This is a genomic window from Aquimarina atlantica (assembly GCF_000626715.1).
GTDB classification, from domain to species: Bacteria; Bacteroidota; Bacteroidia; order Flavobacteriales; family Flavobacteriaceae; genus Aquimarina; species Aquimarina atlantica.
The window spans coordinates 461,371-507,037 of sequence record NZ_AQRA01000006.1 but is presented as its reverse complement, the minus strand read 5'-3'; the positions used below and the strand labels follow the sequence as shown (position 1 = coordinate 507,037).

Here is a 45,667-nt window from a genome sequence, read left to right as displayed (position 1 = left end):
TTATCTACGTTTATTTTATAAATATAAGTATTACCACTATCAGAATAATCACAGACAATTTCGTTGGTAGATGCATCAAAATTAAAATCAGAAAGGTAGTTTTGGTGATCAATATCAGCAATCACATTGATTACATTTCCATTTGTTTTGTCTATTTCTACTATTTGATGAGGGGCAACTCCATCTTTATAGGTAAATAATCTATTGTCTGCACTCATGATCCAGTTTTCGTATCTTCCTGTTGCCGGATTACTTTGAATAGATGTTGTTTGCCCATTATCTACGTTTATTTTGTAAATGTAGGTACTACCATTATCAGAATAATCACAGATAATTTCGTTGGTAGATGCATCAAAATTAAAATCAGAAAGGTAGTTTTGATGATCAATATCAGCAATCACACTGATTACATTTCCGGTTGTTTTGTCTATTTCTACTATTTGATGAGGGGTAACCCCATCTTTATAAGCAAACAACCTAGAAACAAAAGGAGTAGTTATAGTTATGTTTCCAATGATTTCAGTTTGACCATTAAACGTTAATGAAATACTTCCTGTTTGTGCATTTTCAGGAATTTCTACTTTCAGAAAGTTTGAATTAATTTCTTTTATAGTACCCGTAACATTGCCGGAAAAAGTAACTGTATAGGTTTCATTTGTTAAGAACCCACTACCTTTAATGGTTAATATTTCTCCTGCTTTTATTTCTTGAGCAGGCAAAGTAATATCTGTTGGAAATTCGGCAGTTTGCGGCACGTTTGTAGATTCATCTTCTGAACAAGAAATCACTAAATTTAATAAAATCAATACTATCAAAATTTTTCTCATAAGTTCTTTTACTATGTTACATCCTTTAATATATGGTGTCACAGCAAAACAAAATGTTACCTTATAATCTTCAATTTTTCTAAATTATGTTTACCTATTCATCGTATGAGTAGGTATTTTACCTTTGTAACGGTACAAGAACCAATCGATTAATTTTAATTTAGTGTTTTATAATTGTTCAAGAGCTTCAGGAAATTATCGATAAATAACACTCCAATTACTCCTAAAGAGAATAAGCATAGTATACTTGTAACTTCATAAGAAATATGAATTGAATCGTTTTTAAAAAGAAGCCATAAAACAAGTGCAATACACAATAACAAACCTCCTATAAAACAACCAATTGACCATTTTATATAGCTTCTTACTCTAGTTTTATAGTTCTTTTCCAGAGCAATTTTTGACATTACAATTTCTTCAAAATCAGGGTTATCTAAATTAAATTTCCCTTCTTCAAGAAATTCCTTTATCCTGTTAAAATCTTCATCAATTTTGTCTTTCATAAACTTTTATTTAACAGTTTTCGTATGTTTTTTCTTGCACGATGTAATATTACTTTAACGTTTGATATTGACCAACCTGTAATGTTCGAAATCTCTTTTATTTTCTTTTCTTCCAAATAAAATAAATTTAAAACCAGAGCTTCGTTCGGGTGTAAACGAAGTATAGATTTTTGTGTTAATTCCCATTGTTGGTTTTCTTTAGTTTCTTCTATAGCTAATTCGGTTATCCTATCATCGATTTTGGCAAAATCAATTTTATTTTTTCTTAAATACATAAAAGCCTCATTTACTACAATTCTATAAAACCATGATGAAAATTGGGCGTTTTTCTTAAAATAACGTAAGTTCTTAAATGCTTTAATAAAAGACTCTTGAACTACATCTTCTGCATTATATGTATTTTTTACAATTGAGATGGCAAGGTTATAAGCAATATCCTTGTATTTTCTTACGAAATACCTGAAAGCTTGTTTATCTCCGCTAAGGATTTTATCAATATAAAAATCATCCACTTTATTGTTTGTTGGTATTTCTTTTTTTTATAAAATGATTAATCATACACGATATACCCAAACAGATACCAATAATGAAGGTTATATAAAACCCCTTTGCTTTATCAGGTTCATTCTCCAGGATAACAAAGTAAAGTCCGATGAGTAAAAAAGATATACTCATACCAAGAATTACAACAGAAACCTTTAACCAGGGAAATATAAATTTAAACCTATTTTTTTGCTGCAAACGAAAAATATCTTCTAATTTTTCTCCACGGTCAATTAACTCCATTCGTTCTTTATTTCTCGCTTGTAAGTAAAAATACCAGGCAAAAAATAATGCCGCAATAGCTGTTACCGAGATAATACATGCTATAATTAATGAGATCATGATTTTAAAATATTATTTGTTAGTAATTTTTTTTGCTTTCATTGTTCCTTTTTTTGTTTGCATCTCAACACCTATTACACTATCATTATCATCGATAAGAAATTCGAGTTTTGAATTATCTCTTGCAATTAAAAACTTGTGAATAGCATATGGTATGATTTCGATTTTATCGCCTTGAGCCAAGCCAAACAATTTGTGTCCTTCACGTATTATGGTAAGTACAAATTTAGGTGCAAATTGATAATCTCCTGTATATGTATCCATTTGTTTATGTGTTAAGGAAATGGCCTTCTTATCTGGATTTACTTTTTTCTTTACAGGTTGATGATTGTAACTAAAAACTTTAGTAATAACCCAATTTCTGTTCTGTTTTTTCCAAAGGTGAATAAATTTTGCCTGCGTGATTGATCTTTTGCCGCCTTCGCTTGTTTCAATAAATTGATGTAATCCTGTTTCCAAAACACCAAACCCAGGAATCTCGTGGACTTCTAAAGTATTTTTTACTAGTTTCCTTGTTATAGTATAAGACGTATTCTTTTTTGCTTTCGCTATTTTTTTTAAGCTTTCTATGATTCTTTCTTTTGAATTAATCAATCCATTTTTATCATGAAAAAACTCTATATCTTCACTTATCAAAGCTTTATACTTATCGACTTCTACATTGTTATAAGCAGAAAAAAGCAAAGAGTCCATTTTTAAAATTTCATCAAATAGACTAGTATTTATAGTTTTTAAGTGATCAGTATTCGTTTGGGCTAAACTTAAAAAACAAGATAATTGCATTATACAAATGGTTGTTCTACTAAGTGTTTTTAATCTTTTTAAATTCATCATTACGTTTTTATATTCTTTTTATTAAGATGAATGAAAAAAAGAAAAGGTTACAAAAACTGTAATTTTATTTTAATCATCGAAACCATCAAACCTTTTTATTGATCTAAAAGCAAAAAGCTACCAATATATTGGTAGCTTTTTGTATGATTATAAGTATCAAAACTTATCTTTTCTCATATCGATGACACACCTATATGATCAAAGTAGGTATATTGATTACCGTTTTTTAAATATTAGATTAAGCAAGAATAGAATAATTATTGCTCCGATAGCCCCAGTAAGTATTGCACCTATCCAGCCGGTGCCCAGATGAATTCCTAATTTCCCCAAAAGCCAGTATCCTACATAACTCCCGACGATTCCAACTATAATATTTCCGATTAGACCTAAGCCACCACCTTTGTAAATGGTACCTCCAAGCCAACCTGCTACTGCTCCAATAATAATGGTTACAATTATTTCCATATTGTTAGTTTTAAATTATTAATAAAGTGTTAATATATTAAAAAAATACGAACTTATTAAGATGTGGTTAACATTTCGACTCTATCATATGGTCGACTTTTCGTATTAATACACTTTGTTCTACGTGTCATCTCATTACCTTTTACATCAAAGATTATCAATGATTTAAGAATAAAAAACTATTGACAACATTACAAAGTATAATTATGCAGATGTCTTAGCTGCGTAGCTTTTTAGTGTTCCATCGGTTACAAATCCTATTTTAGAATAAATTCGCTCACCAGATGTAGACGCTACTAAAAGAACGATATCACTTTGATTTTGGTAAGCCTCAAACAATAGTTTATTGGTCATGATCTTACCTAGCCCCATTCCTCTATATTCTGGTAATGTTCCTATCATATGTATCCCAGAATATCCATTTTTATCATGAAATATAATTCCGCAACTTACATATTCACCATCATGTTTACCTAAAAAAAGATGTATATTTTTTTGGTGTTTGACTAATGAAATTATAGTCTTGGGGAGTATTTGATATCCAAATGATTTTGATGAAACTCTTGCAAACATTATCGCCTTCTCATTATTATCAACAAGTACTATCGTAGAAAAATCATCTGTGGGTGCGGTAGTTTTAGAAGTCTCTAAAAACATTGCTTTTACTGTTGATTGCTGTACAAAGTTGTGCTGTAGTAATCGTTGTTCTATATTTTCGTTTTCGGCTACTCCTAGTGATTTTGGTAAAACTCCATTCTTCATTTGTTCATGAAGTTGCTCTAGGTTTACGATCTCTGGATCTATTGCAAAAACTTTATTGGGCCAGGAGCTTTTTGGGGGTTTGGTATACATATACCCTTCTCTTCTATTTAAAAAACCTGCTTGTGTTCCTATATGTTCCCAAAACTCGAAAAGGTGATTTATTATGATCTTATTCATAAGATTTAGTTTTGTGAGGTTTTTACAAAAGCTGCCGAGTCTTCATAAAATCTATATTCTTTAATTTTTCCATCTTCAATTATACTTACCTGAGCCCAATCGCTTATGAATAATTTACCGGTTGTTTTTACTTCGTGCGAAAATTTTCCATTTGCAAAAACGACATTTCCTTCGGCGATTATCCTTTCTACACTAAATTCTTTGGTTGTAAAAGAATTAACTATGTTAGCAATAAACTGCTTTGCTTCTTCTCTGGTTCTGTATGTACCATGAAGTTGGTCTTTTTTTCGTTCTTCGTCACGTACGCTTACGATCAGGCAATTTCTGTGAAACAAATCTAATACTTTATCCATATTACCATTTTGAAAGGCATTAAAATAATCGCGTACTATTGCACTACTGTTTTCTGAATTTTTCATGTTTTTTTGTTTTTAAAGAGTGAATATTTATTGTGTTAATGTAGTCATCGCTTTATCTAGTTTTGCATTCTCTGATGGATCCAGGATAGACGAATTGCTTATATCAAACTTAGTATTAAAATCTCCCAGAGAATACATGCCACATATGTTTCCGCCCCACCTAGGGAATAGTTTTTCTAAAATCTGAAGATGCGATGCTCCCCCTGTTGCTCCGGGAGAAGTGCTCATTAAGACTACGGGTTTATCTCCAAAAAATCGTTGATCTATTCTCGAAAGCCAGTCTATTATGTTTTTAAAAAAGGACGAAGGAAGTCCATTGTGCTCTGGCGAAGCAATTATAAATCCATCTGCTTCTGTAAAAAGCTGAAAAAGTTCTTTTATTGATTTCGGAATGCCCTTCTCTTCAATAACAGGACTATATAGGGGAGCTTTATATTCTGATAATTGTATAAGATGTACATCATTACATTCATCAATTTTTTTGATAGCGGCAAGCAATAATTGTTGATTAATCGACTTAGGATTATTACTTCCCGAAAAGGCAAGGATTTTTTTCATTTGTACCACTTTTAAAATTATTATGGTACAAACTAACTGCTATTTGATATCAAAAATCTTAAGGTATCTTAAGAAACGCTTATGTTGTAGTTTTTTTTCTTAGTGCACTTAAAAACTCTGGGGTCATTCCTAAATATGAAGCGATCATATATTGCGGCACACGCTGTTCGATATCTCTATATTTTGAACGAAACTCAAAATATCGTTCTTCTGCCGTTTTACTTAACGTGTTGAGTGTACGATCTTGTAAAGCAACGTATGCTTTTTCAAACTTAAACCTAAAAAAACGTTCTATTGCAGGTACCCGATCATATAACTGATGTAATGTATCTCTATGAATTTGAAGTACTATACTGTGTTCTAATGCCTGAATAAACTGCTTGGCTGGAGTTCTGGTTAGATAACTATACAAGTCATTAACCCACCAACCTTCTATCCCGAATTGAATGATATGTTCTCGTGCTTCTTCATCCATATAATAACTTCTAAGGCACCCTTCTGCGATATATCTCATATGCGAAGAGACCTCTCCTGTATGTAACAGAATTTCTTTCTTTTTTAAAGTTACCACATGAAAACATTCACTAACATAACGGGCATCGTGATCTGTAAGGGTAATACGCTCTCTAAAATGTTGTATTAATGTATCAATTGGCTCCATGCTTGTATTATAGGTTTACAACACTGATTTTTTCATATCAAAAGCGAGTCCAATATAAGTATTGTTATTAAACTCGAATTCGTCTATTATTTTCCAGCCTAATTTCTTAGTGTGCGCTTTTTCAGAAATAACATTTACTTTATTTATAAATGTTATACTAATCGGATATTTTTTCACAAATTCGACTCTCATTTCTTCAAAAATCAAATTTAGCAATCCTTTACCGCGGTACTCTTTATCAATACAAACCGGCCCATATTGAAAGCTGTTTTCTGTTGAAATTTGATGCCCATCAAATGATAATTCTGGGAAACGAGATACCATCACATTAAAAATCTCCCATTGCTCAAAATATTTCCAATTTCCTGCAAAAGCATATGCTACAATCACATTATCATCATTTTCTGCAATAAAAATTCCGTTTTGTTTTATGATTTCTTCAATTTGATTAGTAGTAAATGGGGTGGTTACAAAACCTGTTTTGCGTTCTTTTTCGCTTAAATTACTAAACAGATTCTTTTCCTGAAGGGAAAGAATTCCTTTGATATCGGTTACTGCTCCTAAACGTGTTTTCATCGTTCCTATGCTATTTTACTGAAGAATACAACATCATTATTTATGATATACTTACTTTGATAAGCATATCTTTTATCTAAATAACTAAGGTAGGTAATCTTTTATGTTTTTGAAGTAAAATGAATCTAGATTTGCATGCTAAATCAATCTATCAAATTTTGCAGATATGATAAGTATTTGATATAATGTCAGGGCCTAAAAATCTATAGGGACTAATTTTAATCCTGTATTTTTACATTGCATAAGGATGTATTTTTTGTCACCAATCATGATACGTTCTGCAGCTTTTATTTGTAGTCCATGCAATGCTGGCAATGTTGCAGAAAAACTTAGCGTGTTTCCCTGGTTTTTATATAGTAAATACCCTTTATTAGCATCATAACGTATTGTTTCTACTTCGGCTTCATATAAAGAACCTACTCCAAAAATATCATTTACTCCATCCTTATTAAAATCTTCGATAACAAAATCTGTAGTTGGGCCAAACTGAGCTTGTACGGGCAATGATGTTATGCTAAAATCACCTTTTCCATCATTAACCAGGATAACAGTATTAAACTCCTTAGCCATATAATGAGTTGCTTCTTTCAAGTCCTGATCCCCATAAATATCAGATAGTGATGCGTTTGCAAACTCTCCGTAGGTTTTAAACTTATTCTTTAGCATAGGTAATTGCTCAGAGGAGCACTGTTTTCCTCTCACAGGTAATAGCAATCCTGTTTTAGATTCTTTACTTAATATAATATCTAAGCTTTGATTTTGATCAAAATCTTTGGTATAAATGTGTAGTGGTTTATCTTTTGTAGGATGAAACTTAGTATTCTGCCCCATATTTCCTATCAAATAATCTATATCTCCATCACTATCAATATCTGTAGGTTGTATTGTAAAATACCATCCAGAAGTATGCTGTAATGCGTCTATATCTCTTTTAATCAATACTCCTTTATTATTATCAAAAATGGTAATTGGCATCCACTCTCCTATTACCAAAAGATCTTCGTCTCCATCCTTATCATAATCAGAAAAAACAGCACCATTTACCATATTTAGCTGTTCTTGTCCTTTGATCATTTTATGGGTTACCTTCACAAAATTCCCATCGTCATTTTTTAGTACATATGAAGGTGATGACATAGGATATTTACCGGGGACTACTCCCCCACCAATAAAAATATCGAGATCACCATCCTGATCAATATCAGATACGGCAATGGCAGAAGATATCGATTTGATTTTAGGAAATGTAGTATCTCTGGCAAAATTACCTTTTCCATCATTGGTATATACTCTATCCATAAGCCAGTCACTATTTTCCTGATCTTCATAACTTCCGCTTGCTACATATAAATCCTGATCGCCATCATTATCTATATCAAAAAATAATGCCTGATTGTCTTCAAATTCTTTATCATTCTGAAAAACAGAAATACTAGAAGCTATAAAAGTCCCATCTTCTTGCTGAATATACATCCCAGCAGAAGCTCCCTTGGCATTTCCTGCAAAGAAATCCTCTTTTCCATCGTTATTTACATCGCCAACAGTAAGGGCTCTCCCTTTTTCACTTTGTTTTTGCGGTAATAATAGTTGAAGTTTGTAATCATCAAAATTGCGCTCTATATTCTTATACTGAATTCCAAATTGAGAAGCATCAATAACGGCCGGGACATGTGCAGGTTGCTTTTTGGACTTCACCATAGCTAGCGCCGTATCTTTTTGATTGATCTCGAGCAATTGATTGCCATTTATATTTTGAAGTGTAGTAGATGTTCCTTGCGGCCATTGTACCTGTATACTATCTATCATTGTCATATCTCCTAATCCAAAATGTATTCTTTGGCTTACAGAAGACTGAAATCCTCTAACAGGATAGTGTATTTTTGATTGTTGCTGGTCTTTGGTATAGATATTAACTTTTGCACCAATACCATTAGGATTCTTATCACTACCAGAAAGTGTTATTGATATATAGTTATTTTGTTGATTATTTTTATAGATACTGGCAGTTTCCATCTGGTTGTTAAGGATGAGATCGAGATCTCCGTCATTATCAAGATCAGCATAAGCCACTCCGTTAGAATTCACTTTTTCTTGTAGTCCCCATTCTTTGGTAACAGGTAAAAACGTTAAATCCTTATTATTAAGAAACATTTTGTTACTCAATTTGGTAGAAGGCATCATACCAATTGCTTCTTCTAATGTTACTTTCTTTCGATTACGAATATTAGTCTTCATCTTGTTTCTAAAATCCTGATTAGACAAATCATGATGGATACCATTAGTCACAAAAAGATCATTAAAACCATCATTATTAAAATCTGCCAATACAGGAGCCCAGCTCCAATCTGTATTCGAAATCCCAGACAGCTGCCCTATTTCGCTATACACCCCATTTCCCAGGTTGAGCTGTAATGCATTAGACATATATTGGTGATGATACCCTGACTTAACCAACTCGTTAAAGTTTTCGGTGCTCATCGCTGCCATATTTTCTTTACTTCTTTTATGATCATCAGACAACATATCTAAAACCACTAAATCCGGTTTAAGATCATTATTAATATCGGCAAAATCAGACCCCATACTATTTGCCGTGATATGATCAAACGTGCTAAGAATGGTATTGGTAAATGTGCCATCGTGATTATTGATGTAAAGAAAATCAGATTCTAAAAAATCATTAGCTACATAAATATCCGGCCAATCATCTTCATTAAAATCACCAATAGATGCACTAAGCCCCCACGCTTTATTTAGCAATCCTGATTTTTGAGTAATATCAGTAAATTTTCCATTATTGTTTTCAAATAACTGATCACTACTTTCGGGGTGATAGCTAAACTGAATTCTAGGGTCTATCGTTACATTGTTGTTAAAATCTGGTCTATGATTTAACAGGTATATATCTAAATCTCCATCTTTATCAAAATCTAAATAATATGCCTGAGTCGAAAAAGCACTGGAAGCCAAACCATATTGATCCGCCTGCTCTATAAAAGTTCCATTCTTTTGGTTGATATAAAGTTTGTTTTTTCTATTTTCTTTATGCTGCAATGCACCCGATTTACACACATAAATATCTAACCAACCATCGGCGTTAATATCTATCATAGAAACTCCGGTAGACCAATCTTCCTTATCAGTTACTCCTGCATTTTTTGTGATATCGTCAAAAACAAAGTCGCCTTTATTAAGGTAGAGCTTATTAGTGCCCTGATTAGAGCTAAAATATATATCTTCTAATCCATCATTATTGATATCACCAACAGCTACTCCCCCGCCATTATAGATGTATGAATAATTAAGAAAATTAAAATATAATGTTTCTTCGATCTTATTCTTAAAACCTATTGTACTATGAGTTTCTGAAACTTTTTCAAATAGCGTTGTACTCTGTTTTTTTTCTACCACAGTATTACTTTTTTTCTGATCTTTTGAACAACCAGAAAAAATCAAAATCAATACTATGAGGTAAATCGTATTCTGCATCATATTCTAATAATTAGACCTTCCTTTTTTGAGGAAATTTGAAAATAAGGAACATTTCTTTTTATTGTAAACTTATCCTCTAAACAGCATGTTTTTATAGACAAACGACCTTTATTAAAGGATAGCCTTACTCTATGCATTTCTTAATATAGACAAACCTCTAAGCATCGTATTTAGGGATATTATACAAATTATTGTACTTTGCTTTAAATATACCTTTTTGTAACGAAATGTTAAATACTTCACGAATTATAAAGTTTACTTTTTTTACTGTACTATTAGTTGTTTTTGGTTGTAAGGATACTCCATCAAAAAGCGATCATGCATATACCAATAGTTTGATTAATGAAACAAGCCCTTATTTATTACAACATGCACATAATCCTGTAGATTGGCAACCCTGGAATGATAGTGCTCTTGAAGAAGCTGTAAAAACCGATAAATTATTAATTGTAAGTATTGGATATTCTTCTTGCCATTGGTGTCATGTCATGGAAAAAGAAACATTTGCAGATGAAAATATCGCTCGGATAATGAATGAGCGTTTTATAAACATTAAAGTAGATAGAGAAGAACGTCCTGATCTCGATCATGTTTATATGACTGCTGTACAACTAATGCAAGGTAGTGGTGGATGGCCTCTTAATGTTATTCTTCTTCCGAATGGAAAACCAGTATATGGTGGTACCTATCATACCAATGAACAATGGAAAGAAGTACTCAATAAAATCAGCGATTTATATCAAACTGATCCTGAAAAACTAACAGATTATGCCGATAAAATTTCATCGGGTATACATGCTACCAATGTAATTGAACCCAAAAATGATGATACTCATTTAACTAAAGATGCTCTTGATTTAAGTGTAAATAATTGGCAAAAAAATTGGGATCTTAAATGGGGAGGAGATCTTGGGAATCAAAAATTCATCAAACCACATAGTTTGGACTTTCTTATGGATTATGCTAAACTAACACATAACGATACGGTTAAAAGACATGTTGAAAATACTTTAGACAACATCGCATCGGGTGGCATTTATGATCATATTGGCGGAGGCTTTTTTAGATACAGCACCGATCCATATTGGAAAGTTCCCCATTTTGAAAAAATGCTCTACACCAATGCGCAACTAATTAGCCTCTATTCTAAAGCCTATAAGGTCTATAAAAAAGTACAATATAAAACCATAGTAGAAGAAACTATTGCTTTTTTAGAACGTGAAATGAAAGATCAAAATGGAGGGTATCACTCGGCAATAGATGCTGATAGCGAAGGGAAAGAAGGTGGTTATTACCAATGGACAAAAGAAGACTTACAACATATTTTGAAAGAAGAGTTTTCTCTTTTTTCTACATATTATGATTTAGGAACTTCTGAAAGCACAGAAAAGGAAACCTCTTTTAATATACAACAATCTTCTAATGATAGTATGTTTAGTGCTCAAAATAATATCTTACCAGAGAAACTAGTATCTCTAAAGGCCAAATGGCAACAATTACTCTTTAACGAAAGACAGAAAAGAGTATCCCCTGCTATTGATGATAAAGTAATTACTTCATGGAATGCCCTATTGATTAATGGGTTTATTGATGCATACAAAGCTTTCGGGAATAAAGAATACCTTAGCAAAGCTATAGCCCTTTACGATGTTATTAACACCAATAATACCAACAACAATTTTCTGGTTCATACTTTTAAAAAAGGTGATAAACAGCAAGAAGGTTTTATAGAAGATTATGCTTTACTTATTGATGCCACTATCAATTTATATAGTGTAACCCTGAAAACAAAATACCTGGATCGTGCAAACGCTCTACATACTATCGCTACAACACATTATACAGATTCGGTGACTAAGATGTATAAATACACCAAAGAAAGTAAATTGATCTCTACATTAATTAAAGTTGATGATGGGGTAATACCATCGCCAAATGCTGTTATGGGACATAATCTAAAAAGGCTTGGTATTCTAAACTATGATAACCAGCTTACAGAAAAGTCGAAGCAAATGTTATCTTCTATGGCAGATTATTTAACCGATAACGCAAAAGATTTTTCTAAATGGAGTGCTTTACAGCTTTATACTGTTTATCCCTTTTATGAGATTGTAATCGTAGGAGAAAAAGCAGATGCTATAGCAGACACTTTTAATTCGTATTATATCCCAAACGCTATTGTCGTAGGAAGTACTCAAGAAAGCACACTGCCTGTATTTAAAAACAAGTATATAGAAGATGCAACTTTTATATATGTCTGCCAACAAGGAGCATGCAAACTTCCTGTACAGGAAGTAGAGCAAGCTCTCAAACAATTATAAAATAAAAAAGAGATTCTTTATCAGAACCTCTTTTGTGATGTCGGGATGACAGGATTTGAACCTGCGACCACACGGCCCCCAGCCGTGTACGCTAACCGGACTGCGCCACATCCCGAAAAATAAGAGTGCAAATATAACTTTTTATTCTAATTTTTAGGGATCGATTATAAACTAAAATGCAAAACTTTTTATAACCATTTCATCTTGCCTTCAAACATATTCAACTACATTCTTAAACTTTTTTTAAAGCGATGTTTGTGACAAAAACGAATTAAAAAAGGCTATCAAGTTATTTTGATAGCCTTTGTGAAATTATCTTATTTCAATGAGATCCAGACAAACCAGTTTTGCCGTACATGCTTTCATATCAATATGCCAGTTACATCCTGGTGGCGGCGGTGCTAATGGAAACATGCAATCATTAATATCACCAATTGGAATTCTTGCTGCTCCTCCTTTTATTTCCTTTTGTTGAGTCTTACTCAAAGGCTTTCCTAATTTTTGTAAATCTTTCATAGTCAAAAATTTTAGATCCAAGTATACACTATACTAGTTATGTATATCATCGGTAGTTCCTGTTAACGTCCCTAATTTCTTAATTGCTTCCATTTGTCTTGCTATCTCAGCCAAAGCTGCAGCTAAACCATCTATTCCCCCGTTAGTTTCTCTTAATTCCTTACCTGTTAAATTTCTCATTTTTTTGATTGAATTTTAATTAAACATTATTTTTTAAAAGTTGCTTCCTATTGAAAACTTTGGTAAAACTACTATGTGATGATCTCAAATTATGAGACGCCAAAAAATAATTCCTAAAAAAGTTAGAATTCATGAACCCATTTTAAATCCACTACATCAGGAAACACCTATGTTTTTTTTTAGGATAAAAACGGTATAGAAATACAAGAAGTAATTAAAATAAAGTACTTTTCAAAAAAATTGTCGGGTGACATATTATGTATTAATCTCTTTCTAGAATTTTGATCATTTTAAATGATTTTAACAAATGAAATAATCCTGGCAAAATGACTGTCCCACCAATGATAAGAGATATCCCTAAAACATTAATAACACTATCTGGTGCTATATTTTCTATTAAACTAACGCTTCCTGTTTGGGTAATTATTATATCTGGATAATGAGAAATTAAAACCGCCGACAAAATTAAAAACACCTGTAATCCAGCAAAAAACCTACTCCAAACCGTATTTCCTTTTTTGATTGTTTTCCATAAGGGAAATAACAGAAAAGCAGAAAGTGCAACCGAAATTATTGTAATAGGGTTTTTCATAAATTCCTGTACAAATACATTCTCGACAATGTATCCGTATCCAAAGGTTAACAGTCCTACAACAAAAACAATAATTGTAGCAATTGCAGATTTTCTAATATAGATGTTTTCGTTTCCTTCTTTTGATTCTCCTATTAGTAAAACTGAAGATAAAAATGCACAAAGCGCTGCAAAAAACAACCCAACCAATATGCTAAATACATTAAACCAAGGTTGTACAAATGCTTCATAAAATGTTAAAGAACTAATATCATCTACTATACGTATTTCGCCACTAATCAATGCCCCGAATACCATTCCTAAAAATATCGGGGTTATCAAGCTAGAAATTTTAAACATATTATCGTATAACTTCTGAGAGTTATCAATAATAGCATCATAATGTCTGAATACAAAAGCTACTCCTCTTAGGGTAACTCCTAATAATATTATAGTAAGCGGGATATGTAAACTCACTACCAGGATATTATAATACACTGGAAATGCTATCCACAGAATCACAATCAAAATAATAATCCAAATATGGTTAGCTTCCCAAACGGGTCCCATGACACGATAAATAGTTTTCTTGGTAATCTTCTGATTTTCTTCTGATGAAAAAAGCTCTACAATCCCAGCTCCATAATCTGCTCCACCCAAAACCACATAGAGATACAGGGAAAAGATTAAAAAGAATAATACAACGTATAGCATATTTAATGATTTGAATTATTTAAAACTTTTATTTGTCTAAGCATCAACCAGGTAACAGCAATTGATAAGGTAAGATATACAACAACATAAGTATAGAAGCTAAACACAATACCGGGCATAGGAGTTACTGCATCTTTAGTTTTCATAATGTTATGAATTATCCAGGGTTGTCTTCCTACTTCTGTAACGATCCACCCTGCTTCTAATGCAATAAATCCCATTGGAGCCAATAACACAAATAGTAGCCAATACTTATGACTAGTAAACCATTTTTTCTTTTTTAATGATATAAAATATAGAATTCCTGCAAAAAGTAAAAGAGTGCCGATTCCTACCATGATCTGAAATGCATAATGTACCATAGGTACATTAGGTCGTTCATCCTCGGGAAAATCATTTAATCCTTTAACTTCGGCTTCAAAATCAGAAAAAGCGAGAAATGATAACATTCCCGGGATTGCTATTTTATAGTTCACTTCTTGTTTTTCTGCATCTACTATCCCACCGATATATAAAGGAGCACCTTTTTCGGTATTATAGTGCGCCTCCATAGCTGCAAGTTTTACAGGTTGTCGTTCTGCAATATCTTTAGCAGAAATATCACCACTAATCGGCTGCAATATTGCTGCTATTGCTCCAAATGTTATCGCTATCTTAAATGCTTTTTTATGTAATTCTACTTTTCTTTTTCGGTATACCTGGTATGCATGAACTCCAGCAACAGCAAAACCAGTAGCTGTAAAAGCTGCCAATGTCATATGCAAAGCTTGTGTAAACCAGGCAGGGTTTAACATGGCCTGAACCGGATCTATATTTAAGAATTTCCCGTCTATATATTCAAATCCTGTTGGAGCATTCATCCACCCGTTAGCGGCAACTACCAAAATTCCTGATGCGACCCCCGATAAACCAATAATAATTCCGGTTATCCAATGAAATCTCTCTGGTAGTTTACCCCATCCGTATAAATAAAAACCTAAGGCTATTGCTTCTACAAAAAAAGCTGCTCCTTCTAACGAAAAAGGCATTCCGATAATCGGTCCGGCATGTTTCATAAACTCGGGCCAAAGTAATCCCAGTTCAAAAGATAATGCGGTACCCGAAACTGCACCTGTAACAAAAAATATTGCTACTCCTTTTTGCCATGATTTAGTTAGAGTTAAATATACCTGATCACGTGTTTTTAACCACTTATAGTGAGATACTACCATAAAAAAGGGCATGACCATACCAATACAAGCAAAAACAATATGAAATATTAGAGTAAATGCCATTTGGAGTCTTGCCGCATCAAGATTTTCCATAAGATCTGTTTTTTAAACCTTCAGTTTTACAAAGATAATTTTCAGCATAATAATAGTTAGTAACACAGGTTACAAACATGAAAAAAAGACTATTTTCCCAGAAGCTTCTTTTGGCCCATAAAGATACGATCTAGCTCTGGTTTAATCATTAAACAAGGGCTTTATTTTTTTATAAAAACTAAAAAAAATCATGCTTATAAAAACATCCCGACACTAATACATTTACACCTTATTTTTTTCTAAGAAATTTGATACATAATCACCGTTTTTGACTCAACAACATCATAAATGTTCTTCTCGGGAAAAATTGACAAGAGGTAAGGGAAAAACTACATTTTTAGAAAACAAGTATCGTTGCATCTTTACACCATCAAATACAAAACAAATAGTTAACTCTAAAAAATAAAATAAACATGGAAAATACAATCGAAAAAAATCTTAAACACGTTCACGAATTATTGTCAAAAGGTGCTTTTATTGAAGCTATGGACACTTACTTACATGATGATGTAGAATTAAAAGAAGCCAATGATGCTCCCAAAAAAGGAAAAGCCTTTAATCTTAAGTTTGAGCAGGATTTTATAGATAATCAGCTTTCAGAATTTATTAGGTATGATGTTAACAATTATGCCATTAATGGAAATCATTCTTTTTATGATGCTGTAATGGAATTAAAGCTAAAAGATGGTAGTACTATGCTTTCTGAACAGACTGTTGTTACCGAGTGGAAAGATGGGAAAATTTATAGAGAACGATATTATCACGCATAATACCCCATACCTATGTAAAACCCTTTTTATGTCAAGGTATAAGAAGGGTTTTTTCTCATTTTTAAAACAAGGAATAAAAAATTCTTTACTTTATACTATAATTTGGTTTTATTTTAAATGATTTGTCTATATTTGCACCCTCAAAAGGGAAATATACACCTCGGGGTGTAGCGTAGCCCGGTTATCGCGCCGCGTTTGGGACGCGGAGGTCGCAGGTTCGAATCCTGCCACCCCGACTAAAATTAATATTAAACCTTGTTAATCATGAGATTAACAAGGTTTTGTAGTTTTTAGACCATCATAAGAATTGATATTATATGATATTAATCGGTTAACAGTTTGCAGCTAAGAAAAGTGTTAACCGAATAGTTTGTAAAATACTATTGACAGAATATTCATTATTTTTATCCAAAATTCTATAAATAATAACTTATTTGGTTGTGCAGCATTATTATCAAGTTTTTTATGATTACATTAATAATATTATTGTTTTGCCAGAGCGTGACAAAAAACTTATCGAAAAAACATTTCAACCGGTATTTTTAAAGAAGGGAACAATACTGGAAGCTGCTGGAAATATCCCTTTATATCACAACTTTATAGTTTCTGGGCACTTACGAAACTTTCATCTAAATGAAGATCAAGAAGAAATAACAACAGATCTAAATAATGGTCCCCGCTTTTTTACATCTTACTTTCATTTCATGAATCAAACGGTAAGTAACGAAAATTTACAATGTATCACAGATTGTGAGCTTCTTCGTATAAATCGTAAGGATATAGAGGAATCGGCTAATGAAAGCATCACCCAAAAAAAATATACCACTATACTTTTTGAAAAGCTATTAGAAGAAGAAAGACAACGTAGTTGGGATTTAGTCAATCTAACGGCAGAACAGTTATATCATAAATTTGCTTCAAATAACCCTAACATAATCAAAAATGTACCATTAAGATATATAGCTTCTTATATTGGGATCACTCCTAGACATTTGAGTAGGATACGAAAATAATAACTTCGATTGCATAAATTACATTTATAGACATTTGTCTATCTAACTTGCGTATAGTTAAACCTATATTCGCAAAGTAGTTTTATGAATTACCTTTTGAAAAAATTGACAAGTAAGTAGTTAATTTTAGAAATGTTCATGAAAAATCTACCAGAAATAATCATAAGTTATAAGTCAATTAAATATTAATGAATCCAAGTAAAAAATTAGCCCGAAAGGCAGGCTTTTACTATCTGCTCGTAGTAGTATTTAGCGTTTTATATATGGAGTATATTCCTTCAAAGATTGTAGTTTTTAACAATGAGGAGGAGACCATAAACAATTTGATATCAAACGAATTACTCTTTAGAACAGGAATTTTAATAGGAGTATTGGTCCACCTTAGTTTTATTTTATTACCACTAACACTTTATAAGTTATTAAGTCCTGTAAATAAAGATCATGCAGTATTTATGGTAGTATTTGCCTTAATAAGTATTCCTTTTTCCTATACTTTATTATTAGATCAGTTTGACATTCTAGAGTTGTTAAAAAACTACAATCAATCAAATGTTCATGATACCAAGGAAATCGGTTCAAAAGTAATAAATATCTTTAAAAGATTTTATAATGGCTTTTTTTTGGCCCAGGTATTTTGGGGACTCTGGTTGTTTCCATTTGGGTATCTTGTTTTCAAATCAGGCTTTCTTCCCAGGGTTTTAGGTATTTTTTTAATGTTAGGTTGTATCACTTACTTGATAGATGTTTTTGGTGGAACAATTTTCTCTAACTATTATGATGTTGTAGATACTAGAATCTTAATAATACCTGCAACTATAGGTGAAGTAGGAATTTGCCTATGGCTGTTATTAATTGGAGTGAAAAAAAATATAAAATTTTAAAGTTAAAAGAATCAAATATAGTCACATCACTCCCCTATTTATTTTTAAACTCTAATAACGTATAGGGTTCAAATCCCAATTTCGCTTAATGATTTTAAAGACAATACGATATTGTTAGAACAATACATACTTGATTTCACAAAAAATAGAGGTAATATAGGAAACTAAAATTTAGACTATTACCAAGCAATAACTGCCGAAACACTTTACTTTAGCTTTCTTTCCTCAAAACAATCTGAATATATTCTTTTGTTAAAAAAGTGTTTTTTGCTCTTAAGTATGACCAATTCTTTTTCTAACAGAACTTATCCTGTTTTACAAACTGTCAAATCATCATATCAGGTGTCTTTTCCCAGTTCTCTATCCCTATGTTTGGTGTAACATCACTTAAAAACCTAGAAGAAAAACATGGCAAAGTTGATTATTTGCCTCATTTTTTAAGTGACTTTTTCTACAAATTCAATTAGATAGTATATAAGCTTCAAGACTTTTTATCCCCATTTCTCCCATGCCTTTTAATACTTCTTTTGCCTGACTTTCTGAAACATCATCAATGGCATCAAATGTCCATTTATAATTTACTAATGCTTTACCATGTATATCTGATATTATTTTCACATAAGTAGTTAAATGCTCTATATTAGGGATCATGTCTTGTTCTAAAAAAACGAACTTGAATTCCATATGTTCATGATCTATTTTAAGAATCTTTTCGGTAATAGTTCCATAATCTGTTCTACAAACTCTGATGTTATCGAAGAGTTCGCATGATTTTATTACCTCTGACAACCATTTATGTACATCTTTTCCTGATTTTATAACCTCCCAGGCTTGTTCTGGAGTAGTATTAATTCCTATAGTTACTTGTTGTTCTGATTGCATCATCTAATTGTTTTTAATGTATAAACAAAGGTAATATTGATGTTAAGACACCTTTATACACCTATCGTTGGAATGTTTATACAAAACACAGATTAGGATTTAGTTTTTTTAGATCGGGTTATTTCTTTAGGTTTTGTATAATAATAACTCTTCATTACCATTTGGAAGTATAACTTTTTTATCAAATTCTAATCCTAATTTTAGTAATAAATTTTGAGAAGGGTTATTATTTTGGGCAGTAATTGCATATATGGTTTTTAGTCCGAAAACTTTAAAAGCTACATTTTTTAGTTTGCTTGCTGATTCAAAAGCATACCCTTTTCCCTCATAATCAGGTAAAAAAGCATATCCAATATCAATACCTTCTAATCCATCTCTATCGTAAAGTCCACACGTACCAATTTTGGCATTATCTGATTTTCTTATCACAGTATAACACCCATATCCAAGTCTTTTAAATTGAGGTGTTATTTTATTTCTAATATATTCTTTTGAATATTCGATGGTCTTCACATTTCTATCTCCAATATATTTTAGCCATTTTGGGGTATTCAATAATTGAAATATAAATTCTGCATCTTCTTCCGAGGTTTGTTTAAGTATTAGCCTCTCTGTTTCAAAACTTTTATCAGTGATCATCTTCTCAACTTTTCATCATTTTTTTAGTACTTATTTTATATAATCCCAACAAAAAGTCAGAGCTAATTCTTATCTCAAAATTCATCATTCTATAGTTTTTTTTTACCGCTTACATTAATATATACAATCTTAATTTTTAAAAATTGTTCAAACATATTTCTGACATAGAAACCTTACTTTATTAAATTCTAAATTACCAAACTGAATCTAATAATTTTCTCCCAATTCAGCTTTTTGTATTCCTATGCTAGTTCCATTGGTTGCACTGGTTTTATCTTTTTGTAGAATTTCATTTTTATGAACATTGTATCGTTTCTAAAAATTAAATACAGCAAAAGGTTTTATACTATACTTATAGTCGGAGTAACTGTAGAATACATAGGTATTCTATAATCATAAATTTCTAATCATTCTTAATTGCTAAATTCTTCTTCTATTAACTGGTGGTTTAAATGGATTCCCGTCATGGTTCCGCTCGCCACAGCTACTGATAGAATACGTTTACCAGAATTATCTCCGCAAGCATAAATACCCTCGATAGTGGTTTCTTGACTATTGTTTATTTCAATCAAACCACTTTCTTCTATTTGACACCCCATTTTTTCGGGAATATCACAATGTTGTTGTTTTTCTGGGCTTGAGTAAACAGCATCAACAGCTACTTTGGAACCATCTTCTAATATGATTTTTTGGACATTACCTTCATTGTGTTTTATGAAATCTATTTTTGTTTCAATAATTTGAATACCATTCTTTTTGATTTTTTCTGTCTCCGCTTCAGATAGTGTTGACTTGCCATTGGTAAATACGGTTAAATCTTTAGTCCAATTTGAAATAAGCTCTGCATAATGCATTGCTGCACCACCGTTTGCCAAAATTCCTGTTTTTTTATGCCGATACTCGTAGCCGTGACAATACGGGCAATGTATGATGGTTTTTCCCCAACATGCTGCAAAACCTTTAATGTTAGGCATGATATCTTTTAGTCCAGTTGCAAAAATCAGCTTTTTGGCACGAAACGTATTTTCTGATTTTGTTTTAACCTCAAACCCATCATGAGTCTTTTTTCCAGAAACGGCAAGGCCTTCATAAAACTGTACAGTATCATATTGTACTACTTCATTTTTAGCATTTTGCGCAATGTCAACGGGTTTTTCACCATCATGCGTTAAAAAGTTATGCGAATGTGGTGTTGGACCATTGCACGGTTTTCCACTATCTATAATTAACACTTTTCTCATTGATCTTCCAAGTGCCATTGCTGCCGCAAGACCTGCATAACTACCACCAATGATTATGATATCGTAAGCGTTTTTTATATTCATATTTGTAAAATTTTGTATTGAGAATATTGATTTAGGGAACATTAACATAGGTAACGTTAGTCCTCCTGTTATTATAAATTTTCTTCTTGTTGCCATATAGTTTAATCTTGAATTTTAATTCCAAAACGGCTTCTGATTCCCCTGATACTAAGGCTTTAAAACACCTCTATACTTCCTGGTTATTTTTTATGAATATCAAAGTAGGAACTTCGAAAATGTTGAAGTTTATTGTCTTTTCAATGTCTTCTTCTATACCCGCCAAATCAAAACTGATTCTATTTTCGAGTTTTTTAGTAACAGTTCCTATAGCCAATAATATGGTTTTACATAGAACATAGTTTTTGCAAAAAACTGAATGGGTGTTGTTTGGTGATATTCTTCATTTTGTCTGTCCGCTATTTGATTTTTAATGAATGCGAGACAAAGCTAATAGCTATAGTAGTTATTTAGAATATACCTATCGTTGGAGTAATTGCACAGAACACAGTTCGTTATTAAATTTTGCTCTATTGTCACAGGTTATTTTTTTGTTATATAATGTTCAATCATCCTATTCTGTACTCTATTTTGAACGTGTTTGGAGTTTTCTAATAATTTATAATTTTTAAGCGAAGGAAATATCTTCAATGCTCTTCTAATCATTTTATTTCCAGGAAAGAGTATATCTTTTTTTGCAGCGAATAAGGTTATGGGAGTCTTTATACCTTTCGCTTTTTCCTTTTCTATTATTGGTACTGAAGAAAAGTCCATTTTAAAATATAAAAATACTTTGGATAAGTATTTTACTGCAAATTTATCCCGCTCTGTAAAGATCTCGGCCAAAAACTTCTCTATATATTTCTGGTTCTTGGTTTTCATATACCTTTTCATTGGAATAAAAACTTTGAACAAAGCCTTTATAGGGTTTCCATTCACAATATAAGCTGGGGAAGATAGATACACTTCTTTTATTCTGCTTTCATTAAATTCTAACGTCTTTAGTATAACTAATCCCCCAAAAGAAAAGCCTGCCATTATTACATTCTCGATTTTTAGTGAATCTATTATTTTGTTCATCCATATTCCATAGGAATCATCTTTCATACTTATTCTGGTTTCTGCGCTTTTGTTTGGTTGGGCAAGAACATCTATAGCATAAATACTAAATGTATCGATTAAACCAATATATGCTTCAATTGCGATTGGAGCACATCCATTGGCACCATGAACCAATATAATTGGTGGTTTAGCTGGATTTCCGCATACAATGACATTAGTATTACCATATTCGGTAGCTATGGATCTATACTCATAATCAATGTTCAATTCTCTTAATTTTTCATCATAAAGGCTTAGAATTTCCTTTTTTTCTTGTTCAGATACAAATAGAGATGCCATAATTTTATATTTTAGGACAAATTTACTAAAATCCCTAAATTAGGACAAGTTTACTAATGAAGAATACAAAATCAAATATTTTATCGACATCAAAACATTTATTCAATCAACAGGGTTATAGCAATGTGACAATTAGAATGATTGCATTAGAATTGAAAATTAGTTCTGGTAATTTAAATTATCATTTCAAAAAAAGAGAAGATATCTTAGAGGCTTTGTACTTTGAGATGGTTGAAGCGTTCGATGCCAGGGTTAAACAATTAGGTGATAAACAAATTACATTAGAAACTGTGAAAGAGGATATATTGTTAAGTTTGAATAGAATGGTTGAGTATCGTTTCTTTTGGACTGATTTATACAACTTGCTTAGATTAAACAAAAAGATAAAATCTCATTTTCAAAATGTTTATCATAACAGATTAAAAGGGTATGAATACCTATTCGATGTTTTAATTGAAAAAAACTTAATGAGAGACTTTGAATTTTCAAAAGAAAGTCAATTTTTAATAGAAAGAATGATAAGCTATAGTAATACCTGGCTTTACAATTCTTTCATATACAACAAATCAATCAATGAAGATTACATAGAACTACAGTCAACTAATTTATTAGTTATGCTGTATCCATATTTAACTAATAGAGGTAAACATCAATACCAAAAACTATTACCAAATTATTTCGAGTAATACTCTCCCCTTACCCTTAATCTTGAAGATATCGATTCTTATGATCAAGGTTTTTACTTTCGGAAGAATTATTCATAAATATGAGGGTGTTTCTCGAAGTATAGATACTATACCTATTTTATAAACGACGTCTCAAAAACTACCATGTTCTTTTTAAAGGAAGTTCTAGTATTATTTCATTCATCTTTAGGAGTTACCCAACTAATTATGATGTCTATAGATACTTCTAAACCCGGATGGTGTTTTTCCAGCGTGTTTTTTAAAGAAGCGACAAAAATAGGAAGGTTCTGTAAAGTTCAGTTCATCGGATATTCGTGCTATAGTATTATTGGTTTGAATAAGGTAGGCCTTGGCTTCAAACATCAATTGGCTATGCACATATGCGCTTGCTGATTTCCCTGTGATTTCCCTAACTGTATCATTTAAATAATGTGGATTGATGTGTAGTAATTGGGCGTATTCGGTTATTTGCTTGTGCTCAATCAAATGCTTTGTAACCAATCTCTTAAATCTAGCTACCAATTGTTCTTTTCTCGACAGGTTTTCATCATTGGAATTATGTTGCTCCTTAAACATTCTTTCTGTTTCTAGAAGAAGTGCATTTAAATATAAACGCACCAGTAAATCATCATTAAAGGTTTTTCTATTACAGAATTCTACTTTTAATTTTTCAAAAAGTTTAATAACCGTCTCTTTTTCTGGTTTAGTGAGTTGAACAAAGGGTGGTTTTTCTGATTGAAAAAAAGGAAACTCATTGAGTTTAATCTGATGTTTGAGGCATAATAAAAAGTAATCTGCGTCAAAAATGCAATGGTACCCTTTTACATCTTCACTCCATTGATGAATGGTATGTAATTGATATTCGGGAATAAAGTACAGTGTTCCTTCACTAAATGTATAGGTATTAAACCCAATAGTTTCATGAACAGTGCCTGAAGTCAAAAGAATTGCGGTATAAAATTTTCTTCGTGCACTTTCAAAAGCAGTATGCTTGTGAAGACTCTTTATCTCTTCCAAAGAGGCTACCTCAAGAAAATTATGATATCCTTCGCTCCATCCCTTATCACAAATTTCGCAAAAAGAATACGTTGCATCAGTAAGAAACCGTTCTTTAAAGTCTGATGGATTTTTAATCTCCATAGTAGTATTTAGATAGTGATTCATTGTGTTCAAATTTACTTTATAACATGATTAGATTTAAACTCATTCTACGCTTGTTTATATATTTTAAGTATTTTTCTAATGATTCGGTATCATTATACAATTTATTCTTATTCTTTAACTTTCTCAAAAAAAGAATGACTTTTGTCTTTTAAATCTTTTTCTGTTCTTCTAATGCTTTTAATTTCTCTTTTGCCATGACAAAATTAGAGTCGTACCGAAGTGCTTCCTTATAATTTTCTACTGCCAGTCCAATCTTATTTTCTCTTTCATGATACACTCCCAGTACATAAATAGTATAAGCATCATTAGGAAACATTTTTTTTGCCAATTCTTGTATTTCAATAGCCTTTTGAACATTTCCTTTTAAATAATAGTTCATATACCCATACGTGATTATATCTTCAGGGTTTACAAATATCCAATCTTTGAATTTTTCGGATTGCTTTTTAAAAGTTTTTTCTGCGGATTTTACATCTTTATTCTTTATGATATCAATAAATTGTTGACTAGTAATAGGAACTTCTTTATGTTGGAGAAGGTAGTTCTCTCTTAAAAATTCATAAGTATCAATATCAGGATTCGACATAGTAGATATAACAAACTTTATTGCCTTTTCGGCTTGTTTGTACATACCCTTATCATTCAGCTTAGATGACAAGTTTAATATTTCACCTGGATACAGGTTATTTAGATTATCTTCCAAGAATTTTCCAATATCTTTCTCATCACCCTTATTGAGTTCTTCATATTGTACTATCAGCCCTTCTTCTGGAATCCACTTATCATATTCCATATCCTTGGCTATCTGCAAGGCAAACTTTTCGCCTTTTAGTTTTGAAACCAGGTGTAAAGCCCCATCAATGCCTGCCGAAATGCCCGCTGTAGTGATTACTTCACCGTTATCCACAAAGCGAACATCTTTACGAACATCTATTTTAGGATATTCCGATTGTAAATAATCAATTGATTTATGATAGGTCGTAGCAATTTTGTGATCTAAAAACCCTGCCTCAGCTAGAAAGAAGGCGCCTGTGCATACGGTAAATTTTAGTTTTGATTGCGGTGTTACTTTCTTTACCCAGTTTTTTACTTTTTCATCTTTTGTCGCTGATAAATTTCCACCCCCAACAAATACCGCAATATCGGGTATAGGCGCATTATCTATCGAGTAATCAGGCACAACGGTCAAATAATGCATAGCTTTCATAGGCTGTGTGGTTTTCGCAACAGTATATACATTAAAACCAGCAACTACAAAGACTTCCATCGGACCTGCAAAATCCAATATCTCTATATTGTCCTGCAAATAAATAGCAATATTTTTTATGTCATTCTTTTGCCCCCATATACCTGTAGTTATCAACAGTAAAATAAGTACAACTATTATTTTTTTCATGTTCTGTTACTTTGTTTGAGTTTATAATTCATTTTTTGAAAAAACCTTGAGTACTTTTTTTTAAAATTCTTTGAACCTTATCTCCCATTGTTCAATTTTTGCTGGGTATTAATCAATTGAATACGTAATTCTGGTGCATCGGGATAGGTTTCAACTCCCATTTTAAACACAACCTCAGCTTCTTCAAATCTTTTTTCGTTCTGTAGATTGTACCCTCGTACAGTAATATCTTTAAGTGTAAATAGTATCCAATCTGGATATTCTTTTTTGGCTCTATCATACATGAGTTTGGCCTTGCGAGTATCACTTCTTAACACATTTAAAAAATCCTCATAAGTTTGAGGCACCCATTTTTGGGAAGGTTTCAAAACCTGTGACAAACTATAATAGGTTAAGGCGCTTTTGGGATAAAATGATTTGTTTTTTTCAAAATATTGGAGTGCCATATCACTATTTCCTTTATGTAAAGCGAGATGTCCTGCAATATCGAGTACTCCAAAATCAGGTATTTCCTTATTATCCGGTTCTAGATACTTAGCCACTTTATGCTTTAGATTATAGGTGACTTTACCGTTGTTAATATTCCATTGTGGATATTCCATATATCTAGCTGTTCGGTTAGCCACTTCATAGCCTGCTATTTTAGAAACCATCAATAAGGCACCTTCAATTCCCGAGGATACCCCAGCAGATGTGACAATTTTACCTGAATCCACATATTTTACTTCTTCTATAACATTATCTCCCCCCAAAGATTCTTTTAGAAATGGAATAATCTTATGATGTGATGTTACTTTAATATCTTTTAGTTTACCCGGCTTTTCAAGAAAATAGATACCTGAACATACTGTCAAAACATGAGGGGTTTTATACCATTGGGAATCAATCCATTTTTGAGTACTAACATCATTAATGGATTCTCCTGCATAACCGCCTGGTAAAATCAGAATATCTGTTTTGGGCGCCTTATTAAGATTATAATTCGGTGTTATTTTCAAGAAATCCTGAGAAGTAAGTTCTTTTTCTTTAGCAACTGTGTACACATTAAAATGATAACGATCTGTGTAATAGGAAGCAGCTGCAAATACTTCGCCTGGTCCTGAAAAGTCTAATAATTCGACCCCATCATATACAAAAAGGGCCACATTAAGCGTGTCTTTTGTTTTGTTTTGAGTTTGGGCTTGAATCGAAACAATGGTAAGCAGATAAAAGCATGTTACATATCGTTTTATTGACATACTATTTTTAAAAGGAGATTTGATTTTATTTAGCTTCATTGCTTATTAAATATTTCTTTGTATTCGGTTGTTTCAAAGCCGATAATCTGGTTGTTTTTATCTCGTTTAAATGTAATTAAGTGCGAAGCATGAGAGGTAAGAAACTTGTTTTTGTTGATATAAAAAATTGGGTACTGTTTTTTATCTTTTTCTAAGAACAGCTCTTCGTTTTTACCTATAAATTTCAATGTAAAGGTTTTACCAGAATCTGAAATATAATCCCCTTCGTATTTCTTTAAGGTGGCTGTATCTTTCATATGGATGTAAGGATTGTCTTCTTTATAGGCGATCCCTTTATTGGGTATCCAATCATATTCCATATAAAAGGCTGTTTCTGCTGCGGTTTCCAGTCCTTCTAATTTGGCTACCATATGAAGTGCTCCATCTATTCCTGCCGATACTCCTGCTGTTGTGACCACTTTGCCATTATCTACATATCTTGCTCCACGTATAACTTCTACCTTGGGATACTCTTTTTCGAGTATATCCAGTGTATACCGAAAGGTAGTAGCCTGTTTTCCATCCAAAACTCCAGATGCTGCCAAAATCAAGGCTCCACTACATACCGAGAAATGATATTTTGTTTCCTTCAGGGATTTTATCCAATCTATCAACTCTTGATCTTTTGATGGTAACATAGCGTTGCCACCAAAAAACACTAAGATGTCAACCTCTGGTGCATCAGATAAATCGTAATCTGGAATAACAGTAAGAATACCTTGTGCATAAATAGGTTCCTTGGTCTTCGAGATGGTAACCACTTCGTAACCGGCATATGCAAACACCTCCATAGGCCCTGCTAAATCCAGGATTTCGACTCCAGATTGCAGGTAAAGCCCCACTTTGGTCCTTTTGACTTTCGGATAATTCTTCAATTCTGATTTTTTGATAAGTTTCATATTACAATGTTTACAAACACCTGATTCTGTGAACAGTATCTCATCGCATTTTCTATTGCACGGTACGCATACATATATTTCCTGCTCAGTGGGTATACTGTTTTGTGCTATTAGTGTACTTGCACAGAAATACAATAACAAGCACATGAATATGGCTGAATGGTTCTTCATTTTCTTTTGTTTTAACAAAATTAGCTTGGAACGCTACAGGATAAAAGGACAAAAATGTGTGGTTTTGGGACAAAAAAGAACAGCATAAGTTCCTGTAAATTTGATATACGTTAAAGAAAAATATACTTATTTTAAATAGTTTTTTTTATATTTTCGCAGTACACTATGTAATTGGCTTACACTTTTGAAACCGCATTCTGAAGCTACCATTTCAACCTTATTCTTTTCTGCCAATAAGTTTAATGCTTTTTCAAGGCGAAGTTTTTCTGTGTATTGATGTATGGTAATCCCTGTCGTTTTTTTAAATAAACGAGTGAGGTTTCTAACACTCATATGTACGCTTTCGGCTATATCCAAATGGGTGAATTGATTACCTATATTCTCAATTAGAAACTCTTGAACCTTATGAATCCGTTCATTTAAATGATTACGATATTGGAGATAAATGCTCAATTGAGGATCAGATTCGCTTCTTCTAAAATAAATAACAGCTTCTTTGGCAACATCAACAGCCAAACTTGTACCGAACTTTTGCTCGAGAATATACAATGCCAAATCGATACCCGAAGTGATTCCCGCACTTGTGAATATATTTCCATCAATGACAAACAAACGATTATCCTTTATTTCGATTTTGGGGTATCGTTCTTTAAATTTTGCTATTCTTTTCCAATGAGTCGTACAAGATTTATTGTATAGGATACCTGATTCAGCAAGCAAAAAAGTAGCATTGCATATAGAACATATATTAACTCCTTTTTTGTTTTGAACATTCAACCATTCGAAAAAAGGCTTACAATCATCAATAAAGTTAGTGTCTAAAAGAGACGGAAAATAAATTCCTGGTATAAAAATGAAATCTTCATTTGTCAGTTCAAATTGATTGAATGGCAATAAATCATAAAAATTTAACCCTGCACTACTTGAAGTACGATTTTCCTTATTAATACTGACAAAAAACAAGTCTATATCTGCATCATACTCTTTGGCTTCATAAAAAATATGAGCAGGGCCACTAATATCAAGTAAATGAACTCCTGGAGGAGTTATAAAGAGGATTTTTCTAGGCATCTTATAAATTTACTTTTTTTACAAGAACTTAATTTATAACATATTTCTTCATGCACTCATTGTTTTTTTACTTGCACAAATCACAGTTTCTGCCCTAATACCAGTTAAATTGGCTATTTCTTGTCTTGTAAGATCTATTCTACGTAATCTGATTTATCTTGGTGGTTTATACATTATCAGGGCATAATGTAAGGTTTTTTTGCATTCATGGAGTTCATCATACTCCTGAAGATATGAACATGAGTGTATCGATTAGAGGATTTTTTTTGATTTTATTTCCTCTCCGCGCATTATTATCTGGTTGCCTGTTTTTGGTTTTCATCCTTTGTTAGTTTATATCGTTAACATGATTGCAAGGATATATGAGGTATTTACACATGCCAATGACAAATACTTCAAACATACTCCAATAATGGATAAAATATTTATTACTCCACATTTATATAGAGTACATCATTCTATAAATCACTTATATCTGGATACTAATTATTCTAACATGTTTTCTTTTTGGGATATATTATCTAGAACCTATCAAGAAGAAACCCCACAAGAAAAACCTGTATATGGTGTTATGGATAGAGATATTGACAGTCAAAATCTAGTATCAACGCAGTTAAAAATGTGAGTTGATTTATTTAATGATATGAAATCTGCTCCTAACTGGCTAGATAAAATTAAATATCTATACAAGCCACCAGGATGAAACCATCTTGACACAGGAGAAATGGCAGTAGATTTGAGGAAAGAAGCTATAAAAAAACACAATCTTTAATATTCTCGTATTTCCTGAAATTTACTTTCTATAAGTTGGTACAATTCTTATTGTAGTTGATAAAATACAGATTACTTTGATCGAGTGATGTACATTTATTCGAAGTTATAGATATAACAGATATTAAGCTCATCACCGGGTAAAGTGAATCTTATGCACATTAAAACTTCTATGATACCCCCTATTAATTTATCACTATCAAATAATTCGTCGAATCAATTTATCAGACTCGCATCCCCGTAAACACTATCACCAGGAAGGTTATATAGTAATTTCTTTTAATTTATAAATCAGGAGATGTAATAGATCGATTTCTATAGTAGTATTTAAAATCATTTGTTATTTATGCAACATTCCTAAATGTTATATAATGATTTTTTTTAGTCTAAAATACACCACGATCTTTTGGTTTATAGTAATGCTCATAGGTCAATGGGTTTTTGCAGCTTATGTGGCTATTTATCATGGGTATAAAATTTTGGTAAATGGTATGGGGTCTATGGGAGGTAAACATATGCCTAATGGATATATAGATGGCGATTTTACAGGTAATATAATATTAGCATCACATCTTATTATCCCAATTTTTGTTATTGTTGCTGGTCCATTACAATTGATTCCTAAAATTCAGAGAGATTATAGAAGATTTCACAAATGGATTGGTCGTATTTATTTACCGCTAATCTTTATTTTAAGTCTGGGAGGGGTATATTTAACCTGGTCTCGTCCACGCCCTTCATTTGGAAGTATTTATCAAGATATAGCTATTAGCATTGAAGGAATTCTGATTATCTTTTTTGCCTTACAAACATTATATTTTGCTTTACAAAGAAAAATAAAACAGCATCGCCAATGGGCATTACGCTTATTTATTGTGGCAAGTGGTGTTTGGTTTTTACGTATCGGGTATAGAACCTGGTTTTTTATAGAAGATTTACTTAGTTTTCAAGTTGATAATTTTTTCAATTATTGGTCTTTTGCTTCTTACCTAGTTCCATTAGCTATTTTAGAACTCTATTTACAAGTGAAGAAAAGTAAAAGCCGTAAATCAGAAAAAAGGTTATCTATACTTTTGTTTGCTGTCACTTTATATATGATGATTGGTATTTTTCTAGCTACTAAAGGAATGTGGTTGCCTAGAGTATTGAGCATCATAAATAATACATAACGAAAAGGAATAAGAGTTTAAGTATTGCTTTCAATTCCAATTTTGTACATTAAGAAAGTTATCCTATGCTTTATGAAAAAACATGTTCTAATCACCTATATAATTGTATGTTGTGTTAGCTTTAGCAGTATCGCTCAACAAGAAAAAGAGATCGACTCTTTGTTGAAGCTTTTTGAGAAAAGCTGGACAAAAGATGCAAATTCGGCCTATTTTTTTGCCAATAGAGCCTATCTTCTTTCCAATTCTATAAACAATAATCAATTAGCAGCTAAGGCTCGTGTTGCTATGGCATCTGCAAAATTAGTACAAGGTGAATATACGGCTTCTGAAAGGTTACTAAACCTCAACCTTCTAGATAGTATTTCTTTAAGCAATAAAACATTGGGTAATACACTTAAATATTTAGGGTATACACTATACAATAAGAAAAACTATATTAAATCAAGTCAAGCTTTTCTGAAATCAATCTCATATTTCAAAAAAATTAAGGATAGTGTCAGTATAGGAAGAGTATACAACGGATTAGGAATGATTCAATTTACATTGAAAAGAGAATCACAGGCGATGGAAAATTACCAAAAAGCATTGCAATACAACTATAGTAATATGGGCTACAAGGATGTCTGTACGTATATTAGTACTCAAATGAATATGGCTGAATTGAGTTCTAAACGTGATCAGGCATATGATGTCTTTATGAATGCCATAGATTTGGCTTCAAAAAATGAAGCTGATTTTTTTATTCCAACTATTTATCAGCAGCTAAGTTATTTGTACACGCGAAAAAATGATTATAAAAACGCAATAAAATATGCAGAAAAAGCTCTTTTTAAAGCTCGAAAAATGAATCTTGGAGGCAAAGAGCAATTGATTTACAGAGATATCGGAACAGCATATTTTCAAAATAATCAATATCATGATGCAATAGAAAGTTACCTTAAAGCATTACCCAACTCGAGGATGGAAGTCCTGGATACCATTTATAAAAGATTATCTATGTCGTATTACAGATTGAATGATAATAAGAATGGTGAATTTTATTTTGATAAGTTTTTAAGGCACTCAGATTCTACTCGTCAATTACAAGATAAAAAAACAGTGGCTGAAATTGTCGAAAAGTATGAATCCAATAAAAAGGATTTAGAAATTAAATTATTGCAGCAAGAAAATGAAAGTGTAACCTTAATGAATAAGCGACAAAAAAATCAATTGTTATTGGCAATTTTTCTGGTTGCATTATTGTTGCTTATTTCATTTGCTATTTGGCAGTTTTATAAACGAGAAAAAGAACAAAATGAAATACTATTTATCAAAAATCAAGAACTCATACGTTCTAAGGTAAAATCTAAAGAATCAACAAACAAACATAGTATAGCTGAACAAGAAGTGAATATAGAACTGGTTCAATTACTTGAAGAAGTGATGAATTCTGAATTATTTTTAGACAAGGGACTTACTCTTTCTAAACTAGCTAATATATTAAGTACTAATACCACTTATCTTTCTAATACAATCAATAGTCATTACCAAAAGAAATTTACCGATTTTATTAATGAACTAAGAGTAAACTATGTATTAGCCAGGATTGAAAAAGATAAAGAATTTTGCAATTATACGATAGCACACATTGCAGATATATCTGGATTTAATTCTTCTTCGGCCTTTTATAATGCATTTAAGAAATATACTGGATTAACACCTTCATACTATATTAAGGAGAAGTTAAATAAAAATAAGGCTGCTTGATTAATAAATTAGTGTAAACTGATGTTTATAAAAAATACTGCTATAAGTTATTGATCTTCCTTCCTATTTATCTCATTAATTTCTTTTTTCTCTAAATACATCATTTTTATTTCTTGATTTATAAATCAGTATACCTTCTATAATAGAATTGAGATTTTTTTGACAGATGCATACTAGCTTTGTAGTCATACTGCCTATTTGATTAGAAATACTGGTCTTCAAGGTGTTTAAAAAAAAGTATGATTAAAAAAGCGATTTCAGTTTGGTTTTTAACGACATTATTAGGGCAATGGGTATTCATAATTTACCTTTTGTTTTATTATATTTTTCCAGCTATTCAAAAAGGTTTAGTAGCTTGGAGTGGAAATCAACTTGTTACAGGTTATGTAGCTAATGACTCTGTTGGGAATTATGCGGTAGCCACTCATATTTTTATTTCTGTACTTATTTTAGGATTTGGGCCTCTTCAATTGGTTCCAAAAATACGCAATCAATTTCCCATCTTTCATCGTTGGGCAGGAAGGATTTATTTGTTTGCTGTGGTTATTACAAGTCTTGCTGGATTATATATGGTTTGGGTACGTGGTAATCCACAAGCTGGTTTAATCGAACATATTGGCACTACATTGGGAGGTGTTTTGATAATTATTTTTTCAATCTTAACCTATCATTATGCTCGTATACATCAAATTAGTATCCATTCTCTTTGGGCATTACGTTTATTTATGGTGGCTAGTGGTGTTTGGTATATTAGATTGGGCTATGGTTGGTTTTATTTTATGGATTTCCCAAGTAGCTTGGTTAAGGCGTTTTCAATATTTATTTCTTATGCTAATTATTTGGTTCCGCTTGTCTTTTTGGAATGCTATTTTTTTACTCGCCGTAAACCACAAAAACTGCTCAAATATCCGGTTGCGCTATTGATTTTACTTTTCACAATCTTCACTATGCTTGGGACTATATTCGCAACCAAATACATATGGTTACCAAAGTTTAATTTGTAGTTGAAGTATCGTGTAAAACTTTAATAACCTAATAAATAAAAGTAAATATTGCTTTCTCAAATTCGAGAAGTATATCGAATAACAACTAACAAATCTAATTTATAAATGGAAAAAGGATATAAAAATTTAGGGATGCTATTACTTACATTAGTCCCAATTACCATTATTGGTTTTTTAAAAACATATTTAAGTCAATTTCCAAATTTTGAAAAAGATCCGGGTATAACAATTCATTTTCATTTTGTAGTGTCTGCTATATGGATTATTTTATTTATCGTTCAACCCATGCTAATTAAAGCCAAAAAATACTATTACCATCGTTTATTAGGTAAGTTTTCTTATGTTCTTTTTATATTAATACTTATTTCGTTTATACCTATATTTTTTAAACAAATTCAATATAACTACTTACCCTTAACCATACTTACCACATCAGATATTATTTCTGTAATTCTATTTTATGTATTAGCTATTTATTACAAACAAAAAGTGCAGCTTCATATGCGCTATATGATAGTACTTACATTAGTATTTATTTTTCCTGCAATAGGGAGAATATTTATACATTGGTTAGATTTCTCGTTTATGCAAAATATGAGTGCTGGTTTTGTATTGAAAAGTATTTTATTATTAGGTTTGATTATAAAAGATAAAAGAAATAGTAAGAACTATATACCATACGTGATAGGAATCCTATTTTTTACGATCAGGCAAGCAACAATACTCCTGGCATTCTATAAAATTATTTAATAACCAATGTACAGCTAATAAAAATCTGTTTAAAGTATGAAGAATAGCATTTTATATCATTACGAAAACATCATTTGGGATTGGAACGGAACTCTTCTAAATGATAGTTGGTTATGTATTGAAATTGTCAACAAATTACTTTTAAATCATAATAACAGGAGGTTAGATATTGATTCTTACAGAGAAGTGTTTGGTTTTCCGATTTCAGATTACTATAAAAAAATTGGCATTGACTTTGAAAAGGAATCTTTTGAGGTGCTCACCTCTAAGTTTATGTCTGATTATCTAACCAACGTTCATAAATGTAAACTTCAAAACGGAGCAATGAGCATTTTGAACGAACTTAATAACAAAAATATTAAACAATTTATATTAACTGCAGCTCACAAAGAAAGTGTTATCAGCTTGCTTAAGCATTACGTAATCGAAGAAGTATTCGAACAAGTCGAAGGTCTGGACAATCACAAAGCCGAAAGTAAAATAGATAAAGGGATTAGCTTAATACAAAATAATTCAATTGATATAGACAAAACGGTTTTAATCGGGGATACAATACACGATTTTGAGGTTGCAAATCAATTAGGTGTGAATTGTATTCTGATTGCGAATGGACATCAATCAAAATTTAGATTAAAAGAAAAAACTAATAACGGTATTCAAATATTCGGTAATTTATTTGATCTTATAAAATGAAAAATAAAACATGGTACAACACCAAATAAACTTAACAAAAACTGGATAGAGTTTTCAAACATTTTTATTTGTTTTATTGCTGTTGTACCTTATATGTTCATTAATGTATCTTATATAGCTCTCATTTTATTATTGCGTTTATTATGTTCTACTTCTGCAAGGCCTAATGCTTCTAATAATGGAGGAATATACATGCCTACACGACCTCTAAGTCCTTTTTTTAAACCATACCATCCACCAATAGGATTATCTTTAGAACGCCCCCAATATTCGACGGTTCCTTCTTTGGCTTCGGCTTTTTCGTCTTTACTCCCCAATAGTATCCAATCATTATGCTTTTTTAGCATCTCATATAGATCATTGACAATTCGGGCATCGTAATGTAATACCGTTTTGCCTACAGTACAGACTATAATTTCTACTCCATTTTTTTCATCAATATACATTTCGTAGGATGAAGATTGAGGTGGTGTTTGTAATTTCCAGGGATTATCTTTTGTTCGTTTTTCCATGATTGTGATTGTGTATAAATTAGTTTTTCATCATTATTGTAAGATGTCTTTTTAAACGCTTTTGTAATCGTATATCATTAGTATGTTTTTTTAAATACGATTCTGCGAGTTGGGTTGCAATTTTAGATTTGCCTGCACGATATAAAGCAAAAATAAATGCTCTTTGAATTGCTGTATTATCGCTATTCCACATAGGAATTTTCCCATTTACATCTAGTTTAAAATCAATAGGTTTAAATTTTGAGTTCCCTTTTATTGCTTCTTTATTTGATTGTGCTTTAGTAAGGTGTTGATACACATTTCCTTTTTCATCTACTACAGTAATTTCGATAGGATAATCAACAGTTCCTTTTTTTCTTATTTCAAAAGAATACTCCCAATTTTGATCATTTTGTTTCGTTTTTATTTTATAAAAATCATATTCTATCATAGCATGATCCTGATACCATTGTGTTATGAATTTTCTAACAAAACTGTGCCCTCTATCTTCTAAAAACAAAATATAATCTTGGATAGAGAGCGGTTTCCCTTCAAAATGTTTTAATAACTCTTTTTGTAATTCTAAATACTGTTGTTCTCCTATAAGATTAGATATTAAATATATACCAACGGCTGCTTTAGCATGTGCAACATTGCTATTATAATCGAATCCAAAATTTTGTTCTGCATCTGCAAAACCTATTTCTTGTTCGTAATTTGCAAGGCAAGTCGCTAAATATTTCTCTATCATCGCAGCCTGAGGTGAGTATAAATTCCATAATTCATTAAATGATTTATTGTACACTTCAGATAAATACAAATGATCTATCCAGATACCATTGGCAAGCATCAACGGGCTTAAATCGGTTGTTGATAAAACATGTAACCCCCAATAATAATGTCCTAACTCATGTGAAGTGATCCATTGAATAAATGATTTTTCTATATTCCCCTGGTGTATATAAAATAAGTTTTCTGAAGGAAAACCGCCTCTCCACTTGGGGTGCCCTATGGCTAGTCCCATTCTTTTTTTAGGGAAAAAGCCATATTTTTCAGTATACCAATTAATAGCTTCCATGGCCGTATTGGCAATATTTCTATATATCTCCTTTTTTGCTTTTGGACAAAAATAAGATAAGGATACTTCTCCGTTACTAATGGTTTTATTAACATAATCCCATCCTGCATTTAAACCATAATCCAGTACATTTTTGGCTTTAAAATAACTTACAGAAGTAGCTTGCTTAACTTCTTCAGTAATTAAAGTACCAGAAGTAAGAAGTGTTAAACGCTTAGGATGTTCGATTACAACATTGAAATCTTTATGAAAATCATGCTTATTATTAATATATATATTGGGATACCAGCATCTTTCTTTTCCTCCCGAAAAAACGGTATATCCAAATTCTTTTCTCCAATCATAAATAGCTTTTAAGTCTAATTCGTATTGAATTGCTACGTTTTTTATTCTGTGCACATTTGGTATACTAATCCATTGATCATTTTCATTGTAGTGAAGCTTTTCTCCTTGGCTACTAATAGTATTAATTTTAATAGTAGCCATTCCAGTAGGAGTCATACCAGCTGAGAGCTTATATATTTTAAGCGTGTCAGATATGTGAGGTATTTCAAGATTAAGTATACCATTAAGGTTTAAGTTTTTATCAATAGTTGCATTAATACTAATGATTGGTTTTTGACCATAAGAAACGACCCAAAAAAGCACCATTACTACAACAGCTACATGTGTTTTCATTTTTTCATAGTGTATTAGTTTAACTTGTATTTATTTTATTGACAATTGATTTTACCGTTTGTTACACTTGAAATTATAACTCTCTTTAGTTTGCTGCGTTAATTTTAAACACCCCGTTACTAATACTTTTTGAGTTTCCTAGGCCATTACCTCCATCAAAAGAAAATGTACCTTCTACTCTATCTGACTTTAAGACAGAAAAATTTATAGTACCAGAACCTAATGTTCCGGATGTCGTATAAGTTTCGTCATTTCCTGAACCTTCTTCATAGACACCTATACTAACATTTCCCAAAGTATAGTCTCCTATATCAGATACATTTTGAACAGAGATATCAATAGTAGTACCATCGGATCTATTAGCTTCAATAGATACAATGTTATTGATATAACTTGCTTTAAACGAAGTTGCTTCCCAAGCAGAAGCATCGACTTGTGCTTTTACAAAAGTTGTGTTTTCTGGTAATGGGGTATCATCATCAGATTTACATGAAGTAAAAACTGATACCAGTACAAAAACAATTAACCAAATTCTTTTCATAATTTTAATATTTAATTTAATTAGCCGTAAAACTATTATTCTGTAATTTTAAAGAAGAAAAGCTAAACAAGTATGGTGTCTCAATTTGGCAGAATGAGATACTAATTAACTATTTTTAACAATTAGATAAATTGGATTTATAGAGAATCCTAAAAACAAATCAATGAAATTTCACTTTCTTCAGGTATTGGTATTGGTGGGTGTATTTAATTCGGCTATAATTTTTATTTCATCTTTATCTCTGAAAAAAAGTTATAGAAATACTGCTAATTTTATTGGTTTTTTTGTTCTAGCAGTAGCCTTAAGTATTGCTTCGTATAGCATCTTACCCACTTTGAGGAATTCTTATGATTGGTTATGCTTAATACGATTTCCATCAATGTATTTCGTTGGAGCTTTATTTTTATTCTTTATTAAATCTATTGTAAAAAAAGGGTATAAGATTTCGTCTAATGATTTAATGTATTTACTACCTGGAGTTATCGAAATAACAGGTATTATTTTTATATGGATTTATGTATATTTTTTCAATTTTGAAGCTAAAAGCGACATCCTAAATAGTCAATTATTTTGGGTATTTCATGAAGGGATTGGTATTTTATTATCTTCTTTTTTTGCTATTAAAGGTGTACTCTTGTTTAAGAATAATCCTCATAAGGTTATTAAGTTCTATAAGAATGTTTTTTATGGTATGCTGAGCTTGTTAACATTGTGGATAGTATATTATGTAATAGAATTGTCTAATTATCCTAGCGGTATTGCTTCTAAATATTATTACCCATATTGGATTACAAATTTGGTCTTTTATTTATATGTGGGTTATAATGTAATTATCAACCCTAAAAAACCAATTGAAAATATATCTATTGTTGAACCAGATGAACTTGAGAATATCATAACCAGATTAAATACGATCTTAGAAAGTGAAAAATTGTATTTACAAACAGATATTACTCAAAAAATACTTTCTAAAAAGTTAAACATTAATAATCAAGTATTTAATGAAGCTTTAAAAAATAAAGGAATACTTCTTTCTGAGATCATCAACAATTATAGAATTAATCATTTTATAAGCAAATTACAATCTAATCAAGATGAGATTCATACGCTTACTTCTTTGGCAGAAGATAGTGGATTTAAGTCTCGAGCTACATTTTATCGAATATTTAAAAAGCATATGAATATGTCACCTACAGAATATAAAGAGCAGATTATCAAAAATTCTTAAATTCTTATCTATTCTTAATAAAAGCGTTATCGTGTGCTTTAACTCCTCTAATAAATACAGGGTTATTTAATTTTATGATTAATTAACCCGCTATTTTACTCATGCGATAGTTTCCATTCTTCAGAATCCATACAGAACGAGGTATTTTTAAAATTAGGAAAGCCTTGTTCTTTCTCATATTTTTTCATATCCCAGGTTTTTGTTAATACTACTTTGATCATAAATCGTATCGCTTTTAACTTGTTCTTAAAAGTTTGTTTAGCTTCTGGCATGGTCGAAAGGTATTTTGGGTTATCATTGTATTAGACATTTTTAGAACTTTACCTCCATTTCATTTTTAACCATCCAAATAATTTAGATTTTTTTAACATTTTGTCTGTATATTATTTGGTACGTTTGTCTGTTATGAAAATTGGGGGCTTAAAAAATTATATCACTTATATTTTTATTGTCATTTTCCTTTCTCTGAAAGTGGCAGGTCTGCACCTACTGACTCACGATGATGATGGTATAGAACATTGTGAAATATGTGATCTCGTTTCTATAACCAATTTTACTCCAGCTACCGTTAGTGACAATACTCAAAGTAATGTTTGTAGCACTTTTGAATTCTATACCCAGAAAAATGTAATACGTTATTACAACTTCGTTTATAGTAGCGATATACATATTACCAATCTATTCTCGAGACCTCCTCCTTTTTTAGCATAGTTATTTTACTCTATTTTCATTTTTAACGGTTAAATCCTTTCTTTTTAGCGATTGCTTATCAGGTTTATACTTGCGAATTTTCTTAAATCAATGAAATGACGCTTCCTATAAATACCAATTCTGATATCCTTAAAAGATAATTCTGTTTATATTTTCATAAACTCTGACTTTCTTCTGTTAACTCATGTTTTTTAGGGTCGAAAACTTAACGACTTCTAATTTTAAGTATTCTAATTAGACTGTAATTCTATATAATCATAAGATTATAAACATTTTGATATCAGGAATGGTTATTCCCCTATTTAAAATCTCAGCTTAGTTACTACCACTTAAGATTATACCTCTATTAATTAATACGATCTCTTTTTAGAGATCTAATAATACTTTAAACACAATGCTTATAGCAAAAAACTTGTCAAAAACCTACAATGGAAAAAAAGCAGTAAATAATGTTTCTTTTCAAGTAGAGCAAGGTTCTATATTCTGTCTCCTTGGTCAAAACGGAGCCGGAAAAACCACAACGATCAACCTATTTCTTGGTTTTATAAAACCCGATAGTGGGCAAATCTTAATTGATAATGAAGAGATTGAATCCAATGCTACTTCTATCAAAGAAAAAACAGCCTATATCCCAGAAACAGTCCAGTTATATGGAAATTTGTCAGGAATAGAAAACCTTGATTTTTTCAGTCGTTTGGCTGGGTATAAATATTCTCAAGAAAAACTACAGGAATTTCTGACTAAAGCTGGCTTACAAGAAGAAGCGCATCTGCAACATCTATCCACTTATTCTAAAGGAATGCGTCAAAAAGTGGGTATTGCGGTTGCAGTTGCCAAAAATGCTGATGTAATTTTTATGGATGAACCCACATCTGGTCTTGACCCTAAAGCATCGGCTGAATTTACTACAACTTGTAAAGAACTCGCCAAAGAAGGTAAAACTATATTCATGGCCACACATGATATATTCAACGCAGTACATGTAGGTACTACTATCGGAATTATGAAAGAAGGTTCTCTGGTTCAGCAAATTAAAACAAGCGGAATTGATGCCAACCAACTAAAAGAATTGTATTTAGAAACCATTTAAAATTACCCCATGAAAAAAGAGATTTTAATTATTTTATTTGCCATTATTTGTCAACAAAGTTTTTCTCAGATCAATATTAAAGGTAAAATTGTTGATATCGAACAAGGTGTTATTCCAGGCACCACTATTTCCTTTACTATCAGAGATAAAAAAGAAGGAACTATTTCTAATGAAAACGGAGAATTCAACTTTGTTTTACAAGAAACAGGAACTTATGAAGTAAAAATTAGTTATGTTGGTTTTAATTCTATTACCAAAACGTATGATTTTCTAGAAAATAAAGAATATGATCTTGGCATAATAACACTAAAAGATGATATTCAACAACTCCAAACTGTAGAAGTAGTGGGGCGTACAAAACGAGACTACAATAGTGATTATTCATTTTCTGCTACCAAAATAGCCATTGCGAACAAAGAATTACCGCAGGCTATTGCTTCTGTAACAAAGGAACTGATTGCCGATAGGCAAGCCTTTCACTTAGCAGATGCCGTAAAAGTTGTTAGTGGCGTTAGCCCATCTAGTTTTTATAATCAGTATAATATAAGAGGTATCAGTCAAAATGAAGAAGGGCAGATTATTAATGGTATGCGTACTCGGCAGTTTTATTTCTTACAACCACTCACCTCGAACATAGAAAGAGTAGAAGTGATAAAAGGACCTGCCAGTGCAACTTTTGCCAGTGTTGATCCCGGTGGAAGTATTAATATGGTTACTAAAAAACCTTTATCGGTAGATAGAAAAGAAGTGAGTTTAAGTGTCGGTAGTTTTAGCACTATGAGAGGAACCTTAGATTTTACAGGGCCATTAAACGAGTCGAAAACATTGTTATATCGTATCAATGGAGCCTATCAAACGGCACAATCTTACCGTGATTTAGTAAGTAATAAATCAATTTTAATATCTCCATCGTTTACTTATATCCCGAACAAAAAAACCGCTATCAATGCAGAGTTTATTTTCAATAACATGAATGGTAATCTAGACCGTGGTCAACCTATTTTTGGTGCTGTAGCGGGACAAACAAATCTTAATAGCACACCTATAAGCCTTAATTTAGGGGCTTCTAGTGATTTCTTCAAATCAAAGGAAGTAATTATTATGGGGAATCTTTCTCATAAGTTCAGTCCTAACATTACTTTTAACACCTCTTACATGAAACAAACCTGGACTGAAGATTTACAGGAGCATCGTACTACAAATACATTTGCTGTTGATATTGCGAACGAGCCTATTCCTAGTTTGGTCGCTATGCGATTTGTACAACGAAAGCAGTTTTGGAGCATTGATAATGTAAACAGTTATTTCAATTTTGATTTCAAAACGGGATCAATAGATCACAAATTATTGGTTGGGTATGACTTGCACTACTGGAAAAAACTTAAAGGAGGTGGTCAAAACTCTGCACGAGGATATTTATTAAATGATGGTAGTGTCACCAGGTCTTTTGAACCAGCAAATGCATCAGATTATCAAACCATTACTATTGGGGGGAGTATATTGCCCAAACCCAATGTTAATCATTTTGATTTAGCAAACCCATCATACACAATACAAAACATTCAGGATTATACCATCAATTCACGTATTGCAGTTCCTTCTGCATTGACTATGAGTAACGCTGTATATATCCAGGAGCAGTTAAAATGGAACAAGTTCTCTCTATTATTGAGTTTAAGAAATGAGTGGTTCGAAGATATAACTCATTATAAAGCAGCTAATGAATCTTCTTTTACAAACCAAAGACTTCTTCCCAGAATAGGTATTACTTATGCCGTAAATGATAACATTAACGTATATGGTACTTATCTAGAAGGTTTCCAACCGCAATCCAACACTGTAACTTTACTGCCAAGTACAGGTCAGTTTTTTTGGGCCGATGAATCGGCTTCACGGTTTAAACCTTTGATTTCTGATTTAAAAGAAATAGGAATGAAAGCTGATTTGTTTAATAAAAAGATAACGATGAACATGGCTATCTACGAAATTAATCAGAAAAATATTCTGATGAGTGCCAATGATCCTTCGCAACCAGATTTATTGGTACAACGTGGAGCCGACCGTAGTAGAGGATTTGAATGGGATATGGCAGGCTACTTACTACCCAATTGGCAAATAAATGCTTCTTACAGTTATATCGATGCAGTTATCGTAACCGATGCCAATGTTACTTTAGAAGGTGCCAGAAAAGAAAACGTACCAAAACATAGCGCAAATCTATGGACACGTTACAACTTCGACAATGGGTCTATATTAAGAGATTTGGGTATTGGGTTTGGTGTACAACATCAAGGAAGTAAAGTGCCCTGGTTTACACGTGATTTTGAAGTACCAGCTTCTACTATTTTTGATGCAGCACTGTATTATACTCCTACGAAAAGTAATCTACAGGTAGCTGTAAATGTGGGTAATTTATTTGATGAAACATATTGGTTGGGTGCACAAACATATACGCGTTTGTTTCCTGGAGCTCCTAGAAATATAACGCTTACAACAACTTATAAATTCTAAACCTATGAGAAGGTCAGTGATCATATTATTCGCCAAACAATTATGGCAAACCACCTTTAGATCCAAAGTATTGCATATTACTATGGTTTTGGTGACTGTTTTAATTGCATTTGCTGCCTATAGTGGATGGGATAATTACAATACTCAAAACCGTATTCGTAATTTTTATCAAGAAGAAGCCAGGCATAGCTGGGAGAGTAACCCAGATAAGCATCCACATCGTATGGCACACTATGGTTCTTTTGCTTTTCGTCTAAAACACAAACTAAGTCTGTTTGATTTTGGAATGGAAAATTATACGGGAAATGCCGTTTTTTTAGAAGCTCATAAACAAAATACCATAAATTTCTCAGAAGCAAGCCTTTCTACAGGCTTGCTTCGCTTTGGAGAAATAAGCATGGCTATGTTGTTAAAAATCATTTTTCCATTGCTTATTTTCTATTTAGGATATGGAGCTTTGGCTGGTGAAAGAGAAAATAACACCTTAAAAATAATGATTAATCAAGGAGCAACCTGGTCAGAAATATTTTTTGGTAAATCTCTTGGGTTAATGAGTCTAGCTATGTTTTTCTTCATTCCCGTAATTATAATTACTCTGTTATTCATGTTTTTGGCAGAGGGTAATCCTATTACATCTTCTGAATTGCTAAGCTATTTTATATTGATATTGAGTTATGTACTGTTTTTTGGTATTATTAGTAGTATTACCATTCTAATTTCTGCGATGAGTAAAACTGCTAAAGATTCTTTGATAAAACTCTTAGGAATCTGGCTCTTCTTTATCATCATACTTCCTAAAACACTTCAAGCTTTTGGGCATTACCTTTATCCTACTCCATCAAAAATAGAATTCGAATCTATTGTAGAAAATGATTTGATAAAAGAAGGAGATAGTCATAATCCAGATGATATTCATTATAAAGCTATTAAAGATTCTGTACTCCTGGCAAATAATGTTGAATCTGTAGACCAATTACCTTTTAATTACGGAGGTTTTATTATGAGTCAAAGTGAAAAAATTAGTGCTTCAATTTACAATCAGCATTTAAATGATTTATTGACTACATATAAAAGTCAAAATGCTATCGAAAGGTTCTCTGCTATACTCAACCCATATACTGCAATAAAACATATTTCTATGGCTTTCTCGGGAACCGATTTCGCTTCCTATATTAATTTTCAGCATCAGGCAGAACGCTATCGTTATCAACTTGCGCAAGAAATGAATTCACTACAAATGAAATTCATTCCAAACAAAAAAACAGATACTCCTAGTATTATAGACAAGAGTCATTGGGAAGCGTTTCCTGATTTCAAATATGATCATTTACCTGTATTATCTATTCTAAAAAATGAAGCGCTATCTATTTTCTCTTTAATTCTTTGGAGTATTCTTTCTATTATAATCGTGAAAAAAATATCCAAAAAAACAAAAGTATTATAACTATGTATTCCCTATTATTTAAATCTTTTATTAGAACCAAAATAGCGGCTATTTCTCTTGTACTTCTTCTGGGAGTAGGTATAATAAGTGTTTTTATTGGAAAACAGTTTAATATAAAGCAAGAAAAAGCAATTATTGAAGCCGAGTCGTTTCAAGAAGAGAGTATCAAACGAAATGTAAAATATCATAATGATGACTTGGGTCTGTTACTTTATTATTTACGTTTTTCTCTAGTTAAGGAATCAAATAGTTTAACAGGGCTTTCTATTGGTCAACGAGATGTAAATCCTTCAATATTAGCAGTAACCATACGCGGTCTTGAAGGACAAAAATATGATACCGATTTTGAGAATCCATCCCTTCTGCTATCAGGTAATTTAGATCTTGGATTTGTAATCATTTACTTGTTTCCGTTAGTACTTATCACACTAACATTCAATTTATAT

The 45,667-nt window shown here is 31.7% G+C and carries 47 protein-coding genes and 2 tRNA genes (1 of these 49 cut by a window edge); 18 read left to right on the top strand and 31 right to left on the bottom strand.

Going from position 1 to position 45,667, the window contains the following annotated elements; genetic code table 11:
* The 12 genes from ATO12_RS15940 to ATO12_RS15885 all read right to left on the bottom strand — a co-directional run.
* Positions 1-827, bottom strand: an 827-nt coding sequence (locus ATO12_RS15940) for an IPT/TIG domain-containing protein (protein ID WP_205625247.1), incomplete at its 3' end; no start/stop codon positions are given.
* A 155-nt stretch (positions 828-982) separates the two neighbouring features.
* Positions 983-1,330, bottom strand: a complete 348-nt coding sequence (locus ATO12_RS15935) for a hypothetical protein (protein ID WP_034243470.1) — start codon at positions 1,328-1,330, stop codon at positions 983-985.
* Positions 1,327-1,842 carry an RNA polymerase sigma factor gene (locus ATO12_RS15930; protein WP_034243467.1) on the bottom strand — a complete coding sequence of 172 codons (516 nt, stop codon included), beginning with the start codon at positions 1,840-1,842 and terminating at the stop codon, positions 1,327-1,329. The genes ATO12_RS15935 and ATO12_RS15930 overlap by 4 nt, the downstream gene beginning before the upstream one ends.
* A 1-nt stretch (position 1,843) precedes the next feature.
* The gene (locus ATO12_RS15925; protein ID WP_034243464.1) at positions 1,844-2,215 is read right to left on the bottom strand and encodes a hypothetical protein; all 372 of its coding nucleotides are present in this window, start codon (positions 2,213-2,215) and stop codon (positions 1,844-1,846) included.
* A gap of 12 nt (positions 2,216-2,227) precedes the next feature.
* Positions 2,228-2,908 carry a nuclear transport factor 2 family protein gene (locus ATO12_RS25020; RefSeq protein WP_165583400.1) on the bottom strand — a complete coding sequence of 227 codons (681 nt, stop codon included), beginning with the start codon at positions 2,906-2,908 and terminating at the stop codon, positions 2,228-2,230.
* Positions 2,909-3,265: 357 nt separating this feature from the next.
* Positions 3,266-3,514, bottom strand: a complete 249-nt coding sequence (locus ATO12_RS15915) for a GlsB/YeaQ/YmgE family stress response membrane protein (protein WP_025666352.1) — start codon at positions 3,512-3,514, stop codon at positions 3,266-3,268.
* A 204-nt stretch (positions 3,515-3,718) separates the two neighbouring features.
* Positions 3,719-4,453, bottom strand: coding sequence for a GNAT family N-acetyltransferase (locus tag ATO12_RS25015; protein ID WP_051575877.1), 735 nt, complete (start codon positions 4,451-4,453; stop codon positions 3,719-3,721).
* A 5-nt stretch (positions 4,454-4,458) separates the two neighbouring features.
* Positions 4,459-4,872 carry a nuclear transport factor 2 family protein gene (locus tag ATO12_RS15905; RefSeq protein WP_051575876.1) on the bottom strand — a complete coding sequence of 138 codons (414 nt, stop codon included), beginning with the start codon at positions 4,870-4,872 and terminating at the stop codon, positions 4,459-4,461.
* A gap of 27 nt (positions 4,873-4,899) precedes the next feature.
* Positions 4,900-5,430 (bottom strand): NADPH-dependent FMN reductase, encoded by a 531-nt coding sequence (locus tag ATO12_RS15900; RefSeq protein WP_034243461.1) that lies wholly within the window; start codon positions 5,428-5,430, stop codon positions 4,900-4,902.
* Positions 5,431-5,509: 79 nt separating this feature from the next.
* On the bottom strand, positions 5,510-6,091 hold the full coding sequence (locus tag ATO12_RS15895) for a Crp/Fnr family transcriptional regulator (RefSeq protein WP_034243460.1): 582 nt from the start codon (positions 6,089-6,091) through the stop codon (positions 5,510-5,512).
* Between the two features lie 15 nt (positions 6,092-6,106).
* Positions 6,107-6,667, bottom strand: a complete 561-nt coding sequence (locus tag ATO12_RS15890) for a GNAT family N-acetyltransferase (protein ID WP_034243457.1) — start codon at positions 6,665-6,667, stop codon at positions 6,107-6,109.
* A 195-nt stretch (positions 6,668-6,862) separates the two neighbouring features.
* The gene (locus ATO12_RS15885; RefSeq protein ID WP_034243454.1) at positions 6,863-10,159 is read right to left on the bottom strand and encodes a VCBS repeat-containing protein; all 3,297 of its coding nucleotides are present in this window, start codon (positions 10,157-10,159) and stop codon (positions 6,863-6,865) included.
* Positions 10,160-10,386: 227 nt separating this feature from the next.
* Here ATO12_RS15885 and ATO12_RS15880 point away from each other — a divergent pair, with 227 nt between their 5' ends.
* Positions 10,387-12,480: a thioredoxin domain-containing protein gene (locus ATO12_RS15880; RefSeq protein WP_051575875.1), complete on the top strand. Its 2,094-nt coding sequence runs from the start codon at positions 10,387-10,389 to the stop codon at positions 12,478-12,480.
* 40 nt (positions 12,481-12,520) lie between these two features.
* Here the strand turns inward: ATO12_RS15880 and ATO12_RS15875 are convergent.
* The 5 genes from ATO12_RS15875 to ATO12_RS15860 all read right to left on the bottom strand — a co-directional run bounded on the left by ATO12_RS15875 (position 12,521) and on the right by ATO12_RS15860 (position 15,765).
* Positions 12,521-12,595, bottom strand: a tRNA-Pro gene (locus tag ATO12_RS15875).
* A gap of 197 nt (positions 12,596-12,792) precedes the next feature.
* The gene (locus ATO12_RS26150) at positions 12,793-12,966 is read right to left on the bottom strand and encodes a hypothetical protein (RefSeq protein WP_165583399.1); all 174 of its coding nucleotides are present in this window, start codon (positions 12,964-12,966) and stop codon (positions 12,793-12,795) included.
* Between the two features lie 63 nt (positions 12,967-13,029).
* Positions 13,030-13,176: a hypothetical protein gene (locus ATO12_RS26145; protein WP_159025531.1), complete on the bottom strand. Its 147-nt coding sequence runs from the start codon at positions 13,174-13,176 to the stop codon at positions 13,030-13,032.
* Positions 13,177-13,438: 262 nt separating this feature from the next.
* Positions 13,439-14,461: a cytochrome d ubiquinol oxidase subunit II gene (locus ATO12_RS15865; protein ID WP_034243449.1), complete on the bottom strand. Its 1,023-nt coding sequence runs from the start codon at positions 14,459-14,461 to the stop codon at positions 13,439-13,441.
* A 2-nt stretch (positions 14,462-14,463) separates the two neighbouring features.
* Complete coding sequence (locus ATO12_RS15860) at positions 14,464-15,765, bottom strand: cytochrome ubiquinol oxidase subunit I (RefSeq protein WP_034243446.1); 1,302 nt, start codon at positions 15,763-15,765, stop codon at positions 14,464-14,466.
* A 413-nt stretch (positions 15,766-16,178) separates the two neighbouring features.
* Between ATO12_RS15860 and ATO12_RS15855 the strand changes: the two genes are divergently transcribed.
* From ATO12_RS15855 to ATO12_RS15840, 4 genes are all read left to right on the top strand, one after another.
* Positions 16,179-16,535 (top strand): hypothetical protein, encoded by a 357-nt coding sequence (locus ATO12_RS15855; RefSeq protein WP_025666341.1) that lies wholly within the window; start codon positions 16,179-16,181, stop codon positions 16,533-16,535.
* A gap of 161 nt (positions 16,536-16,696) precedes the next feature.
* Positions 16,697-16,771, top strand: a tRNA-Pro gene (locus ATO12_RS15850).
* A 204-nt stretch (positions 16,772-16,975) separates the two neighbouring features.
* The gene (locus ATO12_RS15845; protein WP_034243443.1) at positions 16,976-17,548 is read left to right on the top strand and encodes a Crp/Fnr family transcriptional regulator; all 573 of its coding nucleotides are present in this window, start codon (positions 16,976-16,978) and stop codon (positions 17,546-17,548) included.
* 188 nt (positions 17,549-17,736) lie between these two features.
* Entirely contained in the window at positions 17,737-18,429 is a 693-nt protein-coding gene (locus ATO12_RS15840; RefSeq protein WP_034243440.1) for a DUF4386 domain-containing protein, read from the top strand.
* A gap of 459 nt (positions 18,430-18,888) precedes the next feature.
* Here ATO12_RS15840 and ATO12_RS15835 read toward each other — a convergent pair whose 3' ends face one another.
* The 5 genes from ATO12_RS15835 to ATO12_RS15820 all read right to left on the bottom strand — a co-directional run bounded on the left by ATO12_RS15835 (position 18,889) and on the right by ATO12_RS15820 (position 22,652).
* Positions 18,889-19,314 (bottom strand): SRPBCC family protein, encoded by a 426-nt coding sequence (locus ATO12_RS15835; RefSeq protein WP_081802086.1) that lies wholly within the window; start codon positions 19,312-19,314, stop codon positions 18,889-18,891.
* Positions 19,315-19,437: 123 nt separating this feature from the next.
* Complete coding sequence (locus ATO12_RS15830) at positions 19,438-19,950, bottom strand: GNAT family N-acetyltransferase (protein WP_034243433.1); 513 nt, start codon at positions 19,948-19,950, stop codon at positions 19,438-19,440.
* A 413-nt stretch (positions 19,951-20,363) separates the two neighbouring features.
* Positions 20,364-21,275, bottom strand: coding sequence for an NAD(P)/FAD-dependent oxidoreductase (locus ATO12_RS15825; protein ID WP_034243627.1), 912 nt, complete (start codon positions 21,273-21,275; stop codon positions 20,364-20,366).
* Positions 21,276-21,441: 166 nt separating this feature from the next.
* Positions 21,442-21,588, bottom strand: a complete 147-nt coding sequence (locus ATO12_RS26140) for a hypothetical protein (protein ID WP_165583398.1) — start codon at positions 21,586-21,588, stop codon at positions 21,442-21,444.
* Positions 21,589-21,794: 206 nt separating this feature from the next.
* The gene (locus tag ATO12_RS15820; RefSeq protein ID WP_034243430.1) at positions 21,795-22,652 is read right to left on the bottom strand and encodes an alpha/beta fold hydrolase; all 858 of its coding nucleotides are present in this window, start codon (positions 22,650-22,652) and stop codon (positions 21,795-21,797) included.
* 56 nt (positions 22,653-22,708) lie between these two features.
* Between ATO12_RS15820 and ATO12_RS15815 the strand changes: the two genes are divergently transcribed.
* A complete protein-coding gene (locus ATO12_RS15815; RefSeq protein WP_034243427.1) occupies positions 22,709-23,338 on the top strand; it encodes a TetR/AcrR family transcriptional regulator in 630 nt (209 codons plus the stop codon).
* 201 nt (positions 23,339-23,539) lie between these two features.
* On the opposite strand, the gene ATO12_RS15810 is transcribed toward ATO12_RS15815, so the two are convergent.
* The 5 genes from ATO12_RS15810 to ATO12_RS15790 all read right to left on the bottom strand — a co-directional run bounded on the left by ATO12_RS15810 (position 23,540) and on the right by ATO12_RS15790 (position 29,316).
* Positions 23,540-24,502, bottom strand: coding sequence for a helix-turn-helix domain-containing protein (locus ATO12_RS15810; RefSeq protein ID WP_034243424.1), 963 nt, complete (start codon positions 24,500-24,502; stop codon positions 23,540-23,542).
* A gap of 148 nt (positions 24,503-24,650) precedes the next feature.
* Complete coding sequence (locus tag ATO12_RS25010) at positions 24,651-25,898, bottom strand: DJ-1/PfpI family protein (RefSeq protein WP_051575873.1); 1,248 nt, start codon at positions 25,896-25,898, stop codon at positions 24,651-24,653.
* Between the two features lie 77 nt (positions 25,899-25,975).
* Complete coding sequence (locus ATO12_RS15800) at positions 25,976-27,175, bottom strand: DJ-1/PfpI family protein (RefSeq protein WP_034243420.1); 1,200 nt, start codon at positions 27,173-27,175, stop codon at positions 25,976-25,978.
* Positions 27,172-28,074 (bottom strand): DJ-1/PfpI family protein, encoded by a 903-nt coding sequence (locus ATO12_RS25005; RefSeq protein WP_051575872.1) that lies wholly within the window; start codon positions 28,072-28,074, stop codon positions 27,172-27,174. Before ATO12_RS25005 ends, ATO12_RS15800 begins: the two co-directional genes overlap by 4 nt.
* Before the next feature lie 297 nt (positions 28,075-28,371).
* Positions 28,372-29,316: a GlxA family transcriptional regulator gene (locus tag ATO12_RS15790; protein WP_034243417.1), complete on the bottom strand. Its 945-nt coding sequence runs from the start codon at positions 29,314-29,316 to the stop codon at positions 28,372-28,374.
* A gap of 259 nt (positions 29,317-29,575) precedes the next feature.
* Here ATO12_RS15790 and ATO12_RS15785 point away from each other — a divergent pair, with 259 nt between their 5' ends.
* From ATO12_RS15785 to ATO12_RS15760, 6 genes are all read left to right on the top strand, one after another.
* Entirely contained in the window at positions 29,576-29,941 is a 366-nt protein-coding gene (locus ATO12_RS15785; RefSeq protein WP_081802084.1) for a sterol desaturase family protein, read from the top strand.
* A gap of 517 nt (positions 29,942-30,458) precedes the next feature.
* Positions 30,459-31,256, top strand: coding sequence for a DUF2306 domain-containing protein (locus tag ATO12_RS15780; protein ID WP_051575871.1), 798 nt, complete (start codon positions 30,459-30,461; stop codon positions 31,254-31,256).
* A gap of 72 nt (positions 31,257-31,328) precedes the next feature.
* Positions 31,329-33,002: a helix-turn-helix domain-containing protein gene (locus ATO12_RS15775; RefSeq protein ID WP_034243411.1), complete on the top strand. Its 1,674-nt coding sequence runs from the start codon at positions 31,329-31,331 to the stop codon at positions 33,000-33,002.
* Positions 33,003-33,241: 239 nt separating this feature from the next.
* Entirely contained in the window at positions 33,242-34,006 is a 765-nt protein-coding gene (locus tag ATO12_RS15770; protein ID WP_051575870.1) for a DUF2306 domain-containing protein, read from the top strand.
* Positions 34,007-34,111: 105 nt separating this feature from the next.
* Positions 34,112-34,756 carry a hypothetical protein gene (locus ATO12_RS15765; RefSeq protein ID WP_034243408.1) on the top strand — a complete coding sequence of 215 codons (645 nt, stop codon included), beginning with the start codon at positions 34,112-34,114 and terminating at the stop codon, positions 34,754-34,756.
* Positions 34,757-34,792: 36 nt separating this feature from the next.
* Positions 34,793-35,449 carry an HAD family hydrolase gene (locus ATO12_RS15760; protein ID WP_051575869.1) on the top strand — a complete coding sequence of 219 codons (657 nt, stop codon included), beginning with the start codon at positions 34,793-34,795 and terminating at the stop codon, positions 35,447-35,449.
* 110 nt (positions 35,450-35,559) lie between these two features.
* On the opposite strand, the gene ATO12_RS15755 is transcribed toward ATO12_RS15760, so the two are convergent.
* The 3 genes from ATO12_RS15755 to ATO12_RS15745 all read right to left on the bottom strand — a co-directional run bounded on the left by ATO12_RS15755 (position 35,560) and on the right by ATO12_RS15745 (position 38,237).
* Positions 35,560-35,961 carry a DUF6855 family protein gene (locus tag ATO12_RS15755; RefSeq protein WP_034243405.1) on the bottom strand — a complete coding sequence of 134 codons (402 nt, stop codon included), beginning with the start codon at positions 35,959-35,961 and terminating at the stop codon, positions 35,560-35,562.
* Positions 35,962-35,980: 19 nt separating this feature from the next.
* Complete coding sequence (locus ATO12_RS15750; protein ID WP_034243401.1) at positions 35,981-37,696, bottom strand: gluzincin family metallopeptidase; 1,716 nt, start codon at positions 37,694-37,696, stop codon at positions 35,981-35,983.
* 85 nt (positions 37,697-37,781) lie between these two features.
* Positions 37,782-38,237, bottom strand: coding sequence for a DUF6252 family protein (locus tag ATO12_RS15745; protein WP_034243397.1), 456 nt, complete (start codon positions 38,235-38,237; stop codon positions 37,782-37,784).
* A 163-nt stretch (positions 38,238-38,400) separates the two neighbouring features.
* On the opposite strand from ATO12_RS15745, the gene ATO12_RS15740 reads away from it, so the two are divergent.
* Entirely contained in the window at positions 38,401-39,465 is a 1,065-nt protein-coding gene (locus tag ATO12_RS15740; RefSeq protein ID WP_034243394.1) for a helix-turn-helix domain-containing protein, read from the top strand.
* Between the two features lie 95 nt (positions 39,466-39,560).
* Here the strand turns inward: ATO12_RS15740 and ATO12_RS26135 are convergent, their stop codons facing one another.
* Positions 39,561-39,737: a hypothetical protein gene (locus ATO12_RS26135; protein WP_165583396.1), complete on the bottom strand. Its 177-nt coding sequence runs from the start codon at positions 39,735-39,737 to the stop codon at positions 39,561-39,563.
* A 199-nt stretch (positions 39,738-39,936) separates the two neighbouring features.
* Here ATO12_RS26135 and ATO12_RS15735 point away from each other — a divergent pair, with 199 nt between their 5' ends.
* The 5 genes from ATO12_RS15735 to ATO12_RS15715 form a co-directional block, all read left to right on the top strand.
* Positions 39,937-40,176, top strand: coding sequence for a hypothetical protein (locus ATO12_RS15735; protein WP_131248846.1), 240 nt, complete (start codon positions 39,937-39,939; stop codon positions 40,174-40,176).
* A gap of 394 nt (positions 40,177-40,570) precedes the next feature.
* A complete protein-coding gene (locus tag ATO12_RS15730; protein ID WP_034243388.1) occupies positions 40,571-41,266 on the top strand; it encodes an ABC transporter ATP-binding protein in 696 nt (231 codons plus the stop codon).
* Between the two features lie 9 nt (positions 41,267-41,275).
* Positions 41,276-43,777: a TonB-dependent receptor gene (locus ATO12_RS15725; RefSeq protein WP_051575868.1), complete on the top strand. Its 2,502-nt coding sequence runs from the start codon at positions 41,276-41,278 to the stop codon at positions 43,775-43,777.
* Between the two features lie 4 nt (positions 43,778-43,781).
* The gene (locus ATO12_RS15720; RefSeq protein ID WP_034243386.1) at positions 43,782-45,221 is read left to right on the top strand and encodes an ABC transporter permease; all 1,440 of its coding nucleotides are present in this window, start codon (positions 43,782-43,784) and stop codon (positions 45,219-45,221) included.
* A 2-nt stretch (positions 45,222-45,223) separates the two neighbouring features.
* Positions 45,224-45,667: the beginning of a DUF3526 domain-containing protein gene (locus tag ATO12_RS15715; RefSeq protein WP_034243611.1), read on the top strand. The gene runs 897 nt beyond the window's last position; only the first 444 of its 1,341 coding nucleotides appear in the window; the start codon lies at positions 45,224-45,226; its stop codon lies beyond the right edge, outside the window.

Excerpts from the sequence above, each read along its gene's own strand:
- ATO12_RS15810 (WP_034243424.1), bottom strand. The coding sequence starts at position 24,502 with ATGAATCACTATCTAAATACTACTATGGAGATTAAAAATCCATCAGAC.
- ATO12_RS26145 (WP_159025531.1), bottom strand. The coding sequence starts at position 13,176 with ATGAGAAATTTAACAGGTAAGGAATTAAGAGAAACTAACGGGGGAATA.
- ATO12_RS15860 (WP_034243446.1), bottom strand. The coding sequence starts at position 15,765 with ATGGAAAATCTTGATGCGGCAAGACTCCAAATGGCATTTACTCTAATA.
- ATO12_RS15820 (WP_034243430.1), bottom strand. The coding sequence starts at position 22,652 with ATGGCATCTCTATTTGTATCTGAACAAGAAAAAAAGGAAATTCTAAGC.
- ATO12_RS15740 (WP_034243394.1), top strand. The coding sequence starts at position 38,401 with ATGAAATTTCACTTTCTTCAGGTATTGGTATTGGTGGGTGTATTTAAT.
- ATO12_RS15905 (WP_051575876.1), bottom strand. The coding sequence starts at position 4,872 with ATGAAAAATTCAGAAAACAGTAGTGCAATAGTACGCGATTATTTTAAT.
- ATO12_RS25015 (WP_051575877.1), bottom strand. The coding sequence starts at position 4,453 with ATGAATAAGATCATAATAAATCACCTTTTCGAGTTTTGGGAACATATA.
- ATO12_RS15935 (WP_034243470.1), bottom strand. The coding sequence starts at position 1,330 with ATGAAAGACAAAATTGATGAAGATTTTAACAGGATAAAGGAATTTCTT.
- ATO12_RS15815 (WP_034243427.1), top strand. The coding sequence starts at position 22,709 with ATGAAGAATACAAAATCAAATATTTTATCGACATCAAAACATTTATTC.
- ATO12_RS15900 (WP_034243461.1), bottom strand. The coding sequence starts at position 5,430 with ATGAAAAAAATCCTTGCCTTTTCGGGAAGTAATAATCCTAAGTCGATT.
- ATO12_RS15770 (WP_051575870.1), top strand. The coding sequence starts at position 33,242 with ATGATTAAAAAAGCGATTTCAGTTTGGTTTTTAACGACATTATTAGGG.
- ATO12_RS15895 (WP_034243460.1), bottom strand. The coding sequence starts at position 6,091 with ATGGAGCCAATTGATACATTAATACAACATTTTAGAGAGCGTATTACC.
- ATO12_RS15890 (WP_034243457.1), bottom strand. The coding sequence starts at position 6,667 with ATGAAAACACGTTTAGGAGCAGTAACCGATATCAAAGGAATTCTTTCC.
- ATO12_RS15925 (WP_034243464.1), bottom strand. The coding sequence starts at position 2,215 with ATGATCTCATTAATTATAGCATGTATTATCTCGGTAACAGCTATTGCG.
- ATO12_RS15720 (WP_034243386.1), top strand. The coding sequence starts at position 43,782 with ATGAGAAGGTCAGTGATCATATTATTCGCCAAACAATTATGGCAAACC.
- ATO12_RS15775 (WP_034243411.1), top strand. The coding sequence starts at position 31,329 with ATGAAAAAACATGTTCTAATCACCTATATAATTGTATGTTGTGTTAGC.
- ATO12_RS15880 (WP_051575875.1), top strand. The coding sequence starts at position 10,387 with ATGTTAAATACTTCACGAATTATAAAGTTTACTTTTTTTACTGTACTA.
- ATO12_RS25020 (WP_165583400.1), bottom strand. The coding sequence starts at position 2,908 with ATGGACTCTTTGCTTTTTTCTGCTTATAACAATGTAGAAGTCGATAAG.
- ATO12_RS15780 (WP_051575871.1), top strand. The coding sequence starts at position 30,459 with ATGATTTTTTTTAGTCTAAAATACACCACGATCTTTTGGTTTATAGTA.
- ATO12_RS15825 (WP_034243627.1), bottom strand. The coding sequence starts at position 21,275 with ATGAATATAAAAAACGCTTACGATATCATAATCATTGGTGGTAGTTAT.
- ATO12_RS25005 (WP_051575872.1), bottom strand. The coding sequence starts at position 28,074 with ATGAAACTTATCAAAAAATCAGAATTGAAGAATTATCCGAAAGTCAAA.
- ATO12_RS15915 (WP_025666352.1), bottom strand. The coding sequence starts at position 3,514 with ATGGAAATAATTGTAACCATTATTATTGGAGCAGTAGCAGGTTGGCTT.
- ATO12_RS15755 (WP_034243405.1), bottom strand. The coding sequence starts at position 35,961 with ATGGAAAAACGAACAAAAGATAATCCCTGGAAATTACAAACACCACCT.
- ATO12_RS15835 (WP_081802086.1), bottom strand. The coding sequence starts at position 19,314 with ATGATGCAATCAGAACAACAAGTAACTATAGGAATTAATACTACTCCA.
- ATO12_RS15855 (WP_025666341.1), top strand. The coding sequence starts at position 16,179 with ATGGAAAATACAATCGAAAAAAATCTTAAACACGTTCACGAATTATTG.
- ATO12_RS25010 (WP_051575873.1), bottom strand. The coding sequence starts at position 25,898 with ATGAAAAAAATAATAGTTGTACTTATTTTACTGTTGATAACTACAGGT.
- ATO12_RS15865 (WP_034243449.1), bottom strand. The coding sequence starts at position 14,461 with ATGCTATACGTTGTATTATTCTTTTTAATCTTTTCCCTGTATCTCTAT.
- ATO12_RS15730 (WP_034243388.1), top strand. The coding sequence starts at position 40,571 with ATGCTTATAGCAAAAAACTTGTCAAAAACCTACAATGGAAAAAAAGCA.
- ATO12_RS15840 (WP_034243440.1), top strand. The coding sequence starts at position 17,737 with ATGAATCCAAGTAAAAAATTAGCCCGAAAGGCAGGCTTTTACTATCTG.
- ATO12_RS26135 (WP_165583396.1), bottom strand. The coding sequence starts at position 39,737 with ATGCCAGAAGCTAAACAAACTTTTAAGAACAAGTTAAAAGCGATACGA.
- ATO12_RS15745 (WP_034243397.1), bottom strand. The coding sequence starts at position 38,237 with ATGAAAAGAATTTGGTTAATTGTTTTTGTACTGGTATCAGTTTTTACT.
- ATO12_RS15750 (WP_034243401.1), bottom strand. The coding sequence starts at position 37,696 with ATGAAAACACATGTAGCTGTTGTAGTAATGGTGCTTTTTTGGGTCGTT.
- ATO12_RS15725 (WP_051575868.1), top strand. The coding sequence starts at position 41,276 with ATGAAAAAAGAGATTTTAATTATTTTATTTGCCATTATTTGTCAACAA.
- ATO12_RS15765 (WP_034243408.1), top strand. The coding sequence starts at position 34,112 with ATGGAAAAAGGATATAAAAATTTAGGGATGCTATTACTTACATTAGTC.
- ATO12_RS15885 (WP_034243454.1), bottom strand. The coding sequence starts at position 10,159 with ATGATGCAGAATACGATTTACCTCATAGTATTGATTTTGATTTTTTCT.
- ATO12_RS15830 (WP_034243433.1), bottom strand. The coding sequence starts at position 19,950 with ATGATCACTGATAAAAGTTTTGAAACAGAGAGGCTAATACTTAAACAA.
- ATO12_RS15790 (WP_034243417.1), bottom strand. The coding sequence starts at position 29,316 with ATGCCTAGAAAAATCCTCTTTATAACTCCTCCAGGAGTTCATTTACTT.
- ATO12_RS15800 (WP_034243420.1), bottom strand. The coding sequence starts at position 27,175 with ATGAAGCTAAATAAAATCAAATCTCCTTTTAAAAATAGTATGTCAATA.
- ATO12_RS15760 (WP_051575869.1), top strand. The coding sequence starts at position 34,793 with ATGAAGAATAGCATTTTATATCATTACGAAAACATCATTTGGGATTGG.